Here is a 54,223-nt window from a genome sequence, read left to right as displayed (position 1 = left end):
AGCCAGGATCAAACTCTCCATAAAAGGCGGATTGGCTTGCGTGTACAACCGCGAGGTTGGACATGCAGCATTCCGCTACTTCGAAGGAGCTTGTTAGCTCATTACTTAACTAGCTAAAAAACATATCGCTCATTGTTCAGTTTTCAAGGAACAAGTTATGATTGCATTGAACGAGCACCGGCTCGATCAGCATTCATCCAATTCTTTATCGCTTTACTGCTTTTCCGTGTCGCTCTCGCGGCCGGAATTAGAATATACCATAGTCCTTTTATAACATGCAACACTTTTTTGAAATTAATTCAGCAATTTTTGTTTTACTTCAGATTTGAATAGCCGAAGCGTTCATTAAAGCAAACTAAAGTCAGCAAACGTAATCGCTCACCACCACGACTTTGGAGGGATTCTAAATGCAAAAGCTCATAATCCGTGCATGTATGTTCTGCTTGATGTTTATTCTCTTCTTTAGCTTTCCTGCTCTAACCCAAAGCAGACCTATGGACATTACGCCGCCTGCTTCAACGAATGGAGCCGGTTTTGGCAGTACAGATCAATTAGGGGCTTCTGGAAGTACGCCGGGCTTCGTCATTAATCGAAGCGGCGCTTCCCAAGGTGTCTCCACGAGGACGTCTGCAAATTCAGGGTATTCGGCTTATAGCGTACAACCGTTAGCTGCTAATACAGATTCAGATGGCCTCGATTGGGGCTGGTTAGGATTGTTAGGACTACTCGGCCTTGCCGGTCTCCGCTCTAGATCAGCTCACTGAATACGGCAGCAAAACAGCCTGATCATCAGATCAGGCTGTTTTGTATTCCATATCTTAAGCCAATTTGTTGAAAGCTTCTGTAAGAACAGGAACGATTTGCGATTTACGGGATACAACGCCTTTAAGCAGCGCTTGATTGTTCTCCAGCTTCACGCCGTAAGCTTCTTCGACTGCATTCGTTTTGCTGCCAAGCGCCAGGCCAACGGAATCGTTGTTCAGAATATCAGTTACAACGAACAGGAAGAGATCAAGGCCTTTTTCATTGATAATGCCTGTAAGCGCATCTTCCAGTTCAGCTTGACGGGACAGAACATCGTTCACGTCAACGGCGTTAACTTGTGCGATTTCGACTTTAGCTCCACCCATGCTGAATTCTTTAGCGTCAAGGGAGATCAGCTGCGCGATCGTTTTGTCGCTCAGGTCAGCGCCGGCTTTAAGCATGTCCAGGCCATATGTATTAGCGTCAACGCCAGCAATCTCAGCAAGTTCGCGAGCTGCAGCTACGTCTTGCTCCGTGCATGTAGGCGATTTGAAGAGAAGCGAATCGGAGATGATCGCGGACAGCATCAGACCTGCAATGTTTTGCGGGATTTGCTTGCCGTTCTCTTTGTAAAGCTTGTTAAGGATTGTCGCTGTACAGCCCACAGGCTCTGCGCGGAAGTAGAGCGGCGCGCTTGTCTCGAAGTTTGCAACGCGGTGATGGTCGATAACTTCAAGAATTTGAACTTGGTCGATGTCGCTTGCGCTTTGTTGGCGCTCGTTGTGGTCGACAAGGATAACGCCTTTAGCTTCGCCGGCAACTGTCTCTACGAGACGAGGAGCTTCAACCTTGAATGTATCAAGCGCGAATTGCGTTTCGCCGCTCACTGCGCCTAGACGTACTGGCTCAACGTTGAAACCGAGCTGCGTCTTCAGATCTGCATAAGCGATAGCGGAACAGATTGTGTCAGTATCTGGATTTTTGTGTCCAAAGATAAGTACTTTTTCCATAATCTAATAGTCTCCTAACTCAATATATTCGGCGAGAAAAGTATACCGTAGATTGATATTGATAATCAAGACCAGATTACTCGGGATTTATTCATCTTCGCCTTCAATGCTGAAAACGATCGAATCCCGTCTAAATCCGCCTTCAGCCATCGCTTTCTCAAGCTCCGGCTTATCGATAACCTCATACTCATTCGGATTGGTCTGTATGACAAAGTACGACCGATTGCTCTCACGAAAATAGATCTTCGCCTTATCAATAGCATATTGCTTCGTCACGAATCAGTCCCCCATTAACGTCCGAATCATTCCAAGCTGATGAGCCAGTCGGAATGCTGTCCAACCTAGCGATTGAACACCCAAAGTCTCCATCCGATTCTACTCTATTGTAACAAACAGGAAATCGTATTCGATAGGGTCAATAGAATGACTCTTCTTTTGTACAACTGAATGACCACTAAGCAAATGTATATTCGATCGCATGCGGGTGCAAGGCCTTCGTCCGATCGATAAAAATAAAACCGTCGTAACGTTCCGCCATGACAGTGGGCACATAATTACCGTATCGCTCCGCTCTCGGATGATAGATCACGCCGATTGCGCGATGACCAATGCTTTCACCGTAAACCTCCTTGCGGCCGCGAAACTCGATCCAGCAGTCGCCGAGTCCCGTTTCATGTACGGCCTCCTCCCAGCTGCCCTTCATCGCAGGCGGTACCGGCATATGTTCGATGTCGCCGCCCCACTTCTGACTCGCGATAACGCTCCCTTCGTACGTTCCGAAACCAATAGCGTACACTTGTTCATGTCCATACCGCTCGCGGACCAGCTGTCCTACGTTAACCATACCTTCATCCGCCATATCCGTCGCTCTTGCGTCGCCGATATGCGTATTATGCTCCCATACGATAATCTTCGCATCCGGGCCATGGGTAGCCAATAATTTGTCTATCGTCTCGGTCATATGTTCATCGCGGATATTCCACGACTCAGAACCGCCGCGCATCATTGCTCTGTAATACTGTTCGGCATGCACCGCAACGAGGGCGTTCATCTCCAAATTCAGCTCTTGCTCTTCGGCGCCAGGATTAGCCAGCCTTTCCTTACGAATGCTCCGGAGCAACTCCACTACCTCATTCTCGCATGACTCGCTAAGTGAAAAGACAGCTGCCGCACCATAATGCTGCTCATCCCCATGATAAGGTTCGAAACAGCTGAAAGCTTGCAAGGCTTGCTCAAGCTGCGGCGAGTTCGTTTCCTTCAAGTAGCGGATTATCTCATCCATCGATTCCCACAAGCTATAGACATCCAATCCGTAGAAACCGACTTTTGCTTGTTCGGTACGATTCTGGTTAAAAGTATGTAACCAGCCTACAAGCTCCTCGATCTCCTCATTGGCCCACATCCAGGTCGGCCAACGCTTGAAGCTGCCCAAGGCTGCCCGTGCCGACGTTGGCGAGTTGCTGTAATTCTTAATGAAACGATTGACTTCATAACAAGACGGCCAGTCACCTTCAACGGCGATGAGCTGAAATCCTTTCTCTTCGATTAAACGTTTCGTGATCGCCGAACGCACCGAGTAAAATTCCGAGGTTCCGTGAGATGCCTCACCTAATAAGACAATTCTGGATTCGCCGATTGCAGCGACGATCTCATCAAGATCCTTCCCGTCTTGCATGGGAACGGCATCCAGACGAATAGACGGGACTAACACCGATTTGTGCATGACTTATGCCTCCTTTGCGAACGCTCAAAGTATGCCCCGTAACGGGAAGAATAAAAAGGCTGTACTTTTAGCTTTCTTCTGGTAAAATGTTCACGCGGTTTCGACAATATTCTTGTGCTAAATGGAGGAAATCATTGTGCAACGTGTTATTCAGGTGGACGAGCGTCCGCCGCTGCTTCAAACCTTGCCGCTCAGCTTGCAACATTTGTTCGCTATGTTCGGCTCTACCGTGCTTGTTCCGGTCCTGTTCGGCGTAAATGCCGCAACGATCCTGCTTATGAACGGTATCGGCACCCTGCTTTATTTGCTCATCTGCAAAGGTAAAATTCCAGCTTACCTCGGGTCGAGCTTCGCTTTCTTATCCCCTGTATTCGCAGCCCTCGAAGGCGATACAGCGAACAATTACCCTTATGTACTGGGCGCATTCATCGTCGTCGGCGCGGTGTTTACGATATTCGGGCTGATCGTCCAAGCTGTCGGTACCAAATGGATCGACGTTATCTTCCCGCCAGCTGCGATGGGCGCCATCGTCGCCGTTATCGGCCTCGAGCTTGTCCCGACCGCTGCAGGGATGGCAGGATGGATTAAGGACCCGAGCTCCGATCCGACACTGGCCTGGAGTCCCGATCCGAAGTCGGTTATCGTTTCGGTAGCTACGCTTCTCATCATTATTCTGGGAAATGTGCTCTTCCGCGGCTTTATGAAAATCATTCCAATCCTCATCGGCTTCATTGCCGGTTATGTATTGGCATGGGCACTCGGCATCGTCGACTTTTCCGGTGTATCGGAAGCAAACTTCTTCGCAGCACCCGAGTTTACGCTTCCAAAATTCAAGCTCGCTACGATCCTTATCATCTTGCCGGCTGCGCTTGTCGTCATAGCCGAACATATTGGACATTTGATTGTTACCGAGAATATTACGGGACGGCCGTTAACCAAAAATCCGGGCCTGCACCGTTCGTTGCTCGGTAACGGAATCTCTACGATGATCTCCGGTTTCGTCGGCTCCACACCGAACACGACCTATGGCGAGAATATCGGCGTTATGACTTTAACCCGCGTATACTCGGTCTTCGTAATCGGCGGTGCCGCTGTGCTGGCAATTGTGCTGTCCTTCCTTGGTAAGCTATCCGCGATCATCTCGGCTGTCCCTTCTCCTGTGCTTGGCGGTGTATCACTTATGCTGTTCGGCGTCATCGCGGTTGCGGGTATCCGTATGCTCGTGGAGACGAAAGTGGATTACGGCAAGCCGCAAAATATTATTCTCACTACGGTTGTCTTCGTGTTAGGGATAAGCGGCACGAAGCTGACTTGGGGGAATTTTGAATTGAAGGGGATGGTGCTGGCAACAGTGGCAGCCATCGTCCTGAGCTTGTTCTTCAAACTGATCGAGGTGCTGAAGCTAAGTAACGAGCAGCCAGAGCATCCGACCAAATAATAAAAGCAGCATCTCTTCGGTTTATCATCAACCTTGGAGATGCTGCTTTTTTTGTGCTAGATCTTTGCTTTGGCATCGACGAAATCGATCCACTTGTTCTCCGGGTCAGCGATTAAGCCCGCCCAGCCAATCGCTCTGCCCTGCTCCAAATTACGCTCGTGATCATCGACGAAAATGACTTCGGCCCCGGATGGCAGTGTATTGGATAGCCGCGTGAAAAGGTCAGGATTGGGCTTGGCTAACCCCGCTTCACTTGAAATGGTGATACTCTTGAAGCAGCTAAGATACGGCTGAAGCACCGGAAGCAGCCACTCGGTCCGATGATTGCTGAGCAGATGAAGGTCCATGGTCCGACTCCATTCCTGGAGCCGCAGAGCGGCTGGCAGATACGTCAGATTGGCCGTCAATCGCTCCCTGGCGTAATCGATGACGATAGATGGCCCAGCTTGCGAGAGCCATGTCCAGAATGCCGGTTCCGTCACCTTTCCGGACCATAAGGAAGCGCTCAACGATTGCTTATATTGGCCGACCAACTCGGCTTCATTGAGTTGACCATGTGCGGCGATCTCCTGCCAGAATCCCGGAGTAAGGTTCGTTACGATCACCCCGCCGGCATCCAATACTAACTGTATTCTCTCACTCACAAACGGCTCGCCTGCCTCTATCAATAGGATGGAATGATTATAGGACGATCGGAATAATGAAGCAACCAATCAAGATTATCTGGAATTTGGTGGAAAACGGTTCCGCGTCATGTTACAATGCGATAGGAGATGAATGAGAGGAGAATGACATCGACATGTGGATCTTGTAATGGCCGTTCGAAACACAGCTTAGCTTATCCGCGCTTCACGCTGAAGCATAGCGGGTGAAGTCTGTCTATTTCGACCATTACAAGGGTTGCACTGCGACGTCATTATTACGTCATGCGGGTGCCTTTGCGGCGCCTTTTTTATTTGGCATGGCAATTCTCATCTCTATTGACGTCCCAGCTCACCCTACAAGGAGAGCGATCATTCATGAATCGATTACAAGGGCAAATCGTATTAATAACTGGAGCAAGCCGCGCAAGCGGGATCGGCGGCGCAATCTGTAAGGCCATGGCGGCCGAAGGAGCCGATATTTTCTTTACGCATTACACGCCTTATGACCATCAGCTGCAATACGAAGATGCCGATCATGAATGGCCGGACCGCCTGATCACGGAATTGCGGGAATACCATGTTCGTGCCGCCCATATCGAATGGGATTTGGCAACGGCTGATCCTGAACGGTTAATCAGTCACGTTGAGCAACTGTTTGGTACACCGACCATTCTCGTGAACAATGCAACACACTGTCAGGAAGTCGATCATGAAGCGCTATCAGCCGCCATCCTCGATCAGCATTATGCCGTGAATATACGGGGAACTTGCATGTTATCCATCGCTTGGGCCAAACGGTTGAAGGGCCATGCCAGCGGCCGCATGATCAATCTCGTGTCCGGACAGGATAAGAGCCCCATGCCTGGCAATCTGGCCTATGTAGCGACCAAGGGCGCTATCTCCGCCTTCACCCGCTCTCTTGCAGCGGAGCTTGCAGCCCATAGCATCACAGTCAATGCCGTCGACCCGGGACCGACCGACACGGGTTGGATGACGAATGACATCAAGAACTTCCTGCTGCCGAAGTTTCCAATGGGACGAATCGGTCTGCCCTCGGATGCCGCTAAGCTGATCACCTTCTTGGCAAGCGAGGAAGCTGCTTGGGTCACCGGGCAGATTATTCACTCCGATGGCGGTTACTGGGATTAAAAATAAATAAAAGGCCTGCGGGATAAGCAAGCGCAATATTGCGCGCTGCTGCCGCAGGCCTTTTTCGTTATGGACGATTAGTTCGCTTCTTGTTGTGCCGCGATCGCTTTGTTCAACTGCGTCTGGTTGAAGCCCAGAATCTTGGACTCGCCAATGACGGTTACTGGAACAGAACGCATGCCCGTGTTCCACAATTCTTCAGCATATGCCTCATTCTGGTCGATATTGCGTTCTTCGAACGCTACGCCTTTATCCGTCAGGAATTGCTTTACATTCTTGCAGTAATTGCAGTGTGTGCTGGTATAGATAATCGCATTCGCGTTAGACATAGTTATCGCTCCTTTTATAGTGGGATATTAGTTTAGGCGTGTGCCAATTTCTCTGCTTCCGCTTCTTCCAAGAAACGTTCGCAATCCAATGCAGCCATGCAGCCCGATCCCGCGGCGCTGATCGCCTGGCGGTAGCGGCTGTCTTGTACGTCGCCGCAAGCAAATACGCCTGGAACATTCGTATATGTCGTGCCTGGTTGAACGAGCAGGTAGCCCGTTTCGTCGGTGTTCAGCTGACCATCAAGGAATTTGGTGTTCGGCGTATGGCCGATTGCGATGAAGATCCCTTGCGTTTCGATGATTTCTTCTTCGCCTGTCTCGTTGTTCAGCACTTTCAGACCTTTGACGCCATTGTCGTCAGCTACGACTTCAAGCGGCGTACGGTTCAGCGCCCACGATACTTTCTCGTTCGCTCTTGCACGGTCCTGCATGATCTTCGAAGCGCGAAGCTCAGTACGACGGTTAACCAGTACGACTTCCGATGCAAAACGAGTCAGGAAGTTCGCTTCCTCCATTGCCGAGTCGCCGCCGCCGACAACGATAATTTTCTTCCCGCGGAAGAAGAAGCCGTCACACGTTGCGCATGTGCTGACGCCGCGTCCAACATTCTCGCGCTCGCCTGGGATACCAAGATATTTTGCGGAGGCACCAGTCGATACGATAATGGATTCTGCTTGCAGCTCGCCAATGCCTTCCACATTCAAGGTGAATGGACGCTTGGAAAGGTCAACGCTGTTCACCCAGCCGGAACGGAATTCCGCACCGAAACGTTCTGCCTGTTGGCGCATGTTGGCCATCAGCTCTGGACCCATGATACCGTCCGGGAAGCCCGGGAAGTTCTCAACTTCAGTCGTCGTCGTCAATTGGCCGCCTGGCTCCGGACCTTCGATAACAAGCGGGCTCAGGTTAGCGCGCGCCAAGTAAATTGCGGATGTCAGACCTCCAGGGCCGGTACCGATAATAATCGTCTTGTAAACTGTCATAGTAATTGCCTCCATCTCATATGTTTCTTACCCATAAATTTATACTTAGTTTAACTCTCGTGCTCACAATCAAAGAATACCATTCACGAGCGTTCATCTGCATGAAGGGTTTATGAAGACAAAATGAAACCTTCATGAAGGATCCATGAAGGTTTGATGAAGAGTATAGAACTCGTAAACATGATCCGATTATTCGGCCATTCGGTAGCCAACTCCGCGTACCGTAACAATATAATGAGGGTTCTTCGGATCATCCCCGAGCTTATGCCGCAAACTCTTAATATGCACATCGACGGAGTTGCTGCCCCCGAAGTAACCATCGCCCCAGATGCGTTCCATTATATCTTGACGAGTCAACACGCTGCCGCCGCTTGTTAGGAGCGCCTTGAGCATATCGAACTCGGTCTTCGTCAGGTTGATTGGCTGACCGCTGCGTTGCACGATCATCCTTTTGAGGTCGACGGTGATGTCTTTCATCACCAGCTGCTCCGCGTTATCTGGCAGTACGGCAACAGCGGGAGAGCCTTGATCGGCAAGCTTCTCAATCACTTCTAGCGCCGTCTCTACCGGCTGCGGCCAGTGCATTGCCTCTGCTCCGCCCACATCCGCGCCTTCTTCCGCCACAAGCAACAGCTGCTTCCCGTTGCCGGATAACTGCAGCTTCTCCCCTACCTGGCCGCGCGTACGGTCCAGTACCAACAGGTCGGCTTGGAGCATAGTCAGTGCGGGATCATTCTCATGATGAAACACCAGCACGTCGTAACACTTCTCCGTAAGCGCCGCGACGAGCGTACGCAGCGATCCTGGCAGCGGGCTAATGATGATGACCCGCTTCGTCGTATCGCAGAATTCGCCTTCTTGATACGTGTCATTCCATTCAGGAAGCGACTGAGCAGACGGTTCGATCACTGAACTGCTCTCTTCTGCTCTTTGCATGCCGGACACTCCCCTTTAAACAAGATTTGTTCCTCGCTGATCGAATAACCTGTCGCGCGGGCGATCTTATCCACCCATTCTCGAGGCGCTTCGATCAGCACTTCATCTAACCGCCCGCATATATTGCAAAGGACATGCTGATGATCGTCCATTCGCGCGTCATATCGGCTGGCGTCCCCCTCCAGCTTCAGCTCGCGAATCATGCCCTCTTCTGTCAAATATCGTAAAGAATTATATACTGTAGCGTAGGCAAAGCTGCAGCCTCTTATCTTCAATCGATCCATAATTTCGGAAGCCGTCGGATGATCGGATGAGACCATTACGATATCATAAATCGTTCTCCTGGGCGTTGTAAGCTGACCTTTCCGGCTCATTACAGTTACCCTCCATTGTTAAACATAGATAAATTTTATTCCCTCCCTCTTCCGGTGTCAATGGACGACTAGCAATTATTGTGTTATTTTTCATCACATCATAATGACAAAACCATAACTCTCCCTCATATACTGTAAGAAATCGACAAAAGAGCGGAGGTCTGACGATCATGACAAGCAAGACGCGCAAGGTGGCCATCGTCGGGGTCGGATTTGTGGGGGCAAGCTGCGCCTATTCGCTGATCAATCAATCGGTCTGCGATGAGATCGTCCTTATCGGCCGTACGCCAGATCGAGCGAAAGCCCAAGCATTAGACCTTTCCCATTGTATGGATTTCACATATACACGCACTAAAATACGCGCGGGCACCTACTCCGATTGCGGCGATGCGGACATCGTGATCCTATGCGCCGGCGCCAATCCGATTCCGGGCGGGACGCGGCTCGACCTGCTGGATAGCTCCTATTCCATTTACAAATCGATCATACCAAGCATCATGGGACACGGTTTTGATGGCATATTTGTTGCGGCAGCGAACCCGGTAGACATCGTAACTTACATGGTATGGAAATTATCCGGGTTGCCTCGCAGCCGCGTGATCGGCACAGGAACTTCGATCGACTCCTCTCGGCTTAAGACCTTATTGTCCGAATCTCTGCCGGTCGATCCGCGCAGCGTGAACGGTTACGTCCTGGGCGAGCATGGCGAGTCCCAATTCCCTGCCTGGTCGCATGTCACGATCGGAGGCAAGCCGTTCCTGGACATTCTCGCCCAACACCCGCAGCGATTCGGCCATCTTAAGCTGGATGAGATTGCGGACAAGACCCGCAATGCCGGCTGGGAGATTCTTCAGGGCAAAGGTTCCACCCATTACGGCATCGCCAATGCCATCGCCGCCATCGTACGTTCGATACTGAATGACGACTATAAAGTCATAGCGGTCTCCGCCATACTCGATGGCGAATACGGCATGTCGGATGTCTGCTTGGGCGTGCCAGCCATTCTGACGAGATTAGGCATCGCCGAGTTCGTCGAGCTTAATCTGTCCGTCAAGGAACAGCAGCAATTAGCCTACTCCGGTTCCGTGATCCGCAAGGCGATGGACGCCGTCAATCTGTAGAGCCAATCATGCCGATAAAAAAATCGTTAGCCCAGTTCCTCCACAGAACTGGGCTAACGTCGTTATTTGATCCATTGGACAACTTCTTCCATTGGTCTGCGCGTCTTCGGACGCTTCGGCTCCTGGGAGCGGTAACCGAATGCAACCATGACGGATATGTCCAGCTTGCCATCCTCCAGCAAGCCTTCATCCTCGAAGATCTGATGGACTTTATCGAAGTTGAATCCTTCGATCGGACAAGAATCGATGCCGAGCAGCGCTGCCGCGGTCATCATGTTCGCTAGCGCAATATAGGTCTGCTTCGACGACCAGTCGAAAAGAGCGCGGTCGCTGTCGAGCAGATGGAAGTCATTCTCCTGGAACTCCTTATAGATAACAGGCACCTTCGCAAGAATAGCCTCAGGCATTTGTTTAATCTCGCGGCAAATATAATCGACATAATCGGAATCATACCGAACGTTGCGTCTTGCCAGAATGGCGACATAGTGGCTTGCGGTAGGAAGCTGCTTCTGCGCGCCCCAAGAAGCCTCGCGGATCCGTTCTCTTAGCGCCGGATTCTGGATCACCACGAATTGCCACGGCTCATAGCCGACGGAACTCGGCGACAATCGCCCCGCTTCCAAGATCACCTCGAAATCTTCATCCGAAATGGTGCGGGATGGATCGAATTCCTTCGTCGCATGCCGCAGATAGAATGCCTCCATAAGCTGCTGTCTAATGAATGCCTGCTCACTCATTCTCTTCACAATCTCCTTCCCATATTGACGGTGACGGCGTTCTTCTATCCTATTCGATTAGGAATAAACCGGCAAGAAGGCACATTCGTGTAACCTTGCATGGGGAGATATGCTTCATCGCCATAGCACTTTGATCCGCGTCGCAAAAAAATCCCGCTGCGCCGTATGAGCGAGCGGGATTGGCGTGATTATTGACAGGCAACGTCATAGACGAAGCAACGCAGCCAATCAGGGGTCTAGCGATATACCCGTTGCAGCGGCTCGTGAGCGGGCCCCTCCATAACTTCGCCCTTGTAGCTGAACCGAGAGCCGTGGCAAGGGCAGTCCCAGCTTCGCTCCCCATCGTTCCACTCGACTTCGCACCCCATATGGGTGCAGGTCGTATCCACCATATGAAGCGCCCCTTCATCATCACGGTAAGCGCCTGCCCGTTTGCCGCCGATTGTGACGACTCCTCCTTCACCATTGGCCAGATCATCCGGCGACTGGCGCACGAGTTCCACTTTGCCTGCGACCAGATTCTTGAAGACGTCGGCATTCTGGACGATCGCATTTTTCACGTCGGGAATAAGATGGAACCGCTGCGGAGTGAAGAGCTCCTGATACGGGTTCGAGCGTTCGAGCACGTAATCCGTCAATAACTGCGCTGCAGCCTGAGAATTGCTCATCCCCCATTTCGCGAACCCGGTCGCAACTAGAATACGTGGCTTGTCCTCCGTCAACTGGCCGATATAGGGCAGCTTATCGAGTGTCGTTAAGTCCTGCGCCGACCAGCGGTACGGGATCGATTCGACTTGAAAATGCTTCAGCGCAAAATCGCGCAGCGACTCATAGTAATCAATCGTGCAGATGCCTTGGCCGGTCTTGTGGTTGCCGCCGCCTACCAGCAGCAATTGTTGGCCGTCTTCCACCTCCGCCAGCCGGAGCGAGCGCTTCGGATCCTCTGCACTCAAATACATGCCGCCAGGATACGTCATCTGCGAACGAACGGCCAATACATACGAGCGTTCTGCATGGAGCCTAGCGAAGTACAAGCCGTGTTTATCGTAGAAAGGGAAGTGCGAGCAGATCAGCACATGGTCGGCCATTATGCGCAAGCCGCGCTCCGTCACCACCGTCGGCCGCGGTCCATCCTCATCGATACGAGAGACGGCCGTCCGGTCGTACAGCAGTCCCCCGGCCTGCGTAATCAGTGAGGCGAGCGCCGACAAGTAACGTAGCGGATGAAAACGGGCTTGTCCCTTCATCACGACGGCTCCATGATTCGGAAGCTGCAGTGGAATCGACTCCACGAATCCGCCTGGTATGCCCAGTTTGGCGTAAGCGTCGGCTTCTTTATTCAGTTTCTTCAAGCTATCGACAGACTGCGCGTAGACATAGGCGTCTTCTTCCACGTACCCGCAGTCGATTCCATGCTCGTCAATAATCTGTTTCAGCAGATTCATGCCATCACGGTTGGCCTCGTAATATTGACGCGCAGCTTCCTCGCTATGGCTGTGAATGAGCTGGTCAAAAATAAGATCATGTTGTGCGGTCAATTTGGCCGTCGTATGGCCGGTTGTGCCGCTAAACAGCGAGTCGGCTTCGACTAGCGCGACTTTCACCCCGGCTTTGGATAACAGATAAGCCGTCGTAATGCCTGTGATCCCGCCGCCCACTATGGCTACGTCGACGGTGAGATTATTGTCCAGCGCACCGCAGTCAGGCACTGATGAGGATTCGCGCCAATACGACTTCGGCATGTCCGGGAGTTGCTTCAATGTTTCGCTGTTCATTGACATTAAGTTCGCCTCCTTATGCTTTCTACCGTATTACCCGAATTCAATCGTTACAGCACCCTTCTTCCAGATGGCCGGAACGGTTTATTTTGGTCTGCAAATATTTTTCATTGTACTCGGACACATCGCCCCAGAGAGGAACGCGTTCCTGAACGGCCATACCGGCTTCGCGCAGCGCTTCAATCTTGCGCGGATTGTTCGTAATGAGCTGAACCGGCTTAGCGCGGAGCTTCTGCAGCACCGCGATCGCATCGGCGTAACTCCGAGCATCGTCGACGAATCCGAGATTCAGATTGGCCTCGACCGTGTCATAGCCATTCTCTTGCAGAACATAAGCCATCGCTTTGCTGAACAGTCCGATACCTCGGCCCTCATGATTCGCCAGATAGAACAGCGCGCCTGCACCATGGTCGACGATCATCTGCAGCGCCTGATTAAGCTGGTAGCCGCAGTCGCAGCGTTTGCTGCCGAAGATATCGCCGGTATGGCAGATGCTGTGCATACGAATAAGCACCTCTTCCGCCTGCTCGAAGTCGCCATATACCAATACGCTCGATTGCTGCTTTTCGGCCAAATTTGAATTCGACAGCTTTTCGATCATGGTCTCCGCGTTGTAGGTCACCTCATCGCACAACAGCCAGCAATACCATTGGAAAGGCACGGTGACGCCATTCAGGTTAATCGGCAGGTTGATCGGCCCGACCAGATAGATCGCCTTACCGTCGCGCGGGACCAGCCTGATTTTATGATCCAAAATCGAATGCACCTGTGAAGTTACCATTCGCTATTCGTCCTCCTACAGTTCCAGTTCCCATCTATTATGCCAAAGGATTCCTTCCTTTATGACTATGGAAGCGGAAAGTACGAAGGGCATCTGTCTTGTACAGGCGAGGGTACGATCTGCATACGTTACCTACAAGGAGGGATTCGCGACATGCCGAATTATCGCATCATTGTAGATCTATCTGACCGGATGCTGCATCTGCTGGACGGCAATCGGGTAACGCGCAGCTTCAAGGTAGGAATCGGTCGCATGCTGACCAAGACCCCTGTGGGCGAATATACGATTATTAACAAACAGGAGAATCCCGGCGGCCCCTACGGCGCCATGTGGATGGGATTATCCAAGCCGCACTACGGCATTCATGGGACGAATGATCCTTCATCGATCGGACGCCTATCTTCGCATGGCTGCATTCGCATGTACAATAATGAAGTCGTGGAGCTGTCCAAACTGGTTCCGATTCATACGCGCGTTACGATTCGTCAATAGGTCCCCTAAGAAGGGTACGGATCAAACCGCTTAAGGTACGAATGCCGTACTCGAGATCCACTGCCGTGGCGTATGCATACGAAATCCTCAAATGCTGGCTCGTGTGACGGTCATAGATGATACCCGGATTGAGCAAAATGCCTTCCTGCCTCGCAAGCTCGAACAACCGGACCATCGGGACGTCGCCCGATAGCTTCATCCAGATATAAAAACCGCCTTGCGGCTTGTTCCATTGGGCGATCCCCCCGCAATACTGTTCAAGCAGCTGCAGCGCCCTATCCCGCCTTGCACGCAGCGCCAGACGAAGCTCAGCAAGGTGCGCCTCATAAGCGCCGCTTCTAAGCCATTCCTCCGCCACCATCTGGGAGAGCGAGCTGGCGCCATAATCCGTTTGCATTTTGATATCGGCAAGCCGGGCGATGACGGGTTCTGGCCCGGTAATCCAGCCGATCCGCAGGCCAGGGCTGACGGTCTTCGAGAAACTTCCCACATATAACACCATGCCTTCCGGATCGCGCGCCTTCAATGGAGCTGGCGGGGGCGCATCGAACCATAGATCCCGGTACACATCATCCTCGATGATCGGAAGCCGTTCTTGCCGGCAAATTTGCGCTAGCTCGGAGCGCCGACGATCGGTCATAACGGTGCCTGTCGGGTTATGAAAGCTAGGAATCGTATACAGCAAGGAAGCTGCCGTCTGCTGACGATAGTGCGGCAACAGGGACGCGCGCAAGCCCTCATCATCCATCGGAATTCCGGATACCTGCATTCCTGCCGCCTGAAAAACATGGATCGAGTTCGCATAGGACGGGTTCTCGATGAGAACGGTAGATCCCCGTTCCAACAGTCCCATCGCAATTAGCTGCAGTGCCTGTAGTGCCCCTGATACGATAAGGATCGATGAGGCGGAGCCGTGAATGCCGGCGCGTCCCATGTGCTCGGCTATTGCTTGCCTTAACCGCGCATTCCCTCTCCCCTCCTCGTAACCTAACCATAACGGACCTTGTGAGAGCCGGCTGAGGATTTGCTGCATGCCTCGCTGCGGGAGCAGCTCACTCGACAGCTCCCCGGTACCCAAACGGATGATACCCGGCTGGAATTCAGCTTCATTAATGTCCTGCACAAGTTTCAGATTGGGACGATGATTCCCTGCCTCTACATAGTGTAGCCAATTGAGCGGAGGCTTCGCCGCCAATACGCTCCAAGTCGTATTCACGACATACGTTCCGCCTCCTGCCCTACCTTCTAACAAACCCATCGCCGTCAGTTCCTCAATCGCGGCCACAACCGTACTGCGATTCACCTTCAGGTTAGCGGCCAAATCCCGCTGCGATGGGATCCGCATTCCGACGGACCATTCGCCGTCTTCAATCTTCGATTTTACGAAGCGGACAAGCTGCATATGCAGCGGCTCTGGCGAAGAGCGGTCCAGGAACCAATCCAACCGGTCACTCATGCTCGCCCACCTCCTTGGCAACTAGTATATCGTTTGGTTGGTCAGATGACCAACCAATGGTTGGAGACATAAGCCTATGATCGATTTACAATGAGGTACATCGCTGCTCAGGAGGACTAATATACCGATGATTTCTATTATTATCCATGCCTCATTACTCGCATTTAGTTTGATCGTGCCGTTAGGGGTACAAAATGTTTTCGTATTCAATCAAGGAGCTGTACAGCAGCGATATGTGATGGCCTTGCCTGTCGTTCTGACAGCCGCCTTATGTGATATGATTCTGATCGCTCTGGCGGTATCGGGACTTTCGCTAGTCTTGCTCATTCAAGACAGCATCCGAGTGTTGCTCACCTGCGGGGGAATCGTGTTCTTGATTGTGATGGGTCGTGCAACATGGAGGAGTGAGCCGGCCGCAGCGGAAGAAGAAAACAAGCCGATTACGATGCGCAAACAAATTATATTCGCTGCATCCGTCTCACTGCTTAACCCGCATGCCATTCTGGATACGGTAGGCGTCATCGGAACTAATTCGCTGCAGTATACAGGACAAGATAAGCTGGTGTTTGCAGTTACATGCATGATCGTCTCGCTTATCTGGTTCACCTCGCTAGCGCTAGCGGGACGGGTTATCGGCAGACTTGACGGATCTGGACGATTCATCCGCATCATGAACAAGCTCTCCGCGATTATGATGTGGGCCATTGCCGTCTATATGCTCGTGACGCTGTTGCTATAACACGAATAAGGCTCTAATCGCCTGATGAGCGATTAGAGCCTTGTTCAATCGTAACAACCGATATTTAGTCCAGGACGGCCGTAATATGTTTCTTCGTGATCGACCAGTGCGAAGTATTCCACACGGACTTCTTGTCCTTGAAGAGGATGATTTGCGGTGAAGCATGGTTAACCCCAAGATCCTCCGCGATTTGATTCGAGACCGGTCTGGACTCGATAACCTTCACCAGGAAGTAGTCCACATTCTGATTATGTTCGCTGCTTAGATATTCGTCGTACTCCTCCAGCGCGCTTGAGCTTACCGGACAACGCGTACTATGTTTGAGAACAACTTGTTGCTTCTCCGAGGAATTCTCCAGCAGCTGGTTCCACTCGTCAATCGTCGTAATCTCTTTCCACATGACACTCAGCCCCTTCCCACTTACTTGAATGATGTAACTAACAATATACCACTAATTAGTATATTGTGACAAGGCTGGTGGAACGAGTCGGTACATGTTGCTTAGAACAATTCTTTTTTCTCTGCTTTTTTCTTTTTAATTTTATTCTGCAGCGCCGGCAAGTGACGGATACTACGATGCATCGGACCTTTGCAGATCGGGCAAGCAGGCTCCGCTCCGGCTAGTTCTTCTCTGACCCACGCCTTACATTCGGCATCTTTACATTTTAAAATTTTCGTCGGAATTAACTTCGGCTTATCTTGTTCTTCAGACACTTCCCAAACACCTCGCAATGACTCTTTTCAACCTTTCTATTGTAACCGCGAGCCTGCAGAAAAGATACCCTTGTAATAAAACTGTTGCAGGAATAAAAAAGCTCCTTGCCATATAAGGCAAGGAGCTTGATTGGCGTTCGAATTAACCTTCGAGAAGCAGCGTCTCCGGATCTTCGAGCAGTTCTTTGACGGTAACGAGGAAGCGAACCGCTTCTGCACCATCAACGATCCGATGGTCATACGACAGGGCGATGTACATCATCGGACGGTTCTCCATTCTTTCTGCATCGATCGCTACCGGACGCAATTGAATCTTGTGCATGCCGAGAATACCGACTTGCGGCGCATTAAGGATCGGCGTCGAGAGCAAGGATCCGAATACGCCACCGTTCGTGATGGTGAATGTGCCGCCTTGCAGATCGCCAAGATCCAGTTTGTTGTTACGCGCTTTAACGGCCAGATCGGAGATTTCTTTCTCGATTGCCGCGAAGCCAAGACGATCCGCGTCACGCACGACTGGAACGACCAGACCTTCCTTCGCGGATACGGCGATACCGATATCGTAGAATTTCTTCACGAGGATATCCGTGCCTTGAATCTCTGCATTAAGCAGCGGATACGCTTTAAGTGCACCTACGACCGCCTTGGTGAAGAAGGACATGAAGCCAAGGTTCACGTCATGCTTGTCCTTAAATGCGTCCTTACGGCGCTTACGCACGTCAAGGATTGCAGTCATGTCGACTTCGTTGAACGTCGTCAGCATCGCTGCTGTACGCTGTGCCTCAACAAGGCGATTCGCAATCGTCTGACGACGGCGGGACATTGGGCGACGATCTACCGGCTTGCCTGGCACTGCCGCTGGAGCAACCGCAGGTACTGCTGCAGGCACCGCTTGAGGGATAACCTCTACTTTGCGCTCTGTATGGTTCTTCACATCGTCTTTGCCAATGCGCCCGATTGGATCCGCAGTAGCCACTTGTTGAAGATCGATGCCGCGTTCGCGAGCAAGCTTACGAGCAGCCGGTGTCGCTGCTACGGACGCTGCATCGTACGAAGCTGCTTGCTGCACCGGAGGAGCCGCCACTGCCACAGCCGCCGGAGCCGCTGCTGGCGTCGGAGCAGGTGCTGCCGCCGCAGGTTGTGCCGCTGGTGCAGGCGAACCGCCAGCCGCTGCCGCGCCGATACGTCCGATCACCGCGCCTACTGCAACTGTATCGCCTTCTTGATTAACGATCTCAGTGAGAACGCCGCTCTCATCCGCGCTGATCTCCAGGTTTACTTTATCTGTCTCAAGTTCAACAAGCACGTCGCCTTGATTGACTTGGTCGCCAACCTTAACGACCCACTTGGCAATCGTTCCTTCTGTAATCGATTCGCCCATCTCAGGCACTTTAATCTCGCTCATCCGAAAAATCCTCCTTCATCTCATGCGCAAAGACAATAAATGCTGCTACCTCTATTCAGGCAAGCGTTATAAGTGGTCTAGCGCGCTCGATTAACGAACGCGCTGTGGTTCCATGGATTTGTCAGGGCTAACCAACGTTCCGCGGTCGAAAGCACCGGCCACAAGACGCTGATGCTCCGCTTGGTGAACTTCCGAGAATCCGGTAGCTGGGCTCGAACGTTTCGGACGGCCATTGTAGCGTACCGATACGCCTTTAGGCGCACGAGCGTTCAGACGCGGCTGCATATAGTTCCATGCGCCCATGTTCTGCGGCTCTTCTTGCACCCATACGATTTCCTTCAGATTCGGGAAACGGCTGATGATACGTTCTACCTCGACTTTAGGGAACGGGTACAATTGTTCGATCCGTGCAATGTGCACCCAGCTCAGATCGTCTTGAATCGTCTCGATCGCAGTGTCGAGGTCAATCGCGACTTTGCCGCTGCAGAAGATCAGACGCTCAACCGCTTCCGGTTTAGTGCCGAGTCCTGGCTGCTCAAGTACAAGCTGGAACGAACCTTCGCTGAACTGCGACGGATCCGAAGCAACACGCGGATTACGCAGCAAGCTCTTAGGCGACATCATGATCAGCGGCTTCGCATCGACGGTATCGGACAATGCAGCTTGACGGCGCAGCAGATGGAAATACTGTGCGGCGGACGACAGGTTAGCTACAGTCCAATTATCGTTAGCCGACATCTGGAGGAAACGCTCCAGACGTGCGCTCGAGTGTTCTGGTCCTTGACCTTCGTAGCCGTGCGGAAGCAGCATCACCAAGCTAGAATACTCGGACCACTTATCCCGGCCGGAAGAGATGAACTGATCGAATACAACCTGTGCGGCATTCGCGAAATCGCCGAACTGCGCTTCCCAGATCGTAAGCGTCTCAGGGGAATAGACGTTGTAGCCATATTCGAAGCCCAATACCGATTCCTCGGACAACGGGCTGTTATATACTGCGAAGGTAGCCCTCGCTTGCGGGATCGTGTGTAACGAACAGTACGATTCGCCAGTCTGCGTATCGTGCATGACAATATTGCGGTGAGCGAACGTGCCGCGCTCCGAATCTTGTCCGGACAGACGAATTGGCTTGCCATCCGCGAGAATCGTTGCGAATGCCAATGCTTCAGCATGGCCCCAATCTACCTTGCCGCCTTCATCCAGCATTGTCGCGCGACGTTTGAGAATGCGCTCCAGCTTGCTATAGATGTTAAAGCTCGCAGGCCACTTCAGCATCGCATCGTTGATCGCCTTCAAGTTCGGAAGCGGAACGGATGTCGTCGTCGTAGCCGAACGGCGTCTTACTGTCGTTTCCGGCGTGTTGGCTGGAGCTGGCTTGGTTCCCGCAGCAGCCTCGCCTGCTTTCTTGGCTTCATCCAAGGAAGCTTGCAGCACCGATACCACTTCAGCTTTCAGTCGTTCAACGGAGTCCGCATCGATAAAGCCTCTCGTCTTCAAGCTTTCCGCGTACAAATTGCTGACCGTCGGATGGTTGCGCAGCTTGCGGTACAAGAGCGGCTGCGTAACATCCGGATCATCGTTCTCATTGTGACCATGGCGGCGGTAGCCTACAAGGTCAATGAGGAAGTCTTTCTTAAACTTCTGGCGATATTCGCAAGCCATGCGGATAACGGCCAGACATGCCTCCGGATCATCCGCATTGACGTGGACGATCGGAATGTTGAAGCCTTTGGCCAGATCGCTTGCGTAATAGGTCGAGCGCGAGTCGCTGCTCTCCGTCGTGAAGCCGATCCGGTTGTTGACGATAATGTGAAGCGTACCGCCATTCTCGTAGCCGATCAGTTTCTTGAAGTTAAGCGATTCCGCGACGATACCTTCGCCGGCAAACGCCGCGTCGCCATGCATAACGACGCAAGCCGCAGCACCGAAGTCCGCTTCCGGATAGCCGGCTTTCGTTCTGTCATCTTGAGCCGCGCGCGTGAAGCCTTGAACGACCGGATTCACGTATTCCAAGTGGCTCGGGTTGTTCGCAAGCGTAATGCGGGTCTCGATCGTCTCTCCGGCCTTAATGGAACGGTGTGCACCGAGGTGGTACTTCACATCGCCCATCCATCCGAAATTAATGCCTGCAGAACCTTCGGAAGGTTCCTTATGCGGAGCGTGCAGGAACTCGGAAAAAATCTTGCTGTACGGTTTGCCAAGAACGTGAGCCAGCACGTTCAAACGTCCGCGATGCGCCATCCCCATCAGGATGTTCTTCGCGCCATCGTGCGCAACCTCGCGAACGATCTCGTCGAGCATCGGTATGAGGACGTCGTTGCCTTCGACGGAGAAGCGCTTCTGGCCGACGAATGTACGGTGCAGGAAAGTCTCGAAGTTCTCGACTTCGAATAAACGTTTCAATAGATCGATGCGTTCTTTGGTTGTGAGCGGCTTGCCGGCCATGCCCGATTCGGCTTGACGGTTCAGCCACGTGCGCTCGTCTTCCGCGTGCACATGTCCAAATTCAAATGCGAAAGATTGCGTATAGACACGCTTAAGCTCCTGAATAGCATCCCATCCGTTCTTAACGGATTCAGGTGCATCTTCCCAGATCAATGTTGCCGGGAAAGCCATCAGGTCTTCGCGCGTCAGGTTGTATGTCTCCGGCTCCAAGAGACGGGTATCCGTCGCCGTGTCATTGCCGAGCGGATAGATATTCGCAGCCAAATGGCCGTAAGTACGAATGTTGACGACAAGCTTGCCTGCGTCGACCAGCTTCTTGATGTAAGCCGGGTCTGGAACAGCACTTGCGGCTGTTGCCGGAACTGTGCCCGCAGCGGAAACCTGTACACCCTCGTCAGCCGGTGGCGGTCCCCATTGCTTGAACATTTCCTGATAGGATGCGTCTACAGCAGCCGGATCTTTCGTATAAAGCTCGTATTGCTCCTGGATGTAACCCATATTAGGGCCATAGTACAATTGCCAGGGCGACTGGCGATTCGATGAATTGACCGTCATGCCTGTTAACCTCCGCATTGTGTTACGTACACAACTTTTGATCTTTGTTTCTTTCGTTTCTCATATCCAAATGTTCATACGTTAGAAGATGGAGCGGTAATTCTCTATTCTTTATCTGTTAAGTAAACGTTACATTAACGCATGATACCATCGTAAAGAAAAGCAAGCTGTAATACAAATAGTAAGCTTAGATGTAATTCATCTCGAAATAAGATGGATTGTACTTTTACGTGTTCCTATTGCTGGTAGGTTCATAATGTTCGTGTTAATATAATGGAACACTAACATCATGGAGGCATTACTAACTTGCAAAAATTGATTTTCTTCGTAGGTGTTGCCGGCACAGGCAAAACAACCGTAGCACGCATCTTGTCCAAACAAATTCCCGCCGCATTCCTTGACCGCGATACGGTCGGCGGCCGCTTCGTCGAGAAATTCCTGGAGACGAACGGACTTGATCCCAACGACCGGGATTCTGATTTCTACAAACAGCATCTCCGGGATTTAGAATATGATACGACCAAAGACGTATGTATCGAAAATTTGGCCGCGGGACAAAACGTATTCATGATCTCCCCTTTCACGGCCGAACTGAAAAACAAGCAATGGCTCGAGGAAGTCTTGTCAACCGCAGGCTTGACGCAAGAGCAAGTCGACGTCAAAGTCGTCGTCGTGACGTTAACGGATCTGGAACTGCAGAAGACGCGAATCGTAGAACGACAGACGATCCGCGATCAATGGAAGCTTGACCATTGGGACGACTTCAAGAAACGCGTAGATTTCGTACCGGAGATCAACTGGAACATCCCTGCTTCCTCGATTATGGTATTCGATAACAGCGGGCCTCTCTCTCAAGAGAAAGAACGGCACCTGCTAAATTTCGTCACGCGCGAATCCTCAGCGCTTTCCGTATAGATATCTGAAGCAGCATGGTCTTGCGACCGTGAACGTATTTCTATCTGATTATTACCGACGAAAAAGCCGGGTCCCTTATTAGGGTGCCCGGCTTTTGTGCTGTCTATATAGTATTTCCGTTAATTAGCTGAAAAATTTCACGCGCTCTTCAAGCGGCTTGAATTCTTTGTCGCCCGGTTGAGCGGTCGGATTACCGAAAGGCATCTGAGCGATCAGCTTCCAGCTGCTTGGAATATTCCATTCCTTCTGAACTTGCTCGTCGATCAGCGGATTGTAGTGTTGCAGCGAAGCGCCAAGTCCTTCCAGCTCAAGCGCTGTCCAGATCACGAATTGCAGCATGCCCGAGGATTGGTTGGACCAGATCGGGAAGTTGTCGCTGTAGCTTGGGAACGCGTCTTGCAGACCCTTAACTACCTCTTGGTCTTCGAAGTAAAGGACAGTGCCGTAACCGCTGCGGAAACCAGCCATACGTTGCGCAGTGGATGCGAATTGTTCGTCATTGTTGATCAGTTTGCGAAGCGTCTCCGTCGTCAGATCCCACAGCTTGTCCGACTGCTCGCCGAACAGAACAACTACACGAGCGCTCTGCGAATTGAACGAAGATGGCGTATACTTCACCGCTTCTTGGACAATCTCTTGAATGCGTGCTTCCGGAACGATTACCTCTTTACCGATGCCATAGTATGTACGGCGCGACTTAATGGACTGCAGAAAATCATTAGACATGATAAAACCTCCTAATCTTAAGTAACATACTATAATAGTGTAACAATATTCGAAAAAGAATGCAACTCCCTTCTCTGACGCAACTTTACTCATGCTTTATTCGAAGCAACGACCGGACTAAACAAAAAGACCACGGCGAATGTACCGCGGTCCCTTGTTATTGCCCTTCTACTTTTCTTTAACCGTCAGCGTAAACGTCTTCAGGTCTGACACGCCGTCATAGGTGACGAATGCCATCATCGTTACCTTCGCATCCCCTTCGCCGTCGGCGGGCCGGTTCACGGTTTTGCCGTTATCCGATATAATGCCAGGCGAATTCGAATACCAGGTGATGGTGCTTCCGTAAGCGCCTTTGGACGGCAGCGTAATCGGCTTGGTGACCGAATTGGCCGAATTGTCGGAAGCGAATGTGATTTGGAGCTCTGCTTTGTCAGCCGCGACTTTCTCCGCGTTAGACAGATCCGCTTTTATGGTCAAAACGAAAATTTTAACATCGGAAGCCGATCCGGACGTAATGATGGCCGTCAATAACACCGTGACATCGGGTTCCCCTTTAGCCGGCCGATGTAGCGTCTTCCCGTCGTTAGACAATACGCTCGGCATGCTCGAGGTCCAGACGATCGCGGAGCCATTGACGCCCTTAACCGGCAGGTTGTCAAGCGGACGCGTCACTCGTGATGCATTGTCCGTTCCGGCAAAATCGATCTCGAGCGCCGCTTTGTCGGCCGATACGCGGTTCGCGTCTTGCAGCTGTGCCTTAACGGTCACCTTGAACGTAACCACTTCGACTGCGTTGCCACTCTGGAGCACGGCCGTAAGCGGGATGATGGCATCGCCCTCGCCCGCCGAAGGGCGTTTCACCGTTTTGCCATCGGCAGACAGCGTATTCGGGTCACCGGAGTACCATTTGATCGTGGAGCCGTATTGCCCTTTAGTCGGCAGCAACTTGAGCGGCTGCGTGACCGAGTTGATGTTGTCAGAGCCATTGAATTCGATTTTCAGCGCCGCTTTATCTTTGGCTACCCGCTGCGCATCGGTCTGATCGGCAGCTTTGACCGTCAAGACGAAAGACTTGGTCTGAACGGCTTTGTTATATTTGATCGTCGCTGTTAGAGTCACTTTCGTATCCTTGCTCTGGCGCATGACCGTAAGCCCATTATCGGATATAACGCTTGATGCAGAAGACTTCCAGCTGATCGTAGAGCCATACTGTCCTTTCACGACCAAGACGACAGGTCCGGTTACTTTATTCACCGAATCGCCGCTGCGATAGCGGACTTGCAATTGCTCCTTGTCCTTCTGCACGCGCTTGTCATCGGTCAGCCCTTGATCCGACTTACCATCGCATTGCGCGGTGACGGACGCGATATACTTCCGGATCGCTTCCTTCGACTTCTCGTTGTTCGCCTTAGCTAGCGCTTCGTTGAGCGAAGCGAGCACTTGTTGACAATACTTGGAGTATTGCTTGCCATGCCCGTTGCCATTCCCTTTGCCGCCGCCATTACCATTGCCATTGCCGTTATGCGCGGCTGCAGCTGAACCTCCTGAAACTAGCATGACAGCTGCAAGTAATCCAATGAACCACTTCCTCATACGCATCCTCTCCCCTGGCATCGTTTGAAAAAGGAATGAATGGCAGCAATCGCCATTCGTTCATCGATATCCTCTAAACGAAAGCCATTAGCCAGATGTTGCAGCAAATGGGAGCGATAACAAAAAAATCCGCTAATCGTCGGATTAGCGGATCTTCTCATCATTATTTCGTAAACACATGAGCGCCAATAACCGTAGTTACCGCTCGGTCGTTCATGAACGTCGAAGTCGCCGTCTTCGGATTGTAATAGAACAAAGCGTTCTTCGTCGGATCATAGCCCCGGACCGCTTGACGCGCGGCCTGGAATGCCGTCTGATCAGGAATCAGCCAATATTGGCCGTCAGCCACGGCGGTGAACGCGTAAGGTTCCATGATCACGTCCGTAACCGTATTCGGGAACAACGGGGACGCCAGCCGGTTCATGATGACCGCTCCTACCGCCACTTGACCCAGATAGCTCTCGCCTCTGGCTTCGCCGTAGACCGTGCGCGCGATCTTCGCCAACTCCGGCTTGCTCACGGTATACTTCTTCAATGTAGCCCAGGTAGAGGCACCTACGAGACCATCAACCGGCAGGCCGTAATCGCGCTGAAAGTGGCGAACCGCCACCTGCGTGGATATCGTAAATTTAGTCCCGATGGTTACGGGATAGTAGCCTAATAATTGCAGCCTGTATTGAAGATCCGGTACGTCTTGGCTGACCATACCGAGCTTCAATGTTGCCGGAGAAGCCGCTTGGGCTTGGCGGTCGACCGTTACTGCCGTTGTGATCATCATACCAAGCATCAGCATGGCGATCGTTCGTTTAAGCATGTTCATGAATAGCCTCCTGAATGTGTAGTCGTGCAGCAGCTGGATAGCTAGTCACCAGCACGAGACCGATTCTAGCACATGCCAACCGCCCAGGAGGCGATTCTTAGAACCTATTAATGTGATTAAATATTTCTAATAGCCTTCTTTGTATTTGGCGATCACGTTCTTCACCGAGCGGAGAATGCCGCCATAGCCGGTACAGCGGCACAGATTGCCGGACAAAGCCTCCTCGATCTCTTCGTCGGTGGGATCAAGCGTGACGCTGAGCAGCCCTTTGACCGAAATGACCATCCCCGGCGTACAATATCCGCATTGGTATCCGCCTTCCTCGAGGAAAGCCTGCTGTATCGGATCAAGCCGATCCGCGTCCGCTATGCCTTCGATCGTCGTGACGGAACGGCCATCGCACTGATAGGCCATCGTCAAGCAGGAGTTGACCGGTTTGCCGTCCACGAGCACCATGCATGCGCCGCAGCGGCCAATCTCGCAGGAACGTTTGGTCCCCGTAAGATCCAGATCGTCCCGCAGTATATGAAGAAGCCGCTTGTTCGGCGCGACATCAAGTTCGGCAGGAACCCCATTCACCGTGCACGATAGCCCCACTGCCCGAATCCCTTCTGCTGGCGTACGTTCACTCATCCGTTCCTCACCGCCTTCCCCATAAAACTCGGTATCTCTTGCAGCTCTTTCGGATCGATCGGCAGCTTCGTAATCCGTTTGCCCACTGCCTGATAGACGGCCTCCGCGATGGCGGGCGCCAACCCTACCGAACCGATCTCGCCGACGCCTCTTGGACCATGCTCATCACCTTCAGGCAAATCTTCAATCGGCACGACCTCGAACCGTCCAGTCGATTCCGCGATCGTCGGGATCAGATAGGTATCCAAGTTTTTCGTCATATATTGGCCCTGTTCCATAACCGCTTTTTCCGTGAGGGTGTATCCGAGCGCCATGCTGCTGCCGCCCTCAATTTGGCCCAGGTAGCCTTGCGGGTTCATGACCGGACCTGCGGCAACCGCATGGAATTGGTCAATGACGCGGACACGGCCGGTCAACGTGTTCACCTCTACCTGAACCGCGACTGCGGCGTAGGTGTACAGCAGATGCGCGCCGACTCTCTTCGTATCCGGAGCAGGAAATATAAAGTTGGTCTCTACCACGACGGGTTCGTCGGAGAAAGCGGCCAGTTCTAGATACGATAGTAACAGCTTATCCGGCTGCTGCTTGCTGCGGATGCCCCCGCTTCCCATGATCAGCTGCTTCGCTTCACACTCGAGCCTTTTCGCGGCCGTGGCAAGAATATGTTGGCGGAACGGATCGCGCATACGCTGAAGCGATTTCCACATCATGCTGGTCGCCCGCGATGCCGTGCTTGAGCCGCTGTCCGGCACAATGTCCGTATCCCCGATCATGATGCGGAAGTCGTCCGCTGACAGGCCGAATTCCTCGATCATCATCAGCTCAAGCGTAGCGATGAGCCCTTGGCCGAACTCCTCATAACCGAACAGCACCTCGATCTTGCCGTCAGCCGCTAGTTGAAGACGGCCGCCAGCCGGGTCGGGAATGCCAAACCCGAGCCCTGCGCCATGCATGACGAAAGCTGCTCCCGTCCCCGTTTTGATCCAAGGCGGAGTGGTCGCCGTATCGCCGCTCGTATCGCGTTCGGCACATAATGAGGATTCTTCCAGCGCAGCCCACACCTGTTCCGCTCCATTCGTCTGCGCGATTGGATGGCCGAACGGCCCAGGATCGTGCTGCTGCCTCATATTAAGTCTCCGGAATTGCCAAGGGTCCATCCCGAGCCGCTCGGCAAGCCGGTCCATTTGCCCTTCCAGCGCAAAGATCGCCTGATTGCCGCCGAAGCCGCGAAATTCGCCCGACATGCCGTTGTTCGTATGAACGGAAACGCTGTCCACATCGAGATTCGCGTAGCGATATGGACCAATGACATGCTCCACCGCAAAATTCAGGACCTCAGCGCCTAATGTCGCATAGGGCCCAGTGTCTGCGACGATTCGTACTTGATGCGCTAGCAGTCGCCCTTCTTCCGAGACGCCGGTTTTCATCGCGATTCGCATCGGATGCCGCTTCAACCCGGCGCGGACGGACTCCCATCTGGAATTGTGGATCCGTACCGGGCGCTTCGTATACAACGCGAGCAGCGCGCCATAAGGCTGAATATTCAGCTCATCCTTGCCGCCGAAGGAACCGCCGATCGGACTGGATACGACGCGGATCTCCTGCTGCGGCTTCGCCAAGATTCGAGAAAGCTGGAGCCGGTCCATCAAGCCGTGCTGCGTCGGCGCGTATACAGTAAGCCGCCCGTCTTTTTCGGGTACAAACAGCCCGCCTTCCGTCTCCATATAAGTGTGCATTTGTCTTGGCGTCGTATAAGTTTCTTCTATTATATGCGCGCAAGTTGCAAAGGCCGAGTCAGCCTCACCTGCCTTATAGCCTGCGCGATGCAAGACGTTCCCGTGCGGATGGAGCTGCGGGGCTCCTTCCTCTAATGCCGTTTCAGGATCATCGACGATCGGAAGCACCTCATACTCAACTTCGATGAGAGACAATGCCCGCTCCGCCAATTCCGGCGTATCCGCTGCTACGGTAGCCACGGCGTCGCCGACATAACGGACGTAATCCTCGCACAAGACGGGCTGATCTTGAACCGCGATACCGTATGCATTCAGTCCCGGCACGTCCTTATAGGTCAGTACGGCATGCACGCCGGGCAACGCGGCGGCCTTCGTTGTATCGATATCTATAATTCTGGCAAAAGGATGAGGACTCCGCAATACGCGTCCGTGCAGCATCCCAGACGCCTTCATGTCGGTCAGATAGGCAAGAGCCCCCGTCACTTTAGCCGGCCCATCGGGTCTTACGCGCCAACGTTCTCCGCTCGCACTCCGGTTTAATCCCATACTTCTCACTCCTTCCATGTTCGCTGGTTCCATGCTGTCCACAGCTCGGCGGCGATGATATTGGCTGCGGTTGACTTCCGGTAATCAGCGGAGGCGAATGGATCGCCCTTCGGCGAATATTCGTCGAGAATTACGGGGTAGAGTTCGGCCAGCAGATCCGGCGTCAGCTCGCGGTCCAATAGCACCGATTCGGCGCGCTCAAGTCTAGCGGCGCGCGTCTGACCGCCAGCTGCCGCCAGGCGCACCTCGGTGAACCGGCCAGTTTCGTCCAGCAAGGCTTGCATAGCGACGGTAACGACCGAAGGGGTGAATACTTCTCGCCGGCCGACTTTCTGATAGAACGCAATGGGACGATATTCGGATGCCTCGGTGCTGCCGTCAGGCGAGTCGCTTATAGGAAACGGCAACCGGATCTGCATCAACAACCGTTCAGACGACGATGGCGAATCCAGCGATTCCAGCCAATCCAAGATCGGTTGCGCGGCCGGCTGCTGCCCATCGAACCAGATCAGTTCAGCTTCATAGATGACGAGCGCCGGAATCGTGTCGCCGATAAGCGATCCGATATTCCCGCCGATCGTCGCTAGATTGCGGATCGAAGGCGCCGCTATATTGCGTGCCGCTTCCGTCAACAACGGGAACATCGCGTGAATATCCGGATTCCTGCGAAGTTCCGCCAACGTTGCCATGGATCCCACGATCACTTCATGCTGCTGTCGGCGAATGCCTTGGAAGGACGCGATTCGGCTTAGATCGACCATATGACGGGGAATCCGGGCCGTTCCCGCTTCCCACTGCGTTCGCAGCAGCGTGCTGCCAGCCGTATAGACGGCATCGTCGCCATAAGCTCGCTTGAGCTGCCATGCCTCGGCCGCGTCGAGCGGCCGCCATACGGAGGAAACCCCGTCATCATGTTGCAAAACAGTCATGCTAAGATCCCCTCCCGTGGATTAGAATCGTTGTTCGCGAATATAAGGAACGCCTAATGCTTCAGGAGATCCGGACGGCTTGTTGCGATTGCGGTAGCCGAGGACCATCAGCACGAGGATCGTTAAGATATACGGAATCATTTTGAGAAAATACGGCGGTATGTGGCTCGTTATCAATTGAATCCGGAAGCCGAGCGTATCCAGAGCGCCGAAGAAGTACGCACAGAACAGCGCTCGAAGCGGATTCCATCTGGCGAAAATAATCAGCGCGACAGCAATCCAGCCGCGTCCTGCGGTCATGCCCTCAATCCAGGTCGGCGAATAGACCAGCAGCAGATCCGCCCCCGCCAAGCCAATCAGCATGGAGCCGACGATGACGTAGCCGTAACGGAACGCCTGCACGTGAATCCCCATTACATCTGCTGTCGACGGGTTATCGCCGATAGCCCGCATATGAAGTCCCCATGAGGTGCGGTGGATGAACAGATGCATGACGATTACGAGCAGGAAGCTGAACCAGGTCAGCATATCGAGCCTGCCGAACAGGTCGCCGATCACCGGAACGTTCTCGATCCAGGGCAGATGAAGCTTCGGCACGGACATCGGCAGCGGCGTGCCGCTCACCGATTTGCCCAGGTAGGCGCTGAACCCGGATCCGAACATCGTCATGGCTAAACCGGAGACGATCTGATTGGCATGTAGCGTGACGGTGAGGAAAGCGTGAAGCACGCCAAGCAGCGCACATACGGCGAACACCGCCAGCAGCGTAATCGGAAGACTTTCCGTATTTAAGTAGGTCAAACAAGCGGTCACTGCCCCCATGAGCATAAGCCCTTCGGCACCGAGCTGAATAATGCCAGAGCGCTCGATCAGAATCCCGCCTAGCGTGGCGAACAACAGCGGCGTGCCGGAAGATACGGCCGCAACCAATAACTGCGTGAACAAATCCATGCGTCACCGCTCCTCTCAGGCGCTTCTCTTGATTCGAATTTTGCCGATCGTCGCTCCCGCGATCAGGAAGAATAGAATGGATCCTTGGATCATCTCCGAGATGGAGGACGGCAGGCCGATCGTCTGGACGCTGTAACCGCCGACAATAAGGCCCGCGAAGAGCACGGAAGAAATGACGAGACCGATCGGATTCAATCTCGCAAGCCATGCGACGATGATCGCGGTATAGCCGTAACCTGGCGAGATGCCGTACATTAATCGATGCGTCACGCCGGAAACCTCGCTCATGCCGGCCAGACCAGCCAAGCCGCCGCTAATGAGCATGACGACCAGAATATGTTTCTTGATCCCGATCCCCGCGTTCCGCGCCGCTTCTGCGTTCGCGCCGATCAACCGCAGCTCATAGCCCCAGCGCGTATAACGTATCATGACCGCATAGACGATGATCGCGATGACCGCAAACACGAGACCGAAGTGAAGCCTGGTATCGCCAAGCACCGGCAGCGACTGCGTCTCCGTAAACATCGGCGTACCGGGGAAATTAAATCCTTGCGGATCCTTCCACGGTCCGAATACGACATAATCGAGCGCCAACAGAGCCACATAGTTCAGCATTAGGGAAGTGATCAGTTCGTTTACTTGAAAATGCGTCTTCGGAATCGCAGTCAGCAGACCCCAGATGCCCCCGGCAACGATACTGAGCACAATCATCGTCGGGATAGCTGCATATGCCGGTAAGTTCGGCCAATAGACCGTTACCGCCGTCGCCGCCATCGCGCCGATCACGAATTGGCCTTCCGCGCCGATGTTCCAGACCGAGATCCGATAAGCGATCGAGACGCCAAGTCCGCAGAGCAAGAGCGGAATCGCTTTAACGAGCGTTTCCGTAAACCCGAAGGACGTTCCGAATGCGCCGCGGAGCATTTTGGCATAGACGGTGATCGGGTTCATGCCATTCAACGCAATGAAGATGCCGCAGAATACGAGGGCGAGGATAATCGAAACGATCGTCATCCACCACGGATTGCCTTGGCCGGAAGGGTTGCGTTCAATCTCGAGCCTCAGCCGCAGTTTCGCTGCCGGCTTACCCTCCGGATTCGTGGGAACGGCTGTTGTCGGTATAGGTTGATCACTCATCCTGCTGCCTCCTCCTCGCCTTGCATGCCCGCCATCCACATGCCGATCTGTTCGCGGTCCGCTTGGGTCTGGCTCACCTCGCCGACGATTCGGCCTCCGTAGATGACCAGAATCCGGTCGGCCAGCTGCAAGATTTCGTCTAGATCCTCCGAGATCAACAATACGCTGCTGCCCTTGTCCCTCAACTCGTGCAGGAGCTTATGAACGCCTTCGGTCGCGCCGACATCAAGCCCTTGCGTCGGATGGACGGCAACCATGAGCTTCGGCTCCTGATTGATTTCCCTGGCGAACAGCAGCTTCTGTTGATTGCCGCCGGAGAGCGATCTTACCGGCGTATCCAAATCCGGCGTCTTCACGTCGAACTGCTCCACCAACGATTGCGACCAGACTTTATTGGACTTGCTGCGCAGGAAGCCAAACGTTGACCGTTCATCGCTGCGGTAGGATTTGAACAGCAGGTTATCGACCGCGCCAAGGCTGCCCGCCAGTCCGCTCTTCATCCGATTCTCGGGCACATGGGCGATGCCCGCCTCGATCGCGCCGCGAACAGAGCCGTTCTTCAGCTCGCCGCCGGCGAATGTGATCGCACCGTTCTTCCAGCTGCGCAAGCCCGTCAATACTTCCGCCAACTCCCGTTGTCCGTTCCCAGCGACGCCGGCCACGCCCACGATCTCGCCCGCCTGCACTCGCAGCTCTAGCTGATCGAGCGCCTTCCGGCCGTGATCCGCGAATACGTCCAGCCCTTTCACATCCAGCATGATGCCGCTTGCCGGCTTGCGGCCGCTCGCTTCCGGACGGATTGCCGCAACTTCTTTTCCGACCATCAACCTGGCCAGTTCCCGTTCATCGGTCTCCTGCTTATCGAGCGTATGCAGCATCCTGCCTTTGCGCATAACGGAGATCCGGTCCGATACCGCCATCACTTCCTTCAATTTATGCGTCGTCATAATGACGGATTTCCCCTCGGCTTTCATATGAAGCAACGTGTAGAACAGCTGCTCCACTTCACCTGGCGTAAGTACCGAGGTCGGCTCATCCAGAATGATAATATCCGCCCCGCGGTAAAGCGTCTTAACGATTTCGACCCGCTGCTGCTCGCCGACGGACAGCTGCCAGATGGGGCGATCTACAGGGAACGGCAACCCGAACCGGTCGGCAATCGCTTCGATCTCCTCTTGCTTGTTCTTCATCCAACCCGGTCCGCGCCAGAAGGAAGAACGTTCGCCGAGCACGATATTCTCCGCGGCCGTTAATGTCTGAACGAGCCGGAAGTTCTGGAATACCATGCCGATCCCCTGCTTCATCGCATCCTTGGGCGATTTGATCTTGACCTTATTGCCGTGGATGAAAATATCTCCGCTCGTCGGGCGATAGACGCCGGATAACATGCACATCATCGTGCTTTTGCCCGCGCCGTTCTCGCCGAGCAGCGCATGGATCTCTCCGGTCCTGGCGGTAAAATCGACCTGGTCATTGGCGACGACCGGACCGAAGGTTTTGACGATCGACCGCATATCGACCGATGGTATCTCGCTCATTCCGTTTCCTCCTTAACCCCGCCGTAAGGTTTATTGCGCTTCTCTCACAAGCAAGAAGCGGATGATAAGCAACAAATCCCTTATAGTAAGGGATTTGTTAATGGTTGGATATGAATGTGTTCGCAATTTTCCGACTATTACTGCGGGATTGTGCCTTCGACGCCTTTCACGAACCAGTTCATCGCGAGGATGTCCGCAAGCTCCATCGTTTCACCGGCTGTGAGCTTCTCGGCGCCGGTCTGATCGATGATCGATCCGTTGAACACGTTCAGCTCGCCGCTTAGGATTTTGGCCTTCGCATCCTCCACAAGCTGCTTCACATCGTCAGGAACGTTCTGGCCCAGCGACGCAAGGCCGACCATGCCATCCTTCAGATCGCCCATGTATGGTTCATTCGTCCATGTACCGTCCTGAACCGCCTTTACGACTTTCGTGTAATAAGGACCCCAGTTCCATGTCGGATTCGTCAAATAAGCCTCAGGCGCATAGCGAGACATATCCGAGTCATTGCCGCCAGCCATTGCTCCGCGTTCTGCAGCCGCCTGAATCGTTGCCGGCGAATCCTGGTAAGCCATGAGGACGTCCGCGCCTTGATCAAGCAAACTTACTGCCGCTTGGCGCTCAGTCGTCGGATCGAACCAAGTATTCGACCATACGACCGATACTTTCGCATCCGGATTCACGCTCTGAATACCGAGGGTGAAGGCATTGATGTTGTAGATGACTTCCGGGATCGGGAACGCTCCGACGTAACCGATCTGATTGTTCTTGGTCATCTTGCCAGCCGCGATGCCGCTCAAGTAACTCGCTTCGTAGTTCTTGCCGAAGTACGTGCCCATATTGTCGTTCGTCTTGTAGCCCGCGCAGTGTACGAACACGACGTCAGGGAATTTCTTCGCCACGTTAAGCGTATAGTCCATGTAGCCGAAGCTGGTCGTAAAGATAATATCGTGGTTCTGGGCCAACTCCGTGATTACGCGCTCCGCGTCGGCGCTCTCCGGAACGTTCTCCACGGTATCGGCCTTGATCCCCGTTTGTTCTTCCATGTATTTGCGTCCTTCATCGTGCTGGAAAGTCCAGCCGCCATCGCCCGGCGGTCCGATGTAGACAAAGGCGACACGCGGCGTTTTCTTCTCGGATGCGGTCGCATTCGAGACTGTCGTAGCTCCATCCGTCGCATTCGCAGTCGCGTTCGCGGTTTCCGTCCCCGAATTGCCGTTGCCGTTGCTCGAACAGCCCGCAAGCGCGAAGACAACCATGATGAGTAATGCCAGCCCAGCCATCCACAGTGGTTTACGATGTTCCATATGATTCCTCCCCAATTCCTCTTTGTTCGTGCGCTTGATCATGTGGTGTAGCTAAACTATAGCGTTCATGTCATGATTACGTCAATATATCTAACACGAAAATTGGGAGGCGTTCTAAATTCCCAAATGCTCATTGTGCACGATGCCTATCTAAGAGGTGAGACAATAGGCCATCATGCATAAGTGCCGTTCCTGGCGCTATTCTGGATCGCTTGCCACAGCATTCTGGCATGCTGCAGGTCTTCCTGCGTATCGACATCCACGAATGACCATTCCGCCGCAAAGCGCGCGATCGCGCCGCGATAATCCGGATTTCGAAAAATGCCTCTGGCCCCTTCATCGCCCTCCAATCCGTTCAGGACAGGGAATATCGAGCGGCTGAGAATGGCTGGAGGCATCGGCGTTTGTCCCTTGCCGGACGCCACGTAATCCAATTGCGGCGAACCGTTGAAAATTTTGATCAGCCGGCGAAGCTGAAGGGAAGACACGAATGGCTGATCGGCCAGGGCGATGAGCACGGCATCCGGCGGGTCGGCTTCGAGCGCCTGCAGACCCGCCCGCAGCGAGTGCGCCATGCCAAGGTGAGCATCGCGGCAGGGCGCAATGCTAAGCTTTGGCAGCATGGCTCGCGCATCCTCTTTGTCGCAGAGCCACAGCAGCGGATCTTCCGGACGGACGACTACCACCAACTGGCTAAGCCCGCAACCCCACATCTCGCGCAGTCCGCGGCTACCGAGCGTAACGCCGGGCGACAACTCGAGCGACAGTTTGGGCTCGCCCATTCTCTTGCTCCCGCCTGCTGCCAGATACAGACCCGCTATCTTCATGGCTGCCACCTCCGTACAGTAATGTCTTGCCTCTTCCTGCCCGTACAGCAATCAACTCTGCCGCAATGCTGATCGCGATTTCTTCCGGCCCTTCTGCGCCGATCGACAAGCCGATCGGGGCATGAATATTCGCAGCATTCGGGGTACCTCTACCTAGGCCATCGAACAACATTTCGATCCTTCTCCGAGAACCGATGATCCCGATATATTCCGGTTCAATCGGCAGCAAGGCAGCCAACATAGCGCGGTCATACATGAGCTGATGGCTCGTGATCACGGCGTAATCCGCTTTTCCGATGCCCGCTTGCAGAACGATCTCTTCCGGAGATCCCGCCATCAAGGCAGCTCCCGGGAACCGTGATTCCGTAAGCAATCCGGCTCTCCAATCGGTTACCAGGACTTGAAAACCGACCCGCCTTAGCCGTTCATAGATCGGTCTGGAGTCCTCGCCTGCGCCGAAGAGCAACACTCTTCGCTGAGGACGGAACACCGTGCAGCCATATTGTTGGACAGCCGTTATCCGGCTAGCCGATTGAATGGAATAACCTACGTGATCTTCGTCGAAATTGCGCTCCAGCATGACGCTCTCGCCGACCGCGAGCTTATCATGAAGACACGTCAGCTTCTCCCTGAGCTCTCCTTGCACAGCCTCGAGTAGTACCGTAATGCGACCGCCGCACCCTACCGCTTCGCCCCAGATGGCATCCTCATCGGCATTCATGTTATAGAAGACGCGCTGCGGCGTCCCCGTAGTCCAGACCTCGGCGATTCGTTCCTTCAGGTCCGCCTCCAGACACCCTGGACTAATGCTGCCGATCGGTTCATCGGCCAGACGGAAGAGCATGCTCGCTCCGGACTTCCGATAAGAATGCCCTTCAACCTCGATGATCGTTGCCAGTACAGACGGCTGGCGATCTGTTCGTACAGCATGCAGAATGTTGTAGATATCCATGCCATGCCCCCCTTACCACCGCTATGCGTATAAGAATGAAGGATATATTGCGAACCCTTGTTCATGAATTTGGATGTACAACCCAGCTCAATGTGATTATTTCTTACATATTAGAGCAATCGATCCGTTTAATCAATATATATGTTATATTATATGACATTAATTCAAGGATGGATTTCGATTTTCTAACGGAATGTTCGGATGTTAACCGATGACCTTCTGCCATCAAAGCAAAAAGGCCTTCGTCTCGTGGACGAAAGCCTCTTTATAAACTTAATATATGCCCTAGAATGCCTAGAGCGGTTTGACCATCGCCACATGAGGGATGTCCGCCTCATAGAACACGTCCGAGACGCGCTTGTAACCCAGCTTCTCGTAGAAAGGCTCGGCATGCGTTTGCGCGTGGAGCTTTGCTTTCTTCAGCCCCTTCTCCTTCGCGATTTCTTCCAACTTGTTCATGATTACGCGGCCAAGTCCGTGCTTGCGATGGGAGGCAAGAATGCATACCCGCTCCATCTTGGCCATATCTTCCACGACACGCGTGCGAGCTGCGCCTACCGGCTGTCCTTCGTAATAGATAAGGACATGGTCGGACTTGTCCTCATGCTCATCATATTCCTCTTCTTCGGAGACGCCCTGTTCCCCCACGAAGACCAGCTTTCTAATTTTGTACACGTCTTCGATCTCTTGTTCGGTTACAGCTTGAATCGCTTGTGCATTCATGTTCATGATCTTCCTCTCCGTTGACTGTTGCTTCTACTGTAACAACCGGATCATCTGGACGACTTCACGTCGGTCCCCCGGCAGCAGAACTTCCGTACATTTCATTTGGGATGAACCATCTCCGTCGAGAAAAACGCCATCCACGAAATGGCGGGCTCCGCTAAGCTGCCGGATCGCTTGCCTGAACTCAGCTGCGGTCGCCTGGTTCTCGCTTACGATTAGATACAGCCCGCCTTGCTCATCGAAGACAGCGGCCGTCCTTAGACGCTTATCGTCCGGGAATGGCATCCCCTCAACCTCGATCTGCTCGCGCCATCCTTCGTCATCGCCCAGCGACATGCTGATCCCTCCCTGGGCCCAGTACTGCTTGCGGTCCTGAACGGCAAGCTCAGACATCTGGCTGACGACTTGCACCTGGAACAGCCCAGCCGCCGCATCCCACACCAATGTTCCCCTCGCATATTTCACGTTCGCATCGCCCGATCCATAACCGGAAGCCGAATGGACGGGTTGATCATTCATTACGGCGATGCTCAAGAGCGCGCCTTCGTAGAAGAACCCGCCATTGATGCCAAAATACGGGGTCTCCGCGACATTCGCCTGAACCGAGCGGAGCTCGATATTGGCAGGCGACGTCTTCATGAGATGCAGGATTACGCCCTGCTCGGAGGTAAAAGAATCGTACGTGTATTGGCTGTAACCTCCAGGACGGTCACCATCCATTCGAAAGAGCAGTACTGCAATCCCCAGCAGCAGAATAACCGCGGCACTTAGCACGATGAGGGGCGCACGCCGTTCATTACCGAGCTTCGGCATCTCCAACCCTTTCATCAGCGATGGGTAAGATGCTGCAGCGTAAGCAGGAATACCTGCTCGACATGCTCGTCATCCAGCGAATAATAGACGGTCTTCCCGACCTTCCGCCGCTTGACGATCCTCAGATTGCGCAACAGCCGGAGCTGATGGGATACGGCGGACTGTCCCATATCGAGCACCTCGGTCAAGTCATGCACGCACAGCTCGCATTGCTGAAGCGCATGGATGATTTTGACCCGTGTAGGATCCCCTAACGCTTTGAATAAATCGGCCAATGAAGCTGCTTCCTGCTCGGAGACCAGCTGCTCCCGTATCGTGTTCAAATCCGCCTCCGAGCCTTGGCATGTTTCTTCGCATGCTTCGCTAACGATCTTCTCCATTGTCCATCACCAACCATGTCCATTTGTCTGTTTGCCATTATACCATAAACAGAGGCAACTTGAACGCTGTTTACCGTCTATTCTTGGATTGCACGACGATAAGCCGACCGGATCACCAGTCGGCTTATCTCTATTGCGAACGTTTAAGCTTGAAGACGAAGGCTGCTGATCCGCACGTCGCCCTGTAGGACAACAGCAAGCGTATCGATACCGGATGCCGCCGGCAAATTGATTTGCACCGTTTGCCATTCTTGCGCGCCAGCCGCCGGGACGTTCAGCGCTTCCGTTGCTAATCCTTGAATACCGCCAATACGGAGCTCGACCCTTCCGCCTTGTTCGGATGCGACACGCAGTTCTGCCACGCGATTAGCCTCGGCAAAGTTTACGTCGTTAAACAAGATCCAAGCTTCGTCTTGGCTGCTGCGGACACACGCTCCGCCTTCCTTGGATTCATCGAGCAGGATGCCCGCATAGTCGTCAAAGTTCTCCGCACGCGTCCATTGCGCAAGTTCTCTTGGCGGTACCGTCTCGCCGTCGACGCTCAAAGTCGCCGTGTGCTGAATATCATCGGAAGAACGCCCTACCATAATCGCATACTCGCCGGACTCGACGCAGTAACGATCTCGGGTCACATCCCAGAAAGCAAGTTCCTTGATCGGCAAGCTGAACGTTAAGGTACGCGTCGCGCCTGCTTCCAGACGAATACGCTCGAAGCCCTTCAACGTCTTGATCGGACGTTTAACGCGCGAAGCTTCTGCCCGTACATACAGCTGTACCACTTCTTCGCCGGCAAAAGCACTCGTATTCGTTACATCGACGGACACTTCGATCTGCTCATCGCCGCTTGCTTTCGATGCGCTAAGCTTCAGGTTATCGTAACGGAAATCCGCATACGTGAGGCCATGACCGAACGGATACAGCGCTTCACCGTCGAAGTATTGGTACGTGCGCTTACCTTTAATGATGTCATAGTTCATGAAGTCGTCCAGCTGGTCGACCGATTTGTACCACGTCATGTTCAAGCGGCCCGCAGGCGCCGCATCGCCGAACAGCACATCGGCAATCGCGTTGCCCAACTCTTGACCGGCATGTGACACGTAGACGATCGCCGGAATATGCTCCTGCACCCAGTTGATCGCGAACGGATAGCTGCCCACGACCACAACGACGGTGTTCGGGTTCGCTGCATAAACCTCGCGGATTAACCGCTCTTGCGACGCGGCAAGCGTAAGGTCCGGACGGTCGATCTCCTCTTTGCCGTTGATGAGCGGATGGTTGCCGACTACGACGACCGCGACTTCACTCGCTTTGGCCGCTTCGATCGCTTCGGCCAGGCCGTCTTTGACCACTTGCACTTTAAGCGGCGAGGCTTCTTCCGCACCGGACTGCTCGGACACCGCCAGCTTCTCCGACTCGAGCTGGATGCTGTGCTTGTTCCATGCCGTCAGTTTCACTTCGTCGCCGGCTTGAGGCGCGATGTTAATGATTTCTTTGACGAACCAGCCCCAAATATCGTCCGCATTGGCCGTTACTTCCTTATCGCTCGCAGTCGTGACGTATTTGCCCGTCGTCTGCGAGATCAACGTATGCGCGTTCCAGCCCCAGTCCGTCAGATGGAACACCTCAGGCGTGCCTTCTCCGGCTACAACCGCGCGTTCTTCCCCATCGCTTACGACAATCGGCTTGCCGCCTGCAGTCGTGAAGGAGACATGGTTGCTGCCGTCGCTGAAGGCAACCGTCTTACCCTGCAGCTTCTCTTGAATGGCGGCAAGCGCTGTTACTTTGTAAGGGAAAGTGCCGGAATACCAGTCGCGGTACACCATGTTCCCGTGCGGTCCGATGACTGCAACCTTGTTCAAGGCGTTGGCTTGAAGCGGAAGCATCCCGTTGTTCTTCAGCAACACGACAGACTTGGCCGCTGCTTCGCGGGATAGGGCCTTATGCTCTTCATGCATCAGCTCCGACTCGCCGATCGCCTCGTACGGGTTCTCCTCCGGGTTGAATTCGCCCAGACGAATACGCACGCGGAACGTGTTCTTGAGCGCGCGGTCGAGATCCGCTTCTGCCAGCAAGCCTTGCTCGAGCGCTTCGCGAATCGCCTTGCAGACCGCCTCGAACTCATCGGTAACCGAATCGACGCCGCTCTTGATCGTATCGGCTACAGCTTCCGCATAAGTCGCGTAGTATTTGTGATCATTCACGATACCCATCATATCGCCGGCATCGCTGACGACGAAACCGTTCATGCCCCACTCTTCCTTAACGACGCGGTTGACGTCCTCATGCAGCAGCGCCGGCGTTCCGTTAATCGAGTTGTAGGCCGTCATCATGGACTGCGCGCCGCCCTTAACGAAGGCGGGTTCGAAGGCTTTCAAATAATATTCCTTCATATTCCGCGGATCGATCGATGCCGAACAGCTGCCGCGATCAACTTCATTGTTGTTGCCCAAGAAGTGCTTCAGCGTCGCGACCGCTTTGAAATAGAACGGATGATCGCCTTGGATCCCTTGCACGATCGCCGCGGATAGATCGCCGGTCAGCTGAGGGTCTTCGCCGTATGCCTCTTCCGTCCGTCCCCAGCGAGGGTCGCGCTCCATGTCTACCGTCGGCGCCCACAAGGTCAAACCGTTAATCGCCGGATTGCGCTTATAGAATACGCGCGCTTCGTCGCCGATCGCAGAGCCGATCCGCTTAAGCAAATCCGTATCCCACGTACATGCCAGGCCGATCGGCTGCGGGTATGAAGTCGCTTCGCCCAGCCATGCGATTCCATGAGCGGCTTCCGTGCCATGCTTATAAGGTCCGATCTGCAGGCGCTCGATGGCAGCCATGTATTGCGGCATTAGCTGCACCTTCTCCTCCAGCGTCAGACGGGAAACCAAGTCCTCGACACGGGCTTCGAGCGGCAGCGCAGAATCTTGAAACGGGTATTGGTAGGCTTTAGCCATCATGTACACTCCTTAGTTCGTCATTAGGTCTGCTATCACGTATGAACAGCTTACCATAGCCGAATCTCGCATGTTACGTGGTCGATTAGTGGTATTTTCATGTTATTTTTCGATACGTACAGCTAATTATTCCCTGATAACGCAACAAAACCGGCCAGCTTGTCCAAGCTGCCGGTCTTATTCGAGTACCGCGAGCATAACTTACGCTTCACTCTCCATAAGCGATTCACGTACTTGACGGGCGGTCCAATCCATTTCCCAGACCGGATCGCTCATATCTTCTTTGCCAAGAATCACTTGGGAGAACTCCACCCATTCCTTGATGGCTTTAGGCTGCTTGTATGTACTCAATTCTTCGAGCGTAGTTTCAAGGCGAGCCAACTCATGCAAATTATGCTTCTCCATGATCAGTCCGGTGAACGTATAGAGGCATTTCTCGAAGAAGGACTGATTAAAGCACTGCTCGTCCCCCGCCAGTTCGATTAAGACCGGCAAATTGTTGAAATCGATCAGGGTAATCGCCCAATGCGGATGCGGGAGGCTTGTCCCGGTATATGCCCATGTCCGGATTTCGTTGTGTGTCGGGTTCCAAATATTGCGTACCATCATTGCCACTCCTACCTTTCAAGCTCAAGCTCGCTTTCGTGCGTCTTGGCCATTCTTTATGTATATGCTGTTTACCCATTTTTATGAACAAACTATCACGCAGTCGTCAAAAATTTTTATTCTGAATTTTCAATTAATTATGAAGGGAGCAATTGTCATCCACAGCGCCCATAAATTTGCCCTCAATGGGATAACCTACCGCTGATGTGTCCGCGCACATTCACACTCGCAACCTAAGAGAGGATGAACACAGCATGAGCGAATCGACTAGCGAATTCGTCGCTAAAGTGAAGGATACGCAAGAGAAGCAACTCAAAAACCAGGAGCATCAAGGCAAAGGCACGCCATCGTCCAAATTGCCGACCAAGCAGCATAGCAATAACCCTTAAATTTAGCTCCCGGCAGGTCATTGATTCAGATATGACCTGCCTTCTCTTCTCCTCTCTAATTGGATTGCGCCAACGGAAATAAGCCGCGTCCTTCCACATACCATCTCGGAATAGCACTCGTGAAACCCGCATGATCCGCAATCACTTGATCAAGCCGCCACAGCATGCTCTCCAGCTCATCAGGCTTCACTTTCAGAATCCATACGACCGAACTCACCGCCACCATTCCAACGTAAGTCGCATACAGCTGCCAGAACAAGGCATCCGGCTCCTTGTCCATGCAGAATCCGTCGATCTGACCGATCGAGTAAGGCACGCTAATGAACCGGCCGAACATTCCGAGCTTAACCAGATCATGGAGCGGATCCCCGAAATCATACCGGTTAAAATCGATCACCCCGCTGTAGCGGCCCTCCCGGACGAGCAAATTCGAGGGATGGAAATCATCGTGTTGGAATACGTTCGGGCGGTTCCGGATGAACGGAATTCCTTTCCAAATAAAGTCATCGACCGCGGAATACCCCTTTAATTCGGCGCCACATGTCTCGTAGGCCCGCCTATAATTCTCATATTTGCGAACAATGCGCTCTTCCCAAGTCGCGATATGTCCAGGGGCTGCGATCGTATGCATGCGCGCCAGCTCGCGTCCTGCCTCGACGCCGACCTCATACTGCTGCCGTTCGTTCAGCAGCGGCAGCGCGTGCTCCGCATCTTCGCCTTCTACGTAGGTCAGCATCATATAGGCAAGCCCTAGCGCCTCGCTTGCGCCGCTTGCAACCGGCTTCGAACAACGGACGCCAAGATCAACAACCTTCGCTACCCAGTCCAGCTCCTCCGAGCGCCGCTCATATTCCGTAATATCGAACACGCGCAGCACATAAGCGGCACCGTCATGCTCTGTGACGCGATATTTGCGGTCATTCGAATATCCTTTCGTAATCGGTTCAATTGAAACCGCTTGCGCAAGTCGAGGGACAAGCGCTGCCAGCTGCGAACCGTTGATCGGGTTCAACATTTTCCTAGCACCTCCTCATTCGTTTTCTCATGCGTTCCTCTTCGTGGAGTTAAATTGTACGCTTCGGGCGAAAGATTGTAAATACAAGGAAGGGTCTATTTTCCTGGCGGCTGCGGCAGTGGTACAATAACGATACATAACAGCAATTAATGGCATTAACATTGAGGTGGACAGCGATGAATATTATTAAAATCAAGGACAGGCAGGAACTCGATCGCAGAACTCCGTCCATGCCTTGGTACGTGGAGAAATTTATCGGATACAAGCTGCCGGATCTCTCTCCTTCCTCGCTGCTGGAGTATGTCCGGGACTACGAGATTTTCTTCTCCTGGCTAATGGCCGAAGGCTTGGCGCAAGGCCCTGCCATTCGCGATGTTCAGCTGGAGGAGCTTGAACGATTACATATGGACAGCATCGACAATTTCAAGATGTTCCTGGCGACGAGCCGGGAGCACTCGAACAGCCGTACCACAATTACGCGCAAACTGTCCTCGCTCCGTTCCTTGTTCCACTATTTGAGCCAGATCGCCGAGGATGATCAATTCTACCCGCTGCTGAAGCGCAACGTCATGGCGAAGGTATCGATCAAGCGCACGAGCAAGCCGAAGGATACGGCTGCCAAGCTGGAAGGCAAGCTGCTCCAAGAACAAGAGATCGACGAATTCATTCGCTTCATTAATGAAGACTATGCCGCCGAAGTAGCGGGCAACAAACAGGCGTTATATGCTTATACTCATAACCGGGTCCGGGACACCTGCATCATCAGCCTAATCTTGAATTCCGGCATCCGCGTGTCGGAACTGATCAATATGAACGTGGATGATATCGATCTGAAGAAGAAGCTCATCTATGTCTATCGCAAAGGCAACAACGACGACACGTTCAAGACGCCGGTGTACTTCCGTCAGGAAGCGACCCGGGAGATTCAGCAATATTTGTCCATGCGCGATACCCATTATAAAGCGCCTAAGCGCGAGAAGGCGCTCTTCCTAGCGATCGCCAACGGCAAGAAGGAAGGTTCCCGGATGACGAAGCGCGCGATCCAGGAAATGGTGATCAAATACGCCAAACGATTCGGCAAACCCTATCTGTCCGTTCATAAACTGCGCCATTCGTTCGCGACCGATTATTACTTGCGCAATGATCTGTACAAGACGCAGGAGCAGCTTGGCCACGCCTCGCCGGATACGACGCAAATCTACGCGCATCTGACGGACAAAACGATGTCCGAAGCGATCGATAAGTAGACTTGCCCGCGAGTTACTATCACAGCATACAAAGTACGGTTAGACAAAATAAGGGCTTGGACAGACGTCCAAGCCCTGGCTGTTTTAATCCTCGACATAGATCATTTTCTTGGTCATGCCGCCGTCGACCGTCAGATTAATGCCATTGACGAAATCATTGCCGGCATCCGTAAGGTAGAAACAAGCGCGGACAATGTCATCCGGTCTGCCCACGCGCCCGGACGGATGCTGTTCATGGTCGACATCGCGCAGAGCCCCGTAATCGCCGTTCTCGATCCACCCCGGGCTGATGCAATTAACCGTTACGCCAAGCGGCCCCAGCGATAATGCCAATGCATGGGTGAGCGCAACGATACCGCCCTTCGTCGCCGCATAGGCTTCGCTATTCGGTTCCGACATCTCCGCCCGCGTGGATGCCATATTGACGATTCTGCCCTTCCCTGCGGCTTTCATCAGCTTGGCCGCTTCGCGGGCACATAAGAACGTGCCGCGCAAATTCAGGTTCACGACGCTGTCCCATTCCTCTACCTCAAGCTCGAGCGGGGATTTCCAGATGCCAAAGCCGGCATTGTTGATCAGAATATCCAGCGTACCTGCCCAAGACCTCACCTCCTCGAACAGTCGCACGACCTCTTCAGGCCGGCCGAGATCGGCAGGTACAAAATGTGCGCTTCCGCCGGATTGCGCAATCGCTTCCGCGATCTCTTTCCCGCTTGATCCCGGCAGATCGGTAAGGACCACCTTCGCGCCTTGGGCAGCATACCCCTGCGCGACATGCCGTCCGATACCGCCTCCCGCTCCGGTTACCAACACCGTCTGCCCTTCGAATTGATTCATGCCGTTAACCTCCTGTTGTCGAAAAATAATTAGCGCAGCTTCTCAGCTACAAAAGAAATCGCCTCTTCAAGCTTCATCTTGCTTACGTCCGATGAATCACGTTGCTTCAGCTCGACGATCCCATCGCCAGCCGTTTTGCCGACTACGATTCGTATCGGCAGCCCGATCAGATCGGCATCCTTCAACTTCACGCCGAATCGCTCGTCTCGATCGTCGAGCAGCACATCATAGCCTGCCCCGCGGAAGCGCTGCACGAATTCGGTGCTGACCGCAACCTGCGTCTCATCCTGCATCGACACCGGGATGACGTGCACCTGGAACGGCGCCACTTCAGCCGGCCAAATTATGCCGTTCTCGTCATACCTCTGCTCGACAATGGCTGCCAGCAGGCGGGTCACGCCGATTCCGTAGCAGCCCATGATGAACGGCTGCGCTTCGCCTTGCTCATCGATATAGGTCGCCTGCATGCTGTCGCTGTATTTGGTTCCGAGCTTGAAGACGTGACCGATCTCGATCCCTCTACGTTCCGACAGTGAAGCTCTGCAGCGCGGGCATGCATCGCCATGGATCACATTGCGGCAATCGGCAACTTGCGTAAATCGCACATCGCGCCCTGGCGCAACATGCCTGATATGATAGTCTTGTTCGTTGGCTCCCACAATCATTTCACCCATTGCGGCAACCGCGTAATCGGCGACGATCGGAATGTTCAGACCGACTGGACCGGCGAATCCAACCGGCGCGTTAGTCGCAAGGCGGACTTGCTCGGCATCCGCGAGCGTCAGCTCCTCCGCATCAAGCACATGCTTCAGCTTCGTCTCGTTCGCTTCATGATCGCCGCGCACAAGGACCGCGTAAGGTCGATTGTCCGCCATATAAATTAATGTTTTGACCACCTGCTCCGGTCGTAGACCCAGCTTGTCATGCAAATCTTGAATCGTCCGGGTATCAGGCGTATGGAACTTCTCCATATGATGGGTCGAAACTTGATCGTCAGCGGCACTTGCCGCAGGCGCGTCAGCTTCCGCTTTCTCCACATTCGCTCCGTATCCGCAGCTATCGCAAGCGAGGATCGTATCTTCGCCCGATTCCGCGAAAGCCATGAATTCATGCGTGCCGCCTTCGCCGCCGATCGCGCCGGCATCGGCTTCCACCGCTTTGAACCGCAAGCCGCAGCGCTCGAAGATTCGGTGATACGCCTTATACATCGCGTCATAATTGACGGCTAGCCCTTCCCAGCTCGTATCGAAGGAATAGGCGTCCTTCATCAGGAATTCCTTCACCCGCAGCAGACCGAATCGCGGACGCCGTTCATCCCTGAACTTCGTCTGGATCTGATACAGCATGACAGGCAGCTTGCGGTAGGCGGATATTTCCTGATCGACCAGAGCGGTAATGACCTCCTCGTGCGTGGGGCCAAGGGCGAACTCGCGCGAGTTGCGATCCGTCAGCCGGATCAGCTCAGGTCCGTATACGTTATACCGGCCCGATTGGCGCCACAGCTCGGCTGGCTGAAGCGCCGGGAGCAGCACCTCCTGCGCGCCGGCCGCTTCCATTTCCTCGCGGATGATCGTCTCTAATCGGCGCAACGCCCGGCGGCCAAGCGGCAGCAAGGAATAGACGCCGGCGGACAATTGACGAATGTAGCCCGCCCGGATCAGCAGCTGGTGGCTGATCGCCTCCGCATCGGCTGGATTTTCGCGCAGCGTCGGCGCGAATAATTGACTTTGTTTGGTCACGGATAACACTCCCTTTGTATGAAAAAAAGCGCACCCATCCCTATGCAGGGACGAGTGCGCTCGTGGTACCACCCAAATTTAATGGCATGAAAGGTGAAGAACCCTTCAGTTATGCCATCCTTTGTCCTTGATAACGGGGCGGTTCCCCGGACACAGTTATTCCCTGCGCAACTTCCAAGGCGGGATGCTTCATTCACTGCGTGGAATCTCTCAGCCATGGATTCCGTCTCTGGGCGCAGGAAGGCGAAGCTTATTTCCTTGTTCAACGTTGGTAGTGCTATTCATAATCGGTTGCATTAAAAAATACACCAATTCGACATACATGTCAACGAATTTGGTTGAACCTCCGCCATCTTCGCGCGTAAATATCGAGAACGACAATTGAGGAGGATCACATAATCACGATGTTGAAAACAGCTGTTGGCCGATTTCGAGTTATTGCATTCGTAGAAGGACTTTCGTTTCTTATTCTGCTTTTTATTGCTATGCCGCTTAAGTATTGGGCCGACATGCCGGGCGCCGTCACCGTAACCGGAGGCATTCATGGCGCATTGTTCGGTCTGTACATGCTAGCCATGCTGCATGCCGCATTCGAAGCCAAGTGGAGATGGACGCGTCTATTGCTCGCATTCGTGCTCGCGTTTATCCCGTTCGGCACCTTCTACTTGGATGCCAAACTGCGCAAGCAAACCTAATTTCCCCGGAATGAAAGGCGCAAACTGCCGTCAGCGGACAAGCTTTGCGTCCTTTTTCCATTTTCGGAACCCCATTTGCGAAAAAGTTTGATAATTCTGTCGAGTCATGCGCTCGCCCGGGAAATGATGAGCCATTTTTAATGAATATTTCCCCGTCATTCCCCGGTTTCAGCTGATTGGTTTGCGTTTACAATCGTGAGATTGGAAATGCAGCATTCAGCGTAGATTGGAAATGCAGCATTCAGCTGCTACAATGCCGATGATTCCAGCACCAATGTGCCGAATGCGGCCGGAAGATGGAATTGAACCGCCCCCGTCGGGCTCCACGCTTGATATTCCCGCACGCCTCGCAGTTCATCGATCCGGTAGAAGTTGACGCGGTAGCTGCGCCCGGCGGCGAGCGGCTGATCGAAGCTTGCGGAAGGGATGCGAATGTCATAGAGGATCCTTCCCAGTTGATCGACCTGCACGTTCGTCACCAGATCCTGCATGTCCCACGATGTATCCACCTGAAGGAGTCGGCCATTACCGTCATTCTCGATCATGGCATCGAAAATGACGTTGTACGGGCTAACCTCGAGCTCCATATAACGCGTCCCCTCTCCCCTCTCGTCGATGAACACCTCCACGACATCCTGCTCATACAAAGGTTCATCCCGCATGGTGTACGTCGAGTGGATATAGGAATCCCAGCAAGTAAAGCGGATATGGAGATGTTCGGTCGTCCAGCATGCCCTCACTTGCGTCCGTTCCAGGGGCGATTGAACGGTGACCGTATCGACGAGCTCGACAGCAACGAATCGTTCCCAAGGTATACTCTCAGCGGTCAGTTCCTCCCCTTTAGCAACCGATAGCTGCTGACAGGGGTAAACCGGCGTTACGCGAACCGGATTGTTCTCCAAGCTGCTTCCCTCCCTTGCAATTCTCAGATCATGCTATGCCTTAAAATATTGCGTAACGCTCCCTCGGCCGTCCGCTACCTCCACCTCGGCATACGCGCCATTGATCAGCGTAAGCTGAGGCGGCATGTGTCCGCAGTCGATATCGTACGCAAGCGGGATGCCGAGCTCTGCCGACAGCTCTTGGAAGACATCCTCTTCCGTATAGCCACCGACAGGCTTATGGACCGCGCTGCGGCCGAACAGAATGCCGGAGCAATGATCGAACCAGCCTGCGAGCCGCATCTGAACGAGCGACCTGCGCAGATCGGTCGTCCCGAGCTCACAGTTCTCGAGGTACCAAATAATCCGCTCTCCAGGGATATGCGAATCGCGAAACCGTGCGACATCTCCGTATGGCGTCCCGATCAAATGCCGGATCACATCGACGCAGCCGCCCAGCAGGCGCCCTTGCATCCGCGCCTCACGCCCTCCGACCGTCCGCCAATAGGTCTCCTCCGTCAAATGGTAGACATGCGGCGACGGGCTTTCATTCTCCCAATCCCGCTGATACCGCTCGGAAGAGCTCTGCTTGATGGATTGGCCGGTCTCCGTAGCCAGCACAGGCAGCCACATCGCTGTCGTCTCGTCCATTGATTCGCCGCGCAGATCGATCAGATTCGTCCCATGCGCCGTGGCAATGCCGGTTCGCAGCGTTATGGCAAGCAGAAGAACGCTTAGGTCCGAAAAACCGAGAATCCATTTGGCCGGGATCGCTTCCCAATCCAAGTACTCCAATATCTCAATCAGCAACTCGCCGCCCCATGGCGGAACGATGAGCCCGATACGATCGTCTCGCAGCAACACATTGAGCTCATCAGCTCGCAACCGAGCCGGAGCCGATTTGGCCTTCTCTTGCTGCCATACCGTAGGGCCGAATTGAACCTGCCAGCCTCGCTCCAGCAGTCTTGCCTCAGCCTCGCGTAGCCACTTATACATAGAAGGCTCGACACCAGACGATGGAGCGGTACAGCCGATGACGCTGCCTTTGGTTACAACGGGATAACGAATCATAGGAAGTCCTCCTTCATGAAGGCAGCGGCGCTGCCATGTCGATTACTTTCCTTTGCGGGTGAGCTCAGACAAGGCGTCCCACTCTGCGGATGAGACGTCAAGCAGATCATTGAACTGCCCAGCACCCTGCAGCCATTGGCCCCCGTCAATCGTGATCACTTCGCCATTGATATACGAGGCATGGTCCGATATAAGGAAGGCAGCCAAGTTCGAGAGCTCCTCCGGATCGCCGACCCGCTTCAGCGGCACGGAGTTCACCAGCTTCTCGGCCAGCTCCGGCGTTGGCGCCAGCCTGCTCCAGGCCCCGTCGGTCGGGAAAAGTCCAGGCGCTATGGCCACCTGGCGAATGCCGTAAGGCGCCCATTCCACGGCCAGCGACCGCGTAAGCGCGAGCACGCCGGCTTTGGCCGCAGCTGAAGGGACAACGAAGCCTGATCCGGTCGAGGCGTATGTCGTGACGATATTCAGCATAACGCCGCTTACCGCTTCGTCTATCCATTTTTTACCAAGTGTTAGCGTCGTATAAAATGTCCCATGCAGGACGATGTTCAGCACCGCATCCACCGCGCGCGTCGAGAGGCGTTCGGTCGGACTCGCAAAATTGCCCGCGGCGTTATTGATCAGTACGTCGACCTTGCCGTAATGCCGGTAGACGGCCTCGACCATCGCCTCCACCTGAGCGGCATCGCGGACATCGCACGGCGTGTAGAACACCTCGCCGCCCATCTCCGCCGCAGCCTGCGCGAGCACGTCTTCGCGCCGGCTCGTTATCGCCAACTTCGCGCCCAGCGACAGGAACTTCTCTCCCATCGCCCGGCCGAGTCCCGTCCCTCCGCCTGTAATGAGAACGACCTTTCCTTGCAGCAACTGATCCGTAAACATACGCATACGCCTCCAATATTGAGCGATTATCGATGCTTAAGTTCGTTAACGAATTCCTGCGTTGGACTTACCCTTCCCCGATCCTCGAATCGCTTCCCGCGAAGCTTACCTTCCCTCTTTACAAAAAGGCAGCATGCATCATGCATACTGCCTCAAAATCGTTATTGCTCCTCTTCATCCAGCCACGTGCGGATCATCGTCAGCAGCTGCGCGCTGTTAACCGGCTTCGTAATGTAGTCGCTCGCGCCTGCCTCCAAGCACAGCTCGCGGTCGCCTTTCATCGCCTTGGCCGTCAGCGCGATGATCGGAAGGTCCTTGAAGGCCGGATCGCGGCGAATCGCGCGCGTCGTCTCGTAGCCGTCCATCACCGGCATCATAATATCCATCAGCACGATGTCGATATCCGGATTCTGCTGCAGGGCCGCAATGGCGTCCTGTCCGTTCTCTGCCGGCACAACCTTCATATTGTGGCGCTCCAGAATCGTGGTGAGGGCAAAAATGTTGCGGATGTCATCGTCGACGACCAGCACCTTCTTGTAGGCGATCATCTCGTCGGACGAATGCAGCTTCACGACCGTCTGCTTCGAAGACTCCGGCAGATTCTCGGCCTTCCGGTGCAGGAACAGCGATGTCCCTTCCAGAATCTGCAGCGTCGTCTTCGCTTCCTTAAGCACGGCCGTTTTCTCCAATACGTCCAGCTCATCCTCCATATCTACGCTGAGCTTGGCGCTGCGATGAACGATAATCGGCTTATATTTGTTCGCCGCTTGCTTCTGAACCTCGCGGATAAACCGCGTAATGGTCATATCGTTCAGCTCATTATCGGCCAGGACGCAATCGAAGCTCTTGTTCTTCAGCTGATTGAGCGCTTTGCGGGCGGTATCGACCGTCACGATGCGCAGATCCTTGCCGGCGAGCAGCTCCGTCCACTGCGTACGACGCTCCGGATGCGGGGTTACGACGAGCAGATGGCGGACGTGAAGGTCGGCGAACGCATTCAACCTGTCGAGCGCGTTCTCGAGTTCCTCGTTCGTGACGGGTTTGCTGATGAAGTCGAAGACGCCTTTTTGCTTGAGGATGACCTCGTCTTCCTCGACCGTAATGACGGACACCGGAATATGGGCAACTTCCATATCGTTCTTCAGCTGCTCCACGACGAGCCACCCGTCCATATCCTTCAGCCGCAGATCAAGCGTAATGGCCGACGGCTTATATTTGCGGGCAAGCTCCAGGGCATTGCTGCCCGTGCTCGTAATGACCGCCTTGATGCCTTTCTTATGAAGCAGATGAAGCAGAATTTCATTAAACTTGTAGTCGTCCTCAATGATGAGGAATACGCGGTCGCCCGGCTCGATATGATGGCGGTCGTCAACAATGTCTTTGTCGAGCTCAAGGGAGTAGGTTCTCGTCTTGTGCGGCGGCACGACGTCGATTACCTCAGGCGTATATTTCGGCTTGGCCGCCTCATACGATTCGGCCTGACGTACCTTCCCTACCGGAAGATAGAGACTGAATGTGCTTCCCATGCCCACAATGCTGCTAAGCGTGATCTCGCCGCCCAGCATAGTAGCAATTTCGCGCGAGATGGCAAGGCCGAGGCCAGTGCCTCCGTATTCCCGGTTCGTGCTGCCGTCCGCCTGTTGGAACGCTTCGAACACGATCTGCTGCTTGTCCTCCGAGATGCCGATTCCCGTATCGTTCACCGTGAAGCACAGGACCGCCTCGGCCTGGGCCAGCCGGACGTTCTCGACATTCCAGCCGTCCAGAGCCGTTCGGACGAGCAGCGCTACCTGCCCTTGCTCTGTGAATTTGAACGCATTGGAAAGCAAATTCTTCAATATTTGCTGCAGCCGCTTCAAATCCGTCACGACGAGCTTCGGCACGTCAGGCTCGACGACAATGCGCAGATCGAGTCCCTTATCTTCGGCGATCGGACGGAATGCGCGGTCCAGCCCGCTGGCCAAGTCGGGAATGGACGTCTCCACGAAGTCTGGCGTTACCGTGCCGGATTCGATCTTCGACAGATCAAGAATGTCGTTAATGAGGTTAAGCAGATCAAGACCCGATTCCTGGATCGTCAGCGAATATTTCACTTGATTATCGGTCAGATTGTGCTCCGGATTCTCGGCCAGCTGCTCAGCCAAGAGCAGCAGCGAGTTCAGCGGCGTGCGGAGCTCGTGCGACATATTGGCCAAGAACTCCGACTTATAGCGCGAGGTGGTCGCCAATTGCTCCGCCTTCTCCTCCAGATATCGCTTCGCCAGCTCCACCTCGTTATTCTTGCTCTCCACCTCGGCCTTCTGGATGACGAGCAGCTTTGCTTTGTCCTCCAGCTCTTCGTTCGTGTTCTTCAGCTCGAGCTGCTGCTTCTGCAGCTCCTCTGCCAGGGATTGCGATTGGACCAGCAGCTCTTCCGTCCTGCGGTTCGCCTGCATCGTATTAAGCACGATCCCGATCGACTCCGTCAACTGATCGAGCAAGGCCAGCTCAATCTCGTTGAAGGCGCGGAAGGATGCGAGCTCGAGCACCGCCAGCACTTGGTCCTCGAAGATGACAGGCAGCAGAACGATATTCAGCGGCGTTGCCTCGCCAAGACCCGACGAGATGACGACATAGTCGCCCGGCACGTTCGTGAGCAGGATCCGCTGCTTTTCGATGAGACATTGCCCGACTAGGCCCTCGCCGCGGCGGAACACGTTCGACAGATGCTTCCGATTCTGATACGCGTAGCTCGCGAACAGCTTCAGCAGCGGCTCGCCGTTATCCGACGGCTCATTGATATAGATAACGCCGTGTTGCATAGAGACGAGCAGCGCAAGCTCGGAGAGAATCATCCGGCTGACGGCCAGCTGATCGCGCTGACCTTGCAGCATCCGGGAGAATTTCGCCAGATTCGTCTTCAGCCAGTCCTGCTCGGTGTTGATGTGGGTCGTCTCCTTCAGGTTGCGGATCATCTCGTTAATATTGTCCTTCAGCTCCGCGACCTCGCCGGCCGCAGCCACGTCGATCGATCGGGACAGATCGCCCTTCGTTACCGCCGTCGCGACATTCGTGATCGCGCGCACCTGCGTCGTGAGCGTACTCGCCATATAGTTAACGTTGTAAGTCAAATCAAGCCAAGTTCCCGAGGCGCCCGGCACATTCGCCTGTCCGCCCAGCTTCCCTTCCGCGCCGACCTCGCGGGCGACGGTCGTAACCTGATCGGCGAAGGTCGCCAGCGTCTCGATCATGTTGTTGATCGTGTCGGTGAGCTCCGCGATCTCGCCTTTGGCTTCGACGGTCAGCTTATGCTTCAGGTTCCCGTTCGCAACGGCGGTGACGACCTTCGCGATTCCGCGCACCTGATTCGTCAGGTTGGTCGCCATGATATTGACGTTATCGGTCAAGTCCTTCCATGTGCCGCCGACGCCTCTTACTTGCGCCTGTCCGCCCAGCTTCCCGTCCGTGCCGACCTCTCGGGCGACGCGCGTTACTTCGGAAGCAAAGGAGTTAAGCTGATCGACCATCGTATTGATCGTATTCTTAAGTTCGAGCAGCTCGCCTTTGACATCGACCGTGATTTTCTTCGACAGATCGCCGTTGGCAACCGCCGTCGTCACCCCTGCGATATTCCGCACCTGGTTGGTCAGATTGCTCGCCATATTGTTAACGCTGTCAGTTAAATCTTTCCACGTGCCGGATACGTCTTTCACGTCGGCCTGAACGCCAAGCTTTCCTTCCGTACCGACCTCGCGGGCCACGCGCGTGACCTCGGAGGCGAACGTCGACAGCTGGTCTACCATCGTGTTCATCGTGTTCTTCAGCTCCAGCATCTCGCCGGCGACATCCACG

50 protein-coding genes (1 of these 50 running past the window's edge) are annotated in these 54,223 nt (G+C 53.9%); 10 read left to right on the top strand and 40 right to left on the bottom strand.

Features of this window, described 5'->3' with window-relative positions:
- Positions 1 to 407 precede the first annotated feature (407 nt).
- Positions 408 to 764 (top strand): WGxxGxxG family protein, encoded by a 357-nt coding sequence (locus FHS18_RS35180; protein ID WP_343060552.1) that lies wholly within the window; start codon positions 408 to 410, stop codon positions 762 to 764.
- 54 nt (positions 765 to 818) lie between these two features.
- Here FHS18_RS35180 and FHS18_RS16415 read toward each other — a convergent pair whose 3' ends face one another.
- From FHS18_RS16415 to FHS18_RS16405, 3 genes are all read right to left on the bottom strand, one after another.
- A complete protein-coding gene (locus FHS18_RS16415) occupies positions 819 to 1,754 on the bottom strand; it encodes a manganese-dependent inorganic pyrophosphatase (RefSeq protein WP_183601141.1) in 936 nt (311 codons plus the stop codon).
- Positions 1,755 to 1,841: 87 nt separating this feature from the next.
- Positions 1,842 to 2,030: a hypothetical protein gene (locus FHS18_RS16410; RefSeq protein ID WP_183601140.1), complete on the bottom strand. Its 189-nt coding sequence runs from the start codon at positions 2,028 to 2,030 to the stop codon at positions 1,842 to 1,844.
- Between the two features lie 178 nt (positions 2,031 to 2,208).
- Positions 2,209 to 3,477 carry an erythromycin esterase family protein gene (locus tag FHS18_RS16405; protein WP_183601139.1) on the bottom strand — a complete coding sequence of 423 codons (1,269 nt, stop codon included), beginning with the start codon at positions 3,475 to 3,477 and terminating at the stop codon, positions 2,209 to 2,211.
- Positions 3,478 to 3,598: 121 nt separating this feature from the next.
- On the opposite strand from FHS18_RS16405, the gene uraA reads away from it, so the two are divergent.
- The gene (uraA, locus tag FHS18_RS16400) at positions 3,599 to 4,915 is read left to right on the top strand and encodes a uracil permease (protein ID WP_183601138.1); all 1,317 of its coding nucleotides are present in this window, start codon (positions 3,599 to 3,601) and stop codon (positions 4,913 to 4,915) included.
- A gap of 56 nt (positions 4,916 to 4,971) precedes the next feature.
- On the opposite strand, the gene FHS18_RS35175 is transcribed toward uraA, so the two are convergent.
- Entirely contained in the window at positions 4,972 to 5,559 is a 588-nt protein-coding gene (locus FHS18_RS35175) for an HAD-IA family hydrolase (protein ID WP_183601137.1), read from the bottom strand.
- A 375-nt stretch (positions 5,560 to 5,934) separates the two neighbouring features.
- Between FHS18_RS35175 and FHS18_RS16390 the strand changes: the two genes are divergently transcribed.
- The gene (locus tag FHS18_RS16390; protein WP_183601136.1) at positions 5,935 to 6,708 is read left to right on the top strand and encodes an SDR family oxidoreductase; all 774 of its coding nucleotides are present in this window, start codon (positions 5,935 to 5,937) and stop codon (positions 6,706 to 6,708) included.
- 77 nt (positions 6,709 to 6,785) lie between these two features.
- Here FHS18_RS16390 and FHS18_RS16385 read toward each other — a convergent pair whose 3' ends face one another.
- The 4 genes from FHS18_RS16385 to FHS18_RS16370 all read right to left on the bottom strand — a co-directional run bounded on the left by FHS18_RS16385 (position 6,786) and on the right by FHS18_RS16370 (position 9,330).
- Positions 6,786 to 7,037, bottom strand: coding sequence for a glutaredoxin family protein (locus FHS18_RS16385; protein ID WP_183601135.1), 252 nt, complete (start codon positions 7,035 to 7,037; stop codon positions 6,786 to 6,788).
- 32 nt (positions 7,038 to 7,069) lie between these two features.
- Positions 7,070 to 8,020: a thioredoxin-disulfide reductase gene (gene trxB / locus FHS18_RS16380; protein ID WP_183601134.1), complete on the bottom strand. Its 951-nt coding sequence runs from the start codon at positions 8,018 to 8,020 to the stop codon at positions 7,070 to 7,072.
- A 189-nt stretch (positions 8,021 to 8,209) separates the two neighbouring features.
- A complete protein-coding gene (locus FHS18_RS16375; protein WP_183601133.1) occupies positions 8,210 to 8,956 on the bottom strand; it encodes a winged helix-turn-helix transcriptional regulator in 747 nt (248 codons plus the stop codon).
- Positions 8,926 to 9,330, bottom strand: a complete 405-nt coding sequence (locus FHS18_RS16370) for a Fur family transcriptional regulator (protein WP_183601132.1) — start codon at positions 9,328 to 9,330, stop codon at positions 8,926 to 8,928. Before FHS18_RS16370 ends, FHS18_RS16375 begins: the two co-directional genes overlap by 31 nt.
- Positions 9,331 to 9,500: 170 nt before the next feature.
- On the opposite strand from FHS18_RS16370, the gene FHS18_RS16365 reads away from it, so the two are divergent.
- On the top strand, positions 9,501 to 10,451 hold the full coding sequence (locus FHS18_RS16365; RefSeq protein ID WP_183601131.1) for an L-lactate dehydrogenase: 951 nt from the start codon (positions 9,501 to 9,503) through the stop codon (positions 10,449 to 10,451).
- A gap of 62 nt (positions 10,452 to 10,513) precedes the next feature.
- Here FHS18_RS16365 and FHS18_RS16360 read toward each other — a convergent pair whose 3' ends face one another.
- The 3 genes from FHS18_RS16360 to FHS18_RS16350 all read right to left on the bottom strand — a co-directional run bounded on the left by FHS18_RS16360 (position 10,514) and on the right by FHS18_RS16350 (position 13,747).
- Positions 10,514 to 11,188 (bottom strand): NAD(P)H-dependent oxidoreductase, encoded by a 675-nt coding sequence (locus tag FHS18_RS16360; RefSeq protein WP_183601130.1) that lies wholly within the window; start codon positions 11,186 to 11,188, stop codon positions 10,514 to 10,516.
- A 236-nt stretch (positions 11,189 to 11,424) separates the two neighbouring features.
- Positions 11,425 to 12,969 carry an FAD-dependent oxidoreductase gene (locus tag FHS18_RS16355; RefSeq protein ID WP_246427685.1) on the bottom strand — a complete coding sequence of 515 codons (1,545 nt, stop codon included), beginning with the start codon at positions 12,967 to 12,969 and terminating at the stop codon, positions 11,425 to 11,427.
- A 40-nt stretch (positions 12,970 to 13,009) separates the two neighbouring features.
- On the bottom strand, positions 13,010 to 13,747 hold the full coding sequence (locus FHS18_RS16350) for a GTP cyclohydrolase II (protein ID WP_183601129.1): 738 nt from the start codon (positions 13,745 to 13,747) through the stop codon (positions 13,010 to 13,012).
- Positions 13,748 to 13,900: 153 nt separating this feature from the next.
- Here FHS18_RS16350 and FHS18_RS16345 point away from each other — a divergent pair, with 153 nt between their 5' ends.
- A complete protein-coding gene (locus FHS18_RS16345) occupies positions 13,901 to 14,239 on the top strand; it encodes a L,D-transpeptidase (protein ID WP_183601128.1) in 339 nt (112 codons plus the stop codon).
- On the opposite strand, the gene FHS18_RS16340 is transcribed toward FHS18_RS16345, so the two are convergent.
- A complete protein-coding gene (locus tag FHS18_RS16340; protein WP_183601127.1) occupies positions 14,223 to 15,695 on the bottom strand; it encodes an aminotransferase-like domain-containing protein in 1,473 nt (490 codons plus the stop codon). The two genes, FHS18_RS16345 and FHS18_RS16340, sit on opposite strands and share 17 nt — an antisense overlap.
- Before the next feature lie 127 nt (positions 15,696 to 15,822).
- Here FHS18_RS16340 and FHS18_RS16335 point away from each other — a divergent pair, with 127 nt between their 5' ends.
- Positions 15,823 to 16,434, top strand: coding sequence for a LysE/ArgO family amino acid transporter (locus FHS18_RS16335; RefSeq protein WP_183601126.1), 612 nt, complete (start codon positions 15,823 to 15,825; stop codon positions 16,432 to 16,434).
- Between the two features lie 64 nt (positions 16,435 to 16,498).
- Here FHS18_RS16335 and ytxJ read toward each other — a convergent pair whose 3' ends face one another.
- The 4 genes from ytxJ to FHS18_RS16315 form a co-directional block, all read right to left on the bottom strand.
- Positions 16,499 to 16,834 carry a bacillithiol system redox-active protein YtxJ gene (gene ytxJ / locus FHS18_RS16330; protein WP_183601125.1) on the bottom strand — a complete coding sequence of 112 codons (336 nt, stop codon included), beginning with the start codon at positions 16,832 to 16,834 and terminating at the stop codon, positions 16,499 to 16,501.
- A gap of 101 nt (positions 16,835 to 16,935) precedes the next feature.
- The gene (locus FHS18_RS16325; RefSeq protein ID WP_183601124.1) at positions 16,936 to 17,148 is read right to left on the bottom strand and encodes a cold-inducible protein YdjO-related protein; all 213 of its coding nucleotides are present in this window, start codon (positions 17,146 to 17,148) and stop codon (positions 16,936 to 16,938) included.
- A 142-nt stretch (positions 17,149 to 17,290) separates the two neighbouring features.
- Complete coding sequence (gene odhB, locus FHS18_RS16320) at positions 17,291 to 18,553, bottom strand: 2-oxoglutarate dehydrogenase complex dihydrolipoyllysine-residue succinyltransferase (protein ID WP_183601123.1); 1,263 nt, start codon at positions 18,551 to 18,553, stop codon at positions 17,291 to 17,293.
- 90 nt (positions 18,554 to 18,643) lie between these two features.
- The gene (locus FHS18_RS16315) at positions 18,644 to 21,553 is read right to left on the bottom strand and encodes a 2-oxoglutarate dehydrogenase E1 component (RefSeq protein ID WP_183601122.1); all 2,910 of its coding nucleotides are present in this window, start codon (positions 21,551 to 21,553) and stop codon (positions 18,644 to 18,646) included.
- A gap of 306 nt (positions 21,554 to 21,859) precedes the next feature.
- On the opposite strand from FHS18_RS16315, the gene FHS18_RS16310 reads away from it, so the two are divergent.
- Entirely contained in the window at positions 21,860 to 22,468 is a 609-nt protein-coding gene (locus FHS18_RS16310; RefSeq protein WP_183601121.1) for a P-loop nucleotide/nucleoside kinase family protein, read from the top strand.
- Between the two features lie 123 nt (positions 22,469 to 22,591).
- On the opposite strand, the gene FHS18_RS16305 is transcribed toward FHS18_RS16310, so the two are convergent.
- From FHS18_RS16305 to FHS18_RS16225, 17 genes are all read right to left on the bottom strand, one after another.
- Positions 22,592 to 23,194: a nitroreductase family protein gene (locus tag FHS18_RS16305; protein WP_183601120.1), complete on the bottom strand. Its 603-nt coding sequence runs from the start codon at positions 23,192 to 23,194 to the stop codon at positions 22,592 to 22,594.
- A gap of 168 nt (positions 23,195 to 23,362) precedes the next feature.
- On the bottom strand, positions 23,363 to 24,787 hold the full coding sequence (locus FHS18_RS16300; protein WP_183601119.1) for an immunoglobulin-like domain-containing protein: 1,425 nt from the start codon (positions 24,785 to 24,787) through the stop codon (positions 23,363 to 23,365).
- Positions 24,788 to 24,950: 163 nt separating this feature from the next.
- Complete coding sequence (locus tag FHS18_RS16295) at positions 24,951 to 25,607, bottom strand: cell wall hydrolase (protein ID WP_183601118.1); 657 nt, start codon at positions 25,605 to 25,607, stop codon at positions 24,951 to 24,953.
- Positions 25,608 to 25,733: 126 nt separating this feature from the next.
- Entirely contained in the window at positions 25,734 to 26,240 is a 507-nt protein-coding gene (locus tag FHS18_RS16290) for a (2Fe-2S)-binding protein (RefSeq protein ID WP_183601117.1), read from the bottom strand.
- Complete coding sequence (pucD, locus tag FHS18_RS16285) at positions 26,237 to 28,522, bottom strand: xanthine dehydrogenase subunit D (RefSeq protein WP_183601116.1); 2,286 nt, start codon at positions 28,520 to 28,522, stop codon at positions 26,237 to 26,239. Before pucD ends, FHS18_RS16290 begins: the two co-directional genes overlap by 4 nt.
- A 5-nt stretch (positions 28,523 to 28,527) precedes the next feature.
- The gene (locus tag FHS18_RS16280; RefSeq protein WP_183601115.1) at positions 28,528 to 29,451 is read right to left on the bottom strand and encodes an FAD binding domain-containing protein; all 924 of its coding nucleotides are present in this window, start codon (positions 29,449 to 29,451) and stop codon (positions 28,528 to 28,530) included.
- A gap of 21 nt (positions 29,452 to 29,472) precedes the next feature.
- Entirely contained in the window at positions 29,473 to 30,402 is a 930-nt protein-coding gene (locus FHS18_RS16275; protein ID WP_183601114.1) for an ABC transporter permease, read from the bottom strand.
- Between the two features lie 15 nt (positions 30,403 to 30,417).
- On the bottom strand, positions 30,418 to 31,539 hold the full coding sequence (locus FHS18_RS16270) for an ABC transporter permease (protein ID WP_183601113.1): 1,122 nt from the start codon (positions 31,537 to 31,539) through the stop codon (positions 30,418 to 30,420).
- The gene (locus FHS18_RS16265; RefSeq protein ID WP_183601112.1) at positions 31,536 to 33,077 is read right to left on the bottom strand and encodes an ABC transporter ATP-binding protein; all 1,542 of its coding nucleotides are present in this window, start codon (positions 33,075 to 33,077) and stop codon (positions 31,536 to 31,538) included. The genes FHS18_RS16270 and FHS18_RS16265 overlap by 4 nt, the downstream gene beginning before the upstream one ends.
- A 137-nt stretch (positions 33,078 to 33,214) precedes the next feature.
- Entirely contained in the window at positions 33,215 to 34,384 is a 1,170-nt protein-coding gene (locus FHS18_RS16260; RefSeq protein ID WP_183601111.1) for a BMP family ABC transporter substrate-binding protein, read from the bottom strand.
- Between the two features lie 173 nt (positions 34,385 to 34,557).
- The gene (locus FHS18_RS16255; RefSeq protein WP_183601110.1) at positions 34,558 to 35,166 is read right to left on the bottom strand and encodes a nucleotidyltransferase family protein; all 609 of its coding nucleotides are present in this window, start codon (positions 35,164 to 35,166) and stop codon (positions 34,558 to 34,560) included.
- Positions 35,114 to 36,163, bottom strand: coding sequence for an XdhC family protein (locus FHS18_RS16250; protein ID WP_183601109.1), 1,050 nt, complete (start codon positions 36,161 to 36,163; stop codon positions 35,114 to 35,116). Before FHS18_RS16250 ends, FHS18_RS16255 begins: the two co-directional genes overlap by 53 nt.
- A 294-nt stretch (positions 36,164 to 36,457) precedes the next feature.
- On the bottom strand, positions 36,458 to 36,886 hold the full coding sequence (locus FHS18_RS16245) for a GNAT family N-acetyltransferase (RefSeq protein ID WP_183601180.1): 429 nt from the start codon (positions 36,884 to 36,886) through the stop codon (positions 36,458 to 36,460).
- A 33-nt stretch (positions 36,887 to 36,919) separates the two neighbouring features.
- A complete protein-coding gene (locus FHS18_RS16240; protein ID WP_246427684.1) occupies positions 36,920 to 37,702 on the bottom strand; it encodes a phosphodiester glycosidase family protein in 783 nt (260 codons plus the stop codon).
- A gap of 14 nt (positions 37,703 to 37,716) precedes the next feature.
- Positions 37,717 to 38,082 carry an ArsR/SmtB family transcription factor gene (locus FHS18_RS16235; RefSeq protein ID WP_183601107.1) on the bottom strand — a complete coding sequence of 122 codons (366 nt, stop codon included), beginning with the start codon at positions 38,080 to 38,082 and terminating at the stop codon, positions 37,717 to 37,719.
- Positions 38,083 to 38,225: 143 nt separating this feature from the next.
- Positions 38,226 to 41,030, bottom strand: coding sequence for a glycoside hydrolase family 3 protein (locus FHS18_RS16230; protein WP_183601179.1), 2,805 nt, complete (start codon positions 41,028 to 41,030; stop codon positions 38,226 to 38,228).
- A 201-nt stretch (positions 41,031 to 41,231) separates the two neighbouring features.
- Positions 41,232 to 41,639 (bottom strand): hypothetical protein, encoded by a 408-nt coding sequence (locus FHS18_RS16225; RefSeq protein WP_183601106.1) that lies wholly within the window; start codon positions 41,637 to 41,639, stop codon positions 41,232 to 41,234.
- Positions 41,640 to 41,890: 251 nt separating this feature from the next.
- Here FHS18_RS16225 and FHS18_RS16220 point away from each other — a divergent pair, with 251 nt between their 5' ends.
- Positions 41,891 to 42,025 carry a DUF4023 domain-containing protein gene (locus FHS18_RS16220; protein ID WP_183601105.1) on the top strand — a complete coding sequence of 45 codons (135 nt, stop codon included), beginning with the start codon at positions 41,891 to 41,893 and terminating at the stop codon, positions 42,023 to 42,025.
- Positions 42,026 to 42,080: 55 nt separating this feature from the next.
- On the opposite strand, the gene FHS18_RS16215 is transcribed toward FHS18_RS16220, so the two are convergent.
- A complete protein-coding gene (locus FHS18_RS16215) occupies positions 42,081 to 43,040 on the bottom strand; it encodes a phosphotransferase family protein (protein WP_183601104.1) in 960 nt (319 codons plus the stop codon).
- A gap of 176 nt (positions 43,041 to 43,216) precedes the next feature.
- On the opposite strand from FHS18_RS16215, the gene xerS reads away from it, so the two are divergent.
- On the top strand, positions 43,217 to 44,287 hold the full coding sequence (xerS, locus tag FHS18_RS16210; protein WP_183601103.1) for a tyrosine recombinase XerS: 1,071 nt from the start codon (positions 43,217 to 43,219) through the stop codon (positions 44,285 to 44,287).
- Positions 44,288 to 44,371: 84 nt separating this feature from the next.
- Here xerS and FHS18_RS16205 read toward each other — a convergent pair whose 3' ends face one another.
- Together FHS18_RS16205 and FHS18_RS16200 are read right to left on the bottom strand one after the other, a co-directional pair.
- Positions 44,372 to 45,124, bottom strand: coding sequence for an SDR family NAD(P)-dependent oxidoreductase (locus FHS18_RS16205; RefSeq protein WP_183601102.1), 753 nt, complete (start codon positions 45,122 to 45,124; stop codon positions 44,372 to 44,374).
- 29 nt (positions 45,125 to 45,153) lie between these two features.
- Entirely contained in the window at positions 45,154 to 46,863 is a 1,710-nt protein-coding gene (locus FHS18_RS16200; protein ID WP_183601101.1) for a proline--tRNA ligase, read from the bottom strand.
- 404 nt (positions 46,864 to 47,267) lie between these two features.
- Here FHS18_RS16200 and FHS18_RS16195 point away from each other — a divergent pair, with 404 nt between their 5' ends.
- Positions 47,268 to 47,558 (top strand): DUF3817 domain-containing protein, encoded by a 291-nt coding sequence (locus FHS18_RS16195; protein ID WP_183601100.1) that lies wholly within the window; start codon positions 47,268 to 47,270, stop codon positions 47,556 to 47,558.
- Positions 47,559 to 47,806: 248 nt separating this feature from the next.
- Here the strand turns inward: FHS18_RS16195 and FHS18_RS16190 are convergent, their stop codons facing one another.
- The 4 genes from FHS18_RS16190 to FHS18_RS16175 all read right to left on the bottom strand — a co-directional run.
- The gene (locus tag FHS18_RS16190; RefSeq protein ID WP_183601099.1) at positions 47,807 to 48,460 is read right to left on the bottom strand and encodes a carbohydrate-binding family 9-like protein; all 654 of its coding nucleotides are present in this window, start codon (positions 48,458 to 48,460) and stop codon (positions 47,807 to 47,809) included.
- Between the two features lie 33 nt (positions 48,461 to 48,493).
- Positions 48,494 to 49,510: a S66 family peptidase gene (locus FHS18_RS16185; RefSeq protein WP_183601098.1), complete on the bottom strand. Its 1,017-nt coding sequence runs from the start codon at positions 49,508 to 49,510 to the stop codon at positions 48,494 to 48,496.
- Between the two features lie 42 nt (positions 49,511 to 49,552).
- The gene (locus FHS18_RS16180) at positions 49,553 to 50,392 is read right to left on the bottom strand and encodes an SDR family oxidoreductase (protein WP_183601097.1); all 840 of its coding nucleotides are present in this window, start codon (positions 50,390 to 50,392) and stop codon (positions 49,553 to 49,555) included.
- Between the two features lie 161 nt (positions 50,393 to 50,553).
- On the bottom strand, positions 50,554 to 54,223 hold the 3' portion of the coding sequence (locus FHS18_RS16175; RefSeq protein ID WP_183601096.1) for a HAMP domain-containing protein. 1,511 nt of this gene lie beyond the right edge of the window; the window shows 3,670 of its 5,181 coding nt (coding positions 1,512-5,181); the start codon falls outside the window, past its right edge — the gene reads right to left on this strand; the stop codon is at positions 50,554 to 50,556.

Origin of the sequence: Paenibacillus phyllosphaerae, assembly GCF_014192105.1 — a bacterium.
In the GTDB taxonomy this organism is placed as follows: domain Bacteria; phylum Bacillota; class Bacilli; order Paenibacillales; family Paenibacillaceae; genus Paenibacillus_Z; species Paenibacillus_Z phyllosphaerae.
The sequence above is the reverse complement of the archived record's forward strand: the minus strand, read 5'-3'. Positions and strand labels throughout refer to the sequence as shown.

Bases quoted from the DNA above. Each gene is read 5' to 3' on its own strand.
- FHS18_RS16315 (WP_183601122.1), bottom strand. From the start codon at position 21,553: ATGACGGTCAATTCATCGAATCGCCAGTCGCCCTGGCAATTGTACTAT.
- FHS18_RS16185 (WP_183601098.1), bottom strand. From the start codon at position 49,510: ATGATTCGTTATCCCGTTGTAACCAAAGGCAGCGTCATCGGCTGTACC.
- FHS18_RS16300 (WP_183601119.1), bottom strand. From the start codon at position 24,787: ATGAGGAAGTGGTTCATTGGATTACTTGCAGCTGTCATGCTAGTTTCA.
- FHS18_RS16360 (WP_183601130.1), bottom strand. From the start codon at position 11,188: ATGAGTGAGCAGGCATTCATTAGACAGCAGCTTATGGAGGCATTCTAT.
- FHS18_RS16295 (WP_183601118.1), bottom strand. From the start codon at position 25,607: ATGAACATGCTTAAACGAACGATCGCCATGCTGATGCTTGGTATGATG.
- FHS18_RS16405 (WP_183601139.1), bottom strand. From the start codon at position 3,477: ATGCACAAATCGGTGTTAGTCCCGTCTATTCGTCTGGATGCCGTTCCC.
- odhB (WP_183601123.1), bottom strand. From the start codon at position 18,553: ATGAGCGAGATTAAAGTGCCTGAGATGGGCGAATCGATTACAGAAGGA.
- FHS18_RS16370 (WP_183601132.1), bottom strand. From the start codon at position 9,330: ATGAGCCGGAAAGGTCAGCTTACAACGCCCAGGAGAACGATTTATGAT.
- FHS18_RS16305 (WP_183601120.1), bottom strand. From the start codon at position 23,194: ATGTCTAATGATTTTCTGCAGTCCATTAAGTCGCGCCGTACATACTAT.
- FHS18_RS16335 (WP_183601126.1), top strand. From the start codon at position 15,823: ATGATTTCTATTATTATCCATGCCTCATTACTCGCATTTAGTTTGATC.
- FHS18_RS16240 (WP_246427684.1), bottom strand. From the start codon at position 37,702: ATGCCGAAGCTCGGTAATGAACGGCGTGCGCCCCTCATCGTGCTAAGT.
- FHS18_RS16275 (WP_183601114.1), bottom strand. From the start codon at position 30,402: ATGGATTTGTTCACGCAGTTATTGGTTGCGGCCGTATCTTCCGGCACG.
- FHS18_RS16255 (WP_183601110.1), bottom strand. From the start codon at position 35,166: ATGGGCGAGCCCAAACTGTCGCTCGAGTTGTCGCCCGGCGTTACGCTC.
- ytxJ (WP_183601125.1), bottom strand. From the start codon at position 16,834: ATGTGGAAAGAGATTACGACGATTGACGAGTGGAACCAGCTGCTGGAG.
- FHS18_RS16225 (WP_183601106.1), bottom strand. From the start codon at position 41,639: ATGATGGTACGCAATATTTGGAACCCGACACACAACGAAATCCGGACA.
- trxB (WP_183601134.1), bottom strand. From the start codon at position 8,020: ATGACAGTTTACAAGACGATTATTATCGGTACCGGCCCTGGAGGTCTG.
- FHS18_RS16235 (WP_183601107.1), bottom strand. From the start codon at position 38,082: ATGGAGAAGATCGTTAGCGAAGCATGCGAAGAAACATGCCAAGGCTCG.
- FHS18_RS16350 (WP_183601129.1), bottom strand. From the start codon at position 13,747: ATGGTAACTTCACAGGTGCATTCGATTTTGGATCATAAAATCAGGCTG.
- FHS18_RS16220 (WP_183601105.1), top strand. From the start codon at position 41,891: ATGAGCGAATCGACTAGCGAATTCGTCGCTAAAGTGAAGGATACGCAA.
- FHS18_RS16195 (WP_183601100.1), top strand. From the start codon at position 47,268: ATGTTGAAAACAGCTGTTGGCCGATTTCGAGTTATTGCATTCGTAGAA.
- FHS18_RS16270 (WP_183601113.1), bottom strand. From the start codon at position 31,539: ATGAGTGATCAACCTATACCGACAACAGCCGTTCCCACGAATCCGGAG.
- FHS18_RS35180 (WP_343060552.1), top strand. From the start codon at position 408: ATGCAAAAGCTCATAATCCGTGCATGTATGTTCTGCTTGATGTTTATT.
- FHS18_RS16365 (WP_183601131.1), top strand. From the start codon at position 9,501: ATGACAAGCAAGACGCGCAAGGTGGCCATCGTCGGGGTCGGATTTGTG.
- FHS18_RS16415 (WP_183601141.1), bottom strand. From the start codon at position 1,754: ATGGAAAAAGTACTTATCTTTGGACACAAAAATCCAGATACTGACACA.
- FHS18_RS16215 (WP_183601104.1), bottom strand. From the start codon at position 43,040: ATGTTGAACCCGATCAACGGTTCGCAGCTGGCAGCGCTTGTCCCTCGA.
- FHS18_RS16265 (WP_183601112.1), bottom strand. From the start codon at position 33,077: ATGAGCGAGATACCATCGGTCGATATGCGGTCGATCGTCAAAACCTTC.
- FHS18_RS16390 (WP_183601136.1), top strand. From the start codon at position 5,935: ATGAATCGATTACAAGGGCAAATCGTATTAATAACTGGAGCAAGCCGC.
- xerS (WP_183601103.1), top strand. From the start codon at position 43,217: ATGAATATTATTAAAATCAAGGACAGGCAGGAACTCGATCGCAGAACT.
- FHS18_RS16290 (WP_183601117.1), bottom strand. From the start codon at position 26,240: ATGAGTGAACGTACGCCAGCAGAAGGGATTCGGGCAGTGGGGCTATCG.
- FHS18_RS16180 (WP_183601097.1), bottom strand. From the start codon at position 50,392: ATGTTTACGGATCAGTTGCTGCAAGGAAAGGTCGTTCTCATTACAGGC.
- FHS18_RS16250 (WP_183601109.1), bottom strand. From the start codon at position 36,163: ATGGATATCTACAACATTCTGCATGCTGTACGAACAGATCGCCAGCCG.
- FHS18_RS16280 (WP_183601115.1), bottom strand. From the start codon at position 29,451: ATGACTGTTTTGCAACATGATGACGGGGTTTCCTCCGTATGGCGGCCG.
- FHS18_RS16205 (WP_183601102.1), bottom strand. From the start codon at position 45,124: ATGAATCAATTCGAAGGGCAGACGGTGTTGGTAACCGGAGCGGGAGGC.
- FHS18_RS16230 (WP_183601179.1), bottom strand. From the start codon at position 41,030: ATGGCTAAAGCCTACCAATACCCGTTTCAAGATTCTGCGCTGCCGCTC.
- pucD (WP_183601116.1), bottom strand. From the start codon at position 28,522: ATGGGATTAAACCGGAGTGCGAGCGGAGAACGTTGGCGCGTAAGACCC.
- FHS18_RS16375 (WP_183601133.1), bottom strand. From the start codon at position 8,956: ATGCAAAGAGCAGAAGAGAGCAGTTCAGTGATCGAACCGTCTGCTCAG.
- FHS18_RS16355 (WP_246427685.1), bottom strand. From the start codon at position 12,969: ATGTCAATGAACAGCGAAACATTGAAGCAACTCCCGGACATGCCGAAG.
- FHS18_RS16260 (WP_183601111.1), bottom strand. From the start codon at position 34,384: ATGGAACATCGTAAACCACTGTGGATGGCTGGGCTGGCATTACTCATC.
- FHS18_RS16345 (WP_183601128.1), top strand. From the start codon at position 13,901: ATGCCGAATTATCGCATCATTGTAGATCTATCTGACCGGATGCTGCAT.
- FHS18_RS16245 (WP_183601180.1), bottom strand. From the start codon at position 36,886: ATGAATGCACAAGCGATTCAAGCTGTAACCGAACAAGAGATCGAAGAC.
- FHS18_RS16385 (WP_183601135.1), bottom strand. From the start codon at position 7,037: ATGTCTAACGCGAATGCGATTATCTATACCAGCACACACTGCAATTAC.
- FHS18_RS16340 (WP_183601127.1), bottom strand. From the start codon at position 15,695: ATGAGTGACCGGTTGGATTGGTTCCTGGACCGCTCTTCGCCAGAGCCG.
- uraA (WP_183601138.1), top strand. From the start codon at position 3,599: ATGGAGGAAATCATTGTGCAACGTGTTATTCAGGTGGACGAGCGTCCG.